Here is a 55917-nt window from a genome sequence, read left to right on the forward strand (position 1 = left end):
GTGATCTATGACCCTGCGAAAGACGAAATGTTCTACGCGGAAAAAGGCGAGGGCGCTTGGTTGAATGATAGCCAGCGTTTGCGCGTTTCAGGCCGGAATCGCATGATTGAATCGATCTTTGCAACTGGCGTGCCATTTGGCGGTCGTCGTGACCTGCCTGAAACTCTGCAAGACCTCGCGCGCATCATGCCAAGCTGCGCAGGTGTGCGCCGTTTCGGATCTGCGGCACTGGACCTCGCTTATGTGGCAGCGGGCCGCTACGAGGGCTACTGGGAGCGTAATCTGAACGCTTGGGACGTGGCCGCTGGCATCATCATCGTGAAAGAAGCGGGCGGTTTTGTCCGCGGTATGGATGACGAAGATAACGTGCTGGAAACTGGCTCTTTGCTGGCTGCAAACGAGCCGATTTGGGATCAGTTCGCAAAGGTGATACGCGGTGCCTAAGGCGTTGTGAGTCATATTGAAATCGGGCGCTTTGGGCGCCCTTTTTTATGCGCGGTCGCTTGGGTGGTTCACGCCATCGACCCAAGCAATATCTCCGAGATCGCGAGGATTAATACCCTCTAAGCAAGCGACGTTAATGCCATATTGGGTCGGGTCACTGCGGCGTTGATGATGCGTGTAAATTCCGCAGGTCTTGCAAAAGTAATGTTTCGCCGTGCCCGTGCCCCATTGGTAAAGGCTCAGATTGTCTTCGCCTTTTAAAATTGTGACGCCACCATCAACAGCTGCACTGACCGCAATCGCGCCGCGGCGGCGACAATAGGAGCAGTCACAGCGTCGTGCTGTGTCCAGGCCTTCTGAGAGTGTCACATCCATTTCTACAGCGCCACAATGGCAACTCAGCCGGTAACTCATTTGCGTCTTCTTACTTTGGGAATATTTGATCGGGTGAATGAATAGGTGGCGTCAGGATGGCGTGGGTGCCCCGCTGTGGAACGCCAAAACGCTGGACCGCCAAGCCGAAGCCAGAGCGGGATCGTCAGGATCACACCAATGATAAAACCACCAGCGTGGGCCCAGTAGGCCACTCCCCCTGCAGAGGTGTCGACTGCCACGCTGTTAAAGAGCTGCAGGCCAAACCAGAGACCCAGCATGACCCAGGCGGGGACAGTGAAGACTTTGAAAAAGACGATTAATATCAGGAGAATATCCACTCGCGCCTTCGGGAAGAGCAAGAGGTAGCCGCCCATAACTACGGCGACCGCACCAGAGGCACCGATTGTTGGGATTTGGCTGAAAGGTTCTGAAATCACCTGTGCGAGGCCCGCACCAACGCCGCCGACAATGTAAAAGATGAGAAAACCGATATGGCCCATTTCATCTTCCATATTGTCCCCGAAGATCCATAGGAAGAGCATGTTACCGAGCAGGTGCATGATCCCACCGTGCAGGAACATAGAAGTAATGAGCCCTTGCAGGTCTTGTCCGGCAGAAACCCGATCCGGGAACAGAGCATAATCGCTATAAAACGCGCCCAATAGCCGAGGCTGATCCGCTAAGGGCCAGCTGTAGATGAACACCAAAATGTTGATGGCAACTAAGGCGTAAGTGATGAAGGGCGTGCTGTCAGACGGGTTATGATCTCGGATCGGAAACATGGCCACACGCTGGCCGGGATTGCCCGGGGCGTCAAGCGCCCCGAAGCAGTGATTGGCCTTTAGGCTGCGCCGCCTAGTAGGGCTGCGTTCCCGCCTGAGGCTGTTGTGTCCACACAAACATGGCGCTCCGCGCGAGCACGAGTGACATCTGGCGCGCCTGTGATCAGCGGTATGATTGGCCCGTTTCTGTCAGACAAGGCTTGTTCGAAGGCGCGTGCGCTTTCTTCGCTGCCCCACCAAATGACGCTTGAATATCCGCTGAGCTTCACAAGGTCGCGTGGTGCGAGCAAGCCGTTTGCAGCGACAGCACGCCCCCCAAGCTTTTTCACAGCCTCAGCCTGCGCATTTGCCGCTTCGGTTCCAGGCCCCAAGCACAGAACCGGTGCACGGGAGTGGGTGGAGAGGCGGTTGGATTCGCCGGTTGGGCCGGGCAATGAAACGGTTTCCACCGCGCCGCCGTCCGGGGCTTCATTGATGGCTGCTTGCATGGCGTCAGCTCCTTGAGAGGTGTTGAATTCACCGGTTGAGGAAATCGCATCAACTTTGCGGAAGCGCGACAGGTAGTGTGGGCCGCCAGCTTTTGGGCCAGTGCCGGAAAGGCCTTCCCCGCCAAAAGGTTGGCTGCCAACGATTGCTCCGATTTGGTTTCTGTTGACGTAGACGTTGCCCGCACCGATCCGGTCAGACACATGCTGAACGCGGTCATCGATCCTCGTCTGCAGGCCGAATGTCAGCCCGTAACCGGTTGCATTGATTGCATCAATCACCTCGTCAAGCTCTGACGATTTGAATGTCGCAACGTGCAAAACGGGGCCGAAGATCTCTTTCTCAAGATCTTGAATACCGTCGATTTTGATCATGGTCGGCGCGATGAACGTCCCGGTCTGAGGCGTTGTGAGTTGGAAAAGCACGCGGCCTTCTTTTTGCGCTTGGCCGATATGGGCTGCAATTTCTGCCTGTGCGCCTGCGTCAATAACCGGGCCAGAATCGGTGCTGTAGTTCCAAGGATCACCCAGCTCCAGCTCTTTGACGGCACCTTTCAACATCTCAAGCAGCGTGTCGGCAATGTCTTCCTGTACATAGAGGCACCGCAGAGCTGAACAGCGCTGACCTGCCGATTGAAACGCGCTTTCGACAATCGCGGTGACGGCTTGTTCGGGCAGGGCAGTTGAATCCACGATCATCGCGTTTAAGCCACCTGTCTCTGCGATCAGTGGTGCGCCCGGCGCCATAGCAGCCGTCATGGCCTTGCGAATGCGCAGCGCAGTGGCGGTAGAGCCTGTAAAGCAAACTCCGTTTACGCGCGCGTCTGATGTAATGGCCGCGCCGACCTTGGACCCAGAGCCCGGCACCAATTGCAGTGCAGTGCGTGGCACACCGGCTTCGTGCAGCAGTTTCACAGCTTCATAAGCGATAAGTGGCGTTTGATCTGCTGGCTTCGCAATCACAGCATTGCCAGCAGCCAGAGCTGCGGAAATCTGACCCGTGAAAATTGCCAGAGGGAAGTTCCAAGGACTGATGCAGGAGAAGACACCGGCCGCAGGATCGCTCGGCGCATTGGCACCATAAAAGCGCAGGAAATCAACCGCTTCACGTAGTTCTGCAACCTGATCCAGAGGCGTTTTACCCGCTTCGCGCGCCAGAATGGCGAAGAAGAGGCCAAAATTCTCTTCATAGAGCTCAGCCGCACGTTTCAGAACCGTGCCGCGTTCTTCAGGAGAGGCGTCCCAAGGTTTTGCACTTCCCAATGCGGCTTCAACGGCTTCTGCGCTGGCGTGGGTTACTGTGCCAAGATCGTCAGACATTAAGAACGGGTTGTTCACAGGCTGCGGCTCCAAGAACGGCGCATCTACGGCGATCAAAGGTTGCGCGTGCCATTGGGTCGCGCGGAAAGGCGCGCGTGCCGCATCGACTTTTTCGATGGTCGGAACATCGTGTAAATCAAAACCTGTGGAGTTCACGCGTTCTGGCGCATAGAGATCCACTGCAGTTGGAATGGTTGATGTGAATTCTGCCTGAGTTTCAAACGGATCACGGGCGACCACTTCTGGAGCCACCTCCTCGTCAACAATCTGGTTGACGAATGAGCTGTTCGCGCCGTTTTCCAGCAGGCGGCGCACGAGATATGCGAGCAGATCTCGGTGTGCCCCAACTGGCGCGTAGATGCGGCAGCGCGTGTCGTTTTCAGTTTTGACGATGTCATGCAGGCTTTCACCCATGCCGTGCAGGCGTTGGAACTCATAGGTTGAGTTATCTTCCGCCATGTCGAGGATTGCAGCTACGGTATGCGCATTGTGGGTTGCGAATTGCGGGTAGATCCGATCCGTCATGCCCAACAGCTTTCGCGCATTTGCCATGTAGCTGATATCGGTTGCGGCTTTGCTCGTGAAAACAGGGAAACCATCAATGCCCTGGACCTGCGCCAATTTGATTTCAGTGTCCCAATAGGCACCTTTCACCAGGCGTACCATGATCTTACGATCCAGGCGTTCTGCGAGGTCATAGAGGAAGTCCAATGTCGCGCCAGCGCGTTTGCCGTAGGCTTGAACCACTACACCAAATCCGTCCCAGCCTTCGAGCGCAGGTTCGGCCAATACCGTTTCGATCACATCCATAGAAATGCTAAGGCGATCAGCCTCTTCGGCGTCGATGTTCAAGCCCATGCGCGCGGATTTAGCGAGCAAAGCCAGTGACCGCAGGCGCGGGACCAGCTCCTCCATCACGCGGTCGCGCTGAGTGACCTCATAGCGCGGGTGAAGTGCAGAGAGTTTGACCGAAATACCCGGATTTTGACGGATGTCATCATGTGTGCAGGCCGCTGCAATCGCTGTGATCGCGCGGGAGTAAGATAGGTGATACCGCATCGCATCGGCATCAGTTTTCGCTGCTTCGCCAAGCATGTCGTATGAGTAGGTGAAGCCCTGTTTCTCATAATCCTTCGCACGGTCCATCGCCCCATTAATGGTTTCACCAAGCACGAACTGACGTCCCATTTCTTTCATGGCACGACCAACAGCTGTACGAATTACGGGCTCGCCCAGACGTTTCACGGCCCCACGAAGTGCACCGATGACCCCGGAGTGATCATCTTCCAGAACTTTGCCCGTCAGCATGAGTGCCCAAGTTGAAGCGTTCACCAGCGAAGAGGTCGAATGGCCGAGGTGCTTGCCCCAGTCTGATGGTGCGATTTTGTCTTCAATCAGCGCATCAATTGTCTCTGCATCCGGCACGCGAAGCAATGCTTCGGCAAGGCACATCAAGGCGATGCCCTCATCTGTTGAAAGGCCATACTCCGCTAGAAAGACCTCCATGAGACCTGGTTGAGTCTGAGACCGAATTTGGCGCACAAGCTGTGCTGCCGCGGCAGATATGCGTGCGCGATCTTCAGACGATAGGTTCGTCGCCTGTTTCAGCTCTTCAACGAGTTTGGTCTCATCGGCATAGGTCGTGGTGTCGATCAAACGGCGCAGGGCGGTCATTTTGGTCTCCGGGTAAGTTGTTATTCGAATAGTATATCCCAGAATTTGAGGTCGAATTTCCTGAAGATATAGGGTAGGCTTTCCGAAAGTACCTAATATTTGGGAAAAGTAATGCAAAACGACCAGATTGAATTGGATCGCTTTGATCGCAAAATTCTTGATGTTCTTGCGCGGGATGGACGGATTTCGATTACTGACCTCGCCAAAGAGATCGGATTGTCCAAGAGCCCGACGCAAGCACGGTTGCGTAGATTGGAGCTAGAAGGCGTCATCACCGGATATCGGGCGATGATGGATCCTGTACGATTGGGGCTGGACCATGTGGCTTTTGTGGAAGTGAAACTGAACGACACGCGCGAAGCAGCTTTGTTGGCCTTCAATCGAGCAATTGCGCAGTTACCTGAAGTGGAACAGGCGCATATGATGGCCTCTAATTTTGACTACCTTCTCAAGGTGCGTACGACAAACATGTCGGCTTATCGTACTGTTTTGGGAGAGAAAATTTCAGCTCTGCCGCATGTCGCGAGTACGTCGACCTTTGTGGTGATGGAGGCTGTGAAGGAATTTGGTCTCGTAGACGTGACTTGAAATGCTGAACATCTGTGGCAGGCTGGGGCATGCGCGCGCTCATTCCATTCCTGTTTATGGCCTCTCCATTGATGGCAGAATGCCCCGAAGCCCCGGATCATACGGCTGCTCTGGATGCGATTTTTGCAGAAATCCAAACGGCCACGACCCAGACCCAGGGATTGACGATTGGCGTTCGGCTTTGGGAATATTGGACGGATGCGCCGGATGAAATCGCTCAAAAAATTCTGGACCGCGGCATGAATCGACGATCAGGATTTGATTTCTTCGGTGCCAGGTCGGATTTTGATCGTCTCGTAGAATACTGTCCGGACTTTGCAGAAGGCTACAATCAGCGTGCCTTTGTGAATTACCTCTCAAATGATTTTGAGGCAGCCCTGCCGGACCTTGATCGTGCCATTGAACTTTCGCCGCGCCACGTCGGTGCCTTGTCGGGACGGGCCTTGACCTTGATGGCACTCGGCCGCGATTTTGAGGCGCAGCGTGACCTGCGTGCCGCCCTTGAATTGAACCCTTGGTTGCCGGAGCGCAGCTATCTCCTGCCTCTCGGAGAAGAACTCTGACACTGTGTGCGTTCTTGGTCTTTACACCCCGCCAGACCACGCTATTGTCGCGCGCACTCGATGGCCATTATTGGCCTTTGCGTTGGCCCTCGTGGTGGAATGGTAGACACAGGAGACTTAAAATCTCTAGGCCGTATAGGCCGTGCCGGTTCGAGTCCGGCCGAGGGTACCAACGCTGAGATTTTCATGGCTTGATAGGTGACGCGATCGGAGCAAAAATACTCCGCTCACACCGATATTCTTAGCGACCGCTCAGCTGTTGCAGCGCACCTGCCCAGTCTTCGACGTGGTAAGACCTTGTAATTACGCCATCTTCCAACTCATGGATGTCTATAGCGAGTATATCAAAGCTGCGACCCTGGCCATCAACTCCGAAGAAGGGAGCAACAGGAGTGCCTGTGGCTCGGCTGCGAACGACAACGGTGTTGCCGTCTTCAATCATGTCTTCGACAGCCCATTCCAGGTCTGGGACCAATTTGTCAAAACCGCCGAGCTGACCAACGAAGTCGTCACGTGATTTCGTTTTACCTGAGTAGTCGCCGATGCTTTCCCAATCTTCAGACGCGATTTCCATAAAGGCAGCAGCGTGGGCTTCTGAACCTGGGTTGCTGAGGAAGTCATAAAAGACCTGAACGTTTTCTTTGTTACCTGCAGATGCAGCGCTTGCGATTGTTGCCAATCCGATGGAGCCGGCTGCGAGGATTGTGCGAAGAGATGTCATTTCGAAGTTCCTTGTTTGGGTTTCAAGGACGCTCTCATCAGCGTCTGACAGGAACTTAGTTGTTCTACCTTTGGTGCATAATATGCCTTTATTAAAACTCACTCTTCGACATAATAGAATAATGCTGGATCAACTTCGACAGATCGCGATATTTGCCAAGGCCATAGAACACGGTTCCTTTCGAGGGGCAGCTTCAGAGCTGCGTCTGTCGCCCTCTGTGGTTAGCCACCACATTGCGCAGCTTGAGGAGAAGCTGGGTGTTGCTCTGATTTATCGGTCCACACGACGACTGAGTTTGACCCGAGATGGAGAACGGCTTTTGGCCTCAGCCCAGACGATGATCGCTGCGGTCGAAGAGGGCTTAAATGCTATCAGCGGGCATAGCTCAGAGCCTTCAGGCGAATTGCGTGTGACCATATCAGCGGTGCTTTCGCAATCGGAGCTGATTGAAAAGGTTTCGAACTTCAAAGAGCTATACCCAAAAGTGGGCGTCGAATTAGACTTTTCTGATGAGAGGCGCGATTTCATTCGCGATGGTATTGATCTTGCCATCAGGACCGGGCCGAACAGAAAACGTGCCGCCAATCGGAAGGCCTTGTTTTCTTCTCAACGGGTTGCAGTGGCGACGCCGGATTTCTTGGCGAAGGCACCGACGATTTCTCATCCGCGTGACATCAACCAGTCAACTTGGATCGAACTAACACCCGCCCGTAATGTAAAGATGATTTTTCAAAAGGCCGGAGAGGCCGATGTCCAAGTCACCCCGAAAGCCTATCTAAGTGCAAATGATGCGTATGCGGTCTATCAACTGGCGCGCACTGGGGCAGGGCTCGCGGTTGTGCCGAATTTCTTGGCGCAAGAAGACATCGCGGCGGGACGAGTTGAGGTGGTTTTGCCGGATTGGAAAGTAGAGCCACTTCAGACTTATGCGGAATGGCCATCAAACGCACCGAAAGCGGGGCTTGCTCGTTTGCTGGTCGAGGAGCTGGCTAAGCAGTTGCCTGCTTAGCCATTCGCGCTTTTAGTCGCGTGTCCCTGCGAAACGCTGTTGCCAGTCGTCCCGCTCATCATCTGTGATCTTGCGGAATGTTACTTCTGGGACAGTGAAGGCATGGCCGACTTCCAAGCGGCTCAGCGCAGCTGCAACATCATCCGGCCAATCCGCATCCTGTGCGTTCATCGATTCAAGCAGAGACGCAGATGCATCCGGGATGAACGGAGAAGACAGAGCCGCGTAAAGTGGGATTAGGTTAAGTGCGAGGCGGATTTGAACAGCTGCCTTGGCTGGGTCTTCTTTGAAGGTCGACCACGGTGCAACAGTCTGCAGGTATTCATTGCCTGCTACCCAGATCGCGCGCAGCTCTTGCGCGGACTTGCGTACTTCCATGTCACCCATGTGCTTTTCGTAAGCGCGCACGCGGTTGGTGATGTCTTCGATCAGTGCCAGCTCTTCAGGACCGTAGTCGCCGCCTTCTGGAACGGCTTCAGAGAATTTGGAACGGCAGAATTTAGTGACGCGAGAGACAAAGTTACCTAATACGTCCGCTAGGTCTTTGTTCACGGAGCTCTGGAAGTTCTCCCAGGTGAATTCCGCATCAGAGCTTTCTGGTGCATGGCTCAAAAGCCACCAGCGCCAGTAGTCGGCCGGTAGAATTTCAAGCGCCTGATCCATGAAGACGCCACGACCGCGAGAGGTCGAGAACTGGCCGCCGTCGTAGTTCAAGTAGTTGAAAGACTTGATATAATCGACAAGTTTCCAAGGTTCTTCGGAGCCAAAGATGGTGACCGGGAAGGAAAGCGTGTGGAAAGGCACGTTATCCTTGCCCATGAACTGGGTGTAAGTCACGTCATCGGCACCTTTGTCAGTGCGCCACCAGCGTTCCCAGTCTTCGCCTTTACCTGCGTCGACCCATTCTTGAGACGCAGCGATATATTCGATAGGAGCGTCAAACCACACATAGAAGACTTTGCCTTCCATGCCCGGCCAAGGTTCGTCACCTTTCATCACTGGCACGCCCCAGTCGAGGTCGCGTGTGATGCCGCGGTCTTGCAGCCCGTCACCATCGTTCAGCCATTTCTTCGCGATCGAGGTGGTCAGTACAGGCCAGTCATGCTTGCTGTCGATCCACTCACCGAGCTTTTCCCGCATCTCTGATTGGCGCAGGTAAAGGTGCTTGGTTTCACGCTCTTCCAACTCGGTGGAGCCAGAAATGGTGGAATAAGGGTTAATTAGGTCGGTTGGGTCCAGCTGCTTGGTGCAGTTGTCACACTGATCACCGCGCGCGCTTTCAAAGCCGCAGTTCGGGCAGGTGCCCTCGATATAGCGATCAGGCAAGAAGCGACCGTCAGCATGGGAATACATTTGCGTTTCAGACACTTCGCGGATCAGGCCCGCGTCGGCCAAACGGCCTGCAAAGTGCTGGGTCAGCTTGTGGTTCTGCGGGCTGGAGCTCCGTCCGAAGTGATCAAATGAAAGGCGGAAACCTTCCGCGATCTTGGCCTGCACCTCGTGCATTTCAGCGCAATACTCGTCAATCGGTTTGCCAGCTTTGGCAGCCGCCAGCTCGGCAGGGGTGCCGTGTTCGTCGGTGGCACAGAGGAACATCACTTCATGGCCGCGGGCACGTTGATAGCGTGCAAACAGATCGGCTGGCAGCTGGCTGCCCACAAGGTTGCCCAGATGTTTGATGCCGTTGATATATGGTATGGCCGAAGTGATAAGATGGCGTGCCATAGATGGTATTCCCTTGTCCGTCGTTATGACTTCCCTAGACCAAAGCGAGACACAGTTCCAGAGGCGCTTTTTCCGCGCACTCAACGGTATTTCGAGCTTTGTCACATCATGAAGCCCCGTCGCGCCACACAAGCAGCTTATAATTGCAATAATGGATCGAAACGCGTGTATGCATTGACACTTAGCGATGCGCTAAGCACCTTTCAGATATGACGATGTCCAATAGAGAACTGGTCGAGGCTTTCTACGCCAAGATCTGGAATGCACGTGACTTAGAGGTCGCGCATCGCATCATTGATCCAAATTTCCGATTTCGCGGATCATTGGGTCCAGAAAAACGCGGTATCGAAGGTTTTCTGGACTATGTGGACGCAGTGCATACAGCGCTGGGGAACTACACCTGCACCATTGATGATCTGATTACTGTCGATGACAGGGCGGTTGCTCAGATGTCCTTTGAAGGGATTCACCAGGCAGCGTTTTTTGGTATTCCTGCTACCGGCAGAAACGTCAAATGGGGCGGTGCGGCTTTCTTCACGATTTCACATGGGAAGCTTTCCAAACTATGGGTGCTCGGTGACGTCGACGCTGTGAAACAGCAACTCCGCGCGGGAAGTGCGACTGGCTTCTGATCCGTTTTACTCATGAGACCTTTGTAAGGTTAGGTCTGCCCTGTGAAGCCAATTAGATCAGGGCTTGTAGTTCGGTCTCAAAATATTAGGTTTTGCGTTAACACACGGACAGGGGATCGGAATGAAACTGAACAAACTCGGGCGGACCGGCATTGAGGTCACTGAGCTGAGCCTGGGGACAATGACCTACGGTACTCAGACCACCGAAGCAGAAGCACATCGCCAGATGGACATGGCCATGGATGCAGGGATGTTTTTCTGGGACACAGCGGAGCTTTATCCGGTGACACCAATCTCTGCGGGCACCTATGGTCGAACTGAAGAGATCATTGGGACGTGGTTTGCAAAAACCGGTCGCCGCAATGAAACGGTTATTGCAAGCAAACATGCCGGGCAGGGGCTGCCCCACATTCGCGGTGGCAAGCCGATTGCAGGCGACACCGTGCGCGAAGCTGTCGAGGCTTCGCTGAAGCGTTTGCAGGTCGATACCATCGATCTTTATCAGCTGCATTGGCCAAATCGTGGGGGCTATCATTTCCGTCAGAACTGGTCCTATGACCCTTCAGGGCAGAACACCGAAGAGGTAACAAACCATATGCATGAGGTGCTTCAGGCGCTGAAAGCTGAGGTGGATCGGGGCACCATTCGTGCGGTAGGTCTTTCAAATGAAACCACTTGGGGCACGCTAAAGTGGCTGCGACTGGCCGAAGAACATGGTCTGCCACGTATGGAAAGCGTTCAGAACGAATATTCACTTCTTTATCGGATGTATGACGCCGATATGTCAGAGATGACAGCGCATGAAGATGTTGGTCTTTTGGCCTATTCCGCGCTGGCGACCGGGCTTTTGACCGGTAAATATCAAAACGGTGCAATTCCAGCGGGCTCTCGTGCGTCGATCGGATCTGGATTGGGCAGCCGTGATACTGAAAACGCCTTCAAAGCCACCCAAGCCTATCTGGATCTAGCCACTGAAAACGGGCTTGATCCAATCCATATGAGCTATGCTTGGGCAAAACAGCGTCCTTTCATGACATCAGTGATTGTTGGGGCGACAACCGTAGATCAGTTTGCCCACATTCTTGAAGGCAAGGATTTGGTTCTTTCGGACGAGGTTTGCCGCGCCATTGACCAAATTAATCGTCAAATACCGCTGCCATACTAACAAAATACCCAGTTCTGGGGCTCGCGGCCTACTCCGAAGTGGGGTAGGCCTATCCAATTCTGGGAGTTTATCATGTCTGAAGAGCCGATCGCCATTATTGAAGCCTCTCCGCCGCGTCGTTGGCTGGCCATTGGCATGCAACTGAGCCTTGGGGGGATTTTGATCTATCTTTCCACCTCAATGTCACACGACTTTGGGTGGCAGGTGTTTCTTCTGCTTCTCGGCGGTGGCTGGGTCTTCCTTGCGATGCGTATGTATGCAGCTACGCAAATGCACCTCATCCTGAATGAAAAAGGTCTGTGGGATTCCTCAGGGGATCAGTTGGCGGCCATGGAAGATATTGAAAGCGTGTCCCGCGGTATGTTTGCCTTTAAGCCGTCCAACGGGTTCTCGCTTGTTTTGAAGAAAAGCAAAGGCCCGGCGCGCTGGCGTCCGGGCCTCTGGTGGCGTTTAGGATCACGGGTCGGAGTAGGGGGCGTGACCGCCGGTTCTCAGACCAAACCCGCTGCGCAAATCATCGAAGCGATCCTTGCGCAGCGTACGCGTGACACAGCGAGTTAGCTGTTGCTGTCATAGACCAGCTGAGGGGCATAGCGTGGGCGCGTGAAGACAAACGTCTGCATATTGCGCGACCCCATGTCCAAATCCCATGCGATCTGTTGCTCGTACTCTTCACCGGTTTCTGGATCTACAACAGTTATGGATTCGTTGTTGCGACCAGAAAGAAGCGGGCCAATGTCATACAGCGGATCATACTGATAGTGAGTTTCCACCAAAATCAGTGTTTCATTTGACCCGACAGTTGGCATGACTTCTTCTACGGCGTCGATGCTTGCATCGCTCCATGCGACGAAGGCATCACCAACAACTTCTGACCATTCCACCTCAAAGTCGCTCGCAGCGCTTGAACGGCTGATCACCGACACACGCAGGGAGGCACTATCAGTCTCCAGACCAGCTAGCTCCTCAAAGAGAGTGCGAGAGTTCTGCAGATAATCTGGTGAAATCGCATTGGTCTCTCGGCTCAGGGCATCGCTGATTGTAAAGGCTGCCTTGTCCATGGCGGACTTGGTGCGAAACACATCCAAGTAGACCGCCATAGCCGCAACCACCCAGAGCAGGATGGGCAAGGTGACAATAGCTTCGACAGAGACCGAGCCAGACACGTTGTCTTTGAATGCCTTCAGGCGTGAAAGCGCTATTTTCATAGAGTTTTTCATGACTATTACCTCGGTTCCTGAACGAATGCGGTTGATTTGCGAATGCTCAAGTAGCCGTTTTCGTTCTTAGAGAGCATGGTGTCATCCCCCAAGAACTTCGCAAACAGTTTGCTGCCTGGCATGAACGGATTGAATTCCGCGCAAACCCGCATAACCATCAGCTCGTTATCCATGCCGAGGCTCAGCTCATTCATTGGTGTGACTGTTTCTGAGCGATCAATACATGAGTAGTCTTCTGGAAGACCGTCCCACTGACGCAGATCCATGTTGCGCATTTCTAGGCGAACGTTGCTCATGCAGTCTGCCACCGGGTTGGTAGAACAGATCATCTGCTTTAGATCGTCATGCGTCGGAGAAGCACCGGTGTTGAGGCGAACCCAACGTACCGTTTCATCCATGGAGCGTTCCAGTTTCACATGCTTGAGGCCGACAAGACCTACCTCTACTCCAATCAACATGAAGAACAGGAAGAGTGGGAACCACAAGACAAAGTCGAAGGCCACGGTGCCGTCTTCAGAGCGACGGAAGCGACCAAGTGCGTGCTTGATAGAATAGGTCATTGTGTCAACCTCAGCTGGCGGATGGACGATGCGATAGCTGCAAAGGCTTCGCTGATTTCCAGGCCATTTACGTCAAAGTAGTGGCTGATGGAGCTCGCGCAGTTTTTCAGAACGCTTTGACCACCGGATGGGGCTTCAAAGCCGATCGTGAAGACAACGATACCTTCTTCTTTTGCAGCATCGCAGATGGCTTGGGTACGTGTGTTTTTGGTATTTGTGCCGTGATAGCCGCGAACACCATAGTACCAGTCGTTGTTTGCTTCGCTGTCATTCATCCATGGGTAGTAATGTTCGTCACGGTTGAATTTGATCGACGTACGTGCCCAAAGGTCAGCATAGCTGATGACTTCTGCGCTGCCCGGTTCGTTCACGGTTACCGTCTTCTTGATTTTCTTGTAGCGTTTACAAGAACCGTTGCGACGGAAAGACTTACAGATCCCGGTGTTTACTTTTTGAGTTTCCTCATAGGAACCTTCGCCATAGGCATGATCTTTCCACTCATCTGTATGCGGCCAGTAGTACATCGGCTCAGTTGTGTCGCCGTCACCGTCCTCATCGCCGGTGTCCTCACCGATGTAAACGGAATAGACTTCTTCTTGCTCATTCCACCAAATGTTTGACTCACCAGAACGGAAGTCATCTTTGATGTAATACTGAGAAGTGTTTTGGCCATCGGTCATGAGGACCACCACTTTCAGGGTTTCACTACTGTTATAGGCGTGTGGGCGCTGGGCGAAATCGCTGTGCACGTCACCCGCGTTGACCATGGTTTCGATCACTGGCTGAATGCTTTGATCAAGCAGGGCGGTACCCCACTTCATACCCACGTCCAAGGAGGTGTTTCCGCCTCCCCACATGTCGTCAATGAAGTTCTTCAGCGTTGTGGAATCTTTTTGCATCACCAGCATTTCACGGGTGTTGTCGCTCGCTTCAACACAAACCGGATATGGCACTAATTCCATTGGATCGTTGTCGCGACCGTCTGAATCGCTCCATGGATCAAAGTGCATTGTCCGTGTAAGCTGCGCAGTCGGGTCTATCGACGTGCTATTGAAGTCGTCCGCGGTGAAATTCACACAGTTGGAATAGCTATGCTCATTTGTCAGGTTGAAGTGCTGGATAAAGGTTTCCGGCGCAGACACCTGTGTCGCGTAGGGCACGATGGAAATAGAAAGTTTACCATCTTCTGTGGTGTTGGTGAGCGTATCCACGAAGTCCTTCGCCGCCACCTTCAGGTTTGGTAGGCGATTGTTGGAGTTCATAGAGCCTGATACGTCCAGAACCAGAGAAATCTCAACACCACCAATGCTTTCTTCCGCAGCGCTGGTCGCCGTCATTGTTAAGCTGGTGATGGCCTCGGTGGTTGCGCGTGTGGAATCTTCAGCGGTGAAATCTGTCGTCACCTGAACCTTGCCACCGTTTTCTTCGGGGTTATCAGGGGAATACTCACCTGACGCCGACACACTATCAACGGTGCTGGTTGGCATACGCGTGTTCCAGTTCCAATGAAGAAACTTGGTATTGAACGTAGTTTCAGCAGTGGCGAGAACTGACTTATAACCAATGCCCTCTGTCACCTGAATGTCTTGTATTGTGCCGGATAGGCGGGGGTTATCAAGATACTCCTGAACAACAGTTGCAGCTGGCAATGGCTGATCCAAAGCCGCCGCCGCGAGCACCGCGCGGTCCAATGTATCTTGTAGTTGCGTACGGCGCATTTCTGCCATCATGGCGTCGATGCCGATGCCGCCGACCATCATAACGATTACGAAGATCGATATCGTCAGATAAGTCATCGCTCCGTCTTCTTCACGGCGGAACCGTGAAGCGATCTCTTGGGCTTTGACCCAATTATCTTTCCAAGAAGGATGTCTCATTTTTTCGTCCCTCATTCATTACGCCCCGCGAAGCCCTATAAACGGACTCCGGCCACTCTCACTCGCGAAAAAATGTGACAGGTGAATTGGGCTGAATTGCGGCGAATTAAGGGGATTTTTAGTCATTTTATGCTTGTTTTGGCGGCATTGCCCCCAAATCGTGAAATGATTTTTTTAAAACGAATTGATTGTCCTTGTACTCGAAACAACGCCCTTCTTAAGTCTCGTACTGAAACTTGCAGCTGTAAAAGTTTTCAAACTGATTAAAATTTGCGCAACCGCCTCTCGCTTATTGAGGTGAAACACGTTTAGGTTGGGGTGTGCGACCTTGAGTCGCGAGTAAGCTTGTCAGGAGGATAAGATGAGCGTTGTTAACGAGCCGAGTTTCCGGGAAAGCGTAGATATGATGTTCAACCGCGCGGTTTCCTTGATGGAATTACCGCCGGGGCTCGAAGAAAAAATACGGGTGTGTAATGCGACTTATACGGTGCGCTTTGGGGTGCGTCTCAGGGGAAGTCTACATACATTCACGGGGTATCGTTCGGTACATTCGGAACATATGGAGCCTGTTAAAGGCGGCATCCGTTACGCGACCGGCGTTAATCAAGACGAGGTCGAGGCACTTGCCGCCCTCATGACTTACAAATGTGCATTGGTTGAAGCGCCTTTTGGCGGTTCGAAGGGGGGCCTTTGCATTGATCCACGTGAGTATGAAGAACATGAGCTGGAGTTGATCACACGTCGATTTGCTTATGAGCTTGCAAAGCGTGACCTGATCCATCCATCACAGAACGTGCCAGCGCCAGATATGGGCACTGGTGAACGTGAAATGGCGTGGATAGCTGACCAATACGCGCGCATGAATACAACCGACATCAATGCGAAGGCCTGTGTGACAGGTAAGCCGCTCAATGCAGGTGGTATTTCTGGGCGCGTCGAGGCAACCGGCCGCGGTGTCCAATATGCGCTTCGTGAATTTTTCCGCGATCAGCGCGACATCGAGAAGGCAGGCATGAGTGGCAAGCTCGACGGCAAGCGTATCATCGTGCAGGGCTTAGGTAACGTGGGTTATCATGCCGCCAAGTTCCTGCGCGAGGAAGATGGCTCCCTGATTGTTGGGATCATTGAGCGCGACGGGGCCTTGGTGAACGATGCTGGCATGGATGTTGATGCGGTACGTGATTGGATCATGAATCACGGAGGCGTAAAGGGCTACCCGGATGCGACCTACGTTGAAAACGGTGCGAGCGTTCTGGAAGGCGATTGTGACATCCTGATCCCAGCGGCTCTGGAAGGGGTGATCAATCTTTCCAATGCAGCGAAGATCAAAGCGCCGCTCATTATCGAGGCAGCAAATGGTCCTGTGACTGCGGGTGCGGATGAAATCCTGCGTGAGAAGGGGACTGTGATTATCCCGGATATGTATGCCAACGCGGGCGGTGTGACCGTTTCCTACTTTGAGTGGGTTAAGAATCTAAGCCATATTCGCTTTGGTCGCATGCAGCGCCGTCAGGAAGAGGCACGCCACCAGCTGGTGATCGACGAATTGCAGCGTCTGGATGATTATCTGGGGGATGCATGGTCCATGTCGCCTGATTTCAAGCAGAAGTATCTTCAGGGTGCTGACGAGCTTGAACTGGTGCGCTCTGGTTTGGATGACACCATGCGGGTGGCCTACCAATCCATGCGTGAGCGTTGGCACGGCGATGACCGTATCACCGATCTGCGCACCGCAGCATATTTGGTTTCGATCGAAAAAGTGGCAGCTAGCTACCGGGCTAAAGGTCTCTGATCACAAGCCGTTCAAATCGAAAAGGAAAGCCCGCCTCGGCGGGCTTTTCTGGTTGCAGAGGGTCTGGCAGACAGGCATGTTTGCCCAAAGCTGAAGGGGGATCTATGCGTATCCTATTGACGACGAGTTTCGTATTGGCTGCTTCATTCGCCACTGCGGAAGAAGTGGATGAAGCCAAAATTGCGCAATGTGAGGCGCTGGGCGGGATCGTGACTCAGCTGGTTGAGCTACGTCAGGATGGCAAACGTGAGAAACGCGCTATTCGCACCCTGACCAAAGGCAACTCAGCCGTGGAAGAGAAATATCAGCCCGTCGTGCAGTTCCTTTCCGGCTGGGTTTATTCATTGACCAAAGAAGAGCTTACCTTTGAACCCGGTGTGAAATACACCGAATCCTGCCTCACCCAATAAGCCGTTAACCCTGTTTGATCCGCGCTCATGCTGGACATGGGGCGAAAGGCGTCCATATAGTATCTCATGAGCCTGACTCCCGCCTTTCTCGATGAATTGCGTACCCGCACGAGCCTCGTGCAGGTGATTGGGCGCAAGGTGCTTTGGGATAACCGCAAGTCCAATCCTGGCAAGGGGGATATGTGGTCACCGTGCCCCTTTCATCACGAAAAAACTGCGTCTTTTCATGTGGATGACCAAAAGGGGTTCTACTACTGCTTTGGCTGCCATGCCAAAGGCGATGCCATCAACTTCGTGCAGGAAACGGAAAACGTCAGTTTTGTTGAAGCTGTAAAGATCCTCGCAGACGAAGCCGGAATGGCGATGCCTGACCGCGATCCGCGTGCGCAGGAAAAGGCGGATAAACGCGCCACGCTTGCTGATGTGATGGAGCAGGCCGTTCAGTTTTTCCGTATGTCGCTGAAGACAGCTGCGGCTGCCGAGGCCCGCGCCTATCTTGAGCGTCGCGGGATGAGCCTGGAAACTCAGGACAAGTTCGACATTGGCTATGCGCCTGAGGGCAATCAGCTTTTCAAACATCTGACCGGCAAGGGTATCGATCCCAAGATGGTCATCGATGCTGGTCTTGCAGCGGTGCCTGATGACGGCCGCGCACCCTATGATCGTTTCCGTGGGCGTATTACCTTCCCTATTCGCGATCCGCGTGGACGTTGCATTTCCATGGGGGGCAGGGCGCTTGATCCAAACGCCCGCGCCAAATACCTCAACGGCCCGGAAACCACGCTCTTTGACAAGGGGCGGAGCCTCTATAACCAAGGGCCCGCGCGTGCGGCTGCCGGGAAAGGCCAACCACTGATTGTCGCAGAAGGCTACATGGATGTGATTGCCTTGGTGGAAGCTGGCTTTGGCGGCTCAGTCGCTCCGCTTGGCACGGCCATCACTGAAAACCAGCTTCAACTTCTTTGGCGTATCTCGCCCGAGCCGATCATTGCGCTTGATGGCGACAAGGCGGGGGTGCGAGCAGCGCTCCGATTGATTGATATTGCATTGCCGTTAATGGAAGCGGGGCAAAGCCTTCGGTTTGCCTTGATGCCTGAGGGGCAAGACCCCGATGATCTGATAAAAGCCAAAGGCTCTAAGGCGGTTCAGGCCGTTCTCGATCAAGCCCGCCCGATGGTGGATTTGCTGTGGGAGCGTGAGATCGAGGGCAAGAACTTTGATAGCCCTGAACGTAAAGCTGCGCTCGACAAAGCTTTGCGAGAAAAGATCAAGCTGATCAAAGACCCGTCTATCCGCGCGCACTACGGACAGGCCATCAAAGATTTACGTTGGAAATTGTTCCGCCCGGCGAGCGGCGGAAAGAAGGGCGGCGCCTTCCGTCCGGGAAAATGGGCGCCAACCGGGGCAAAAGGCACAACCAAAGCTTCTCTTGTGGCATCCGCAGACGCTGCGCGTCAGCGTCATATGCGTGAAGCCGTGATCATGGCTTCGATCATTGCTACACCAGCTGTTCTTGATGAGTTTGAAGAAGGGCTAGAGCGTCTTACCTGTGAAGACAATGATCACAGCTTTCTACGTGACCTTCTTTTGCGGCAGGCCCATCGCGGTGTGCATGATTTGCGTAGCGTCATTGAGGACGCGATGGGGCCAGAGCCACTTGATTTTCTCATGGGTCATCCACATGTGCGTATTGCTCCGCCGGTGCGGCGTCCAGGTGACGTCGAGCTCGCGCGGCAGACCGTTTCAGAAGAGATGCAAAAACTGACCGCTGAGGCTGGCTGGCAAGCGGAATTGGCGGAAGCCGAGGAAGATCTGCGTGACGCATCTGACGAAGCGGTTACATGGCGTCTGGGGCAGGCTGCAGAGGCGCGCAATCGCGCGCTGCGTAGCTTGCAGGAAGATAGTGCAGAATATGAGGTGGGCGACAATGGTGCGCCCATCGACAAAGATGAACGCGCGGCATTGGACGCGCTGATGGAGAGAATCACTTTTGCGAAACGGCAGAGGTAAATTTGCCGTTTTGGTGAAGAATTCAGTTAGGAATCGGGGTAAGTAGGGTGTGCGAATCACTTAATCGCGCTAATGATTCGTTCTAACGAATCACCCACGCCCCAGTTTGCAGGAGCAGCGAATGGCCGCAAAAGACACCGACGACCGTAAGCCCGACGATCAGGACGCGGAAATCTCTCTTGATATGAGCCAAGCCGCGGTCAAGAAAATGATCGCTGAGGCGCGGGAGAAGGGCTACATCACCTATGATCGCCTGAACTCTGTTCTGCCGCCGGATCAGGTGAATTCTGAGCAAATCGAAGACGTGATGTCGATGCTGTCCGAAATGGGCATCAACATCATCGAAGACGAAGAAGTCGAAGAAGAAGAGCAAAAGACCACAGCGCTGGTCGATACCTCTTCCGCAAACCGCGAAGTCGCGCTTGGGTCTGGCAACGCTGAAAAACTGGATCGCACTGACGACCCGGTCCGTATGTATCTGCGTGAGATGGGCTCTGTTGAGCTCTTGTCTCGTGAGGGTGAGATCGCGATTGCGAAACGCATCGAGGCCGGTCGCAACACGATGATCGCCGGGCTCTGTGAAAGCCCACTGACCTTCCAGGCGATCACAATCTGGCGTGACGAACTTCTGTCTGAAGACATTCTTTTGCGCGATGTCATCGATCTGGAAACCACCTTTGGTGACCAGATGGGCGACGATGACGAGGAAGAAAGCGTGACCAGCACCGCCGGTGCCGCCGCGCCTGAAAAGAAAGAAAAGGCGCAGGAACTCGACGCTGATGGCAACCCAATTGCCAATGATGACGAAGATGATGACGATGATCAGGCAAACCTGTCGCTTGCGGCGATGGAAGCAGCGCTGAAGCCTCGCGTTCTGGAAATGCTGGATCGCATCGCAGAAGACTACGCTGAACTGTCAGAAATGCAGGACAGCCGGATTTCTGCGACTTTGAACGAAGATGATACCTTCTCTTCCAAAGAAGAAGACAAATATCAGAAACTGCGCTCTGAGATCGTGGAACTGGTGAACGAACTTCACCTGCACAACAACCGTATCGAAGCGCTGATCGACCAGCTCTACGGTATCAACCGTCGTATCATGTCCATCGACAGCTCCATGGTGAAACTGGCTGACCAAGCCCGCATCAACCGCCGTGAATTCATTGACGCTTACCGTGGTCGCGAACTTGATCCAACTTGGCTTGAAGACATGTCCCAAAAGCCGGGTCGTGGCTGGCAGATGTTCATGGAACGCTCTGTCGATAAAGTCGAAGAACTGCGCGGTGATATGGCGCAAGTGGGTCAATACGTCGGCCTTGATATCCCTGAATTCCGCCGCATTGTGCAGCAGGTTCAGAAGGGTGAAAAAGAAGCCCGTCAGGCGAAGAAAGAGATGGTCGAGGCAAACCTGCGTCTCGTGATTTCCATCGCCAAAAAGTACACGAACCGTGGCCTGCAATTCCTTGATCTTATTCAAGAAGGTAATATTGGCCTGATGAAGGCCGTGGACAAGTTTGAATACCGTCGTGGCTATAAATTCTCCACCTATGCAACATGGTGGATCCGTCAGGCAATCACACGTTCGATTGCAGACCAGGCACGTACCATCCGTATCCCAGTGCACATGATCGAGACGATCAACAAGTTGGTGCGTACCGGTCGCCAGATGCTGCATGAAATCGGTCGCGAGCCGACACCTGAAGAACTGGCTGACAAGCTGCAGATGCCGCTTGAGAAGGTCCGTAAGGTGATGAAGATCGCCAAAGAGCCGATCTCTCTGGAAACACCAATTGGTGATGAGGAAGATTCACAGCTCGGCGATTTCATCGAGGATAAAAACGCGGTTCTGCCACTGGATTCCGCAATTCAGGAAAACCTGAAAGAAACCACGACTCGCGTCCTCGCCTCTCTGACGCCACGCGAAGAACGTGTTCTTCGGATGCGTTTTGGTATTGGTATGAACACCGACCACACTCTGGAAGAGGTTGGTCAGCAATTCAGCGTGACCCGTGAACGGATCCGTCAGATCGAAGCGAAAGCACTGCGGAAGCTGAAGCACCCAAGCCGCAGCCGCAAGCTGCGCAGCTTCCTAGATCAATAATTCAGTGCGCCTCCGAGGAAACTCGGGGGCGTTTTCTTCTTTGGAAGGATACCCCTATGTCTTTGCTCAAGAAACTTTTTGGTGGCTCTGGCCCTAAAGCGCCAGAACCTGAATCTCATCAGGGGTTTCTCATCTTTCCGGATTCCCAGGCCGAAGGTGGGAATTACCGCCTTGGTGCACGGATTGAAAAGGAAATTGGTGGTGAGCTGAAAACCCACCTTTTGATCCGGGCGGATACCTTCAATACTGCGGATGCGGCGAATGAAGCTGCAGTTCGAAAGGCAAAGCTGCTAATAGATCAGATGGGCGAGCGTCTGTTCTAAACAGCTTACTTCAATTGCATTGTTGTGAATTTTCATGCGCGTTATTCGGGCATCGTGTTAACGTGCCTTAGTTTCAGTTTATTAGGGTAGTGATATGAAAATACTCAAATGGATTTTCGGCATCGTTGTCGTGTTGGCCATCGCGCTCGTTGCGATTGCATATTTGCTTCCGCGTGAGGTCTCTGTCGCACGCTCGATCGAAATCAATGCCCCAGCTTCAGATATTTTTCCTCATTTCAACAATTTAAGCGCAACCGAAGCTTGGTCGCCTTGGCTAGATCGCGATCCAGATGTGAAACTCGCCTATAATGAAATCGCTGAGGGGGCTGGTGCCTCGATGACCTGGGCTTCTGATAATCCGCAGGTCGGGAACAGAACTCAAGAAATAACCGAGAGTGTCGAAAACACACGCGTCGTCACAGCGCTCGACTTCGGTCCGCAGGGGACTGCGATTGCGACCTTTGAACTGGCTGAGGCGAATGGCGTGACCAATGTCACCTGGGGCTTTGACACCGATTTGGGCATGAACCCAATGGCGCGATGGTTTGGTCTTGTGATGGATGACATGCTGGGGCCGGACTACGAAAAAGGCCTCTCCAACCTGAAGGCGCTTGTTGAAAGCTAATGTCGCAGCGGGTCTTTCACCTCTCAACATCCGGGCAGGGGCTCTATGAGTTTACCCGCCCGGTGACGCAATGGATTACTGATGGACAGGTAGAACAGGGACTTCTAACGCTCTTCTTGCGACATACCTCTTGCTCTCTCCTCATTCAGGAAAACGCTGATCCTGAGGTGCAAACAGACCTTCGAAATTTCTTCCATAGTTTGGTGCCACCGTCAACGGACCCTTCGATGTCTTACCTAACGCATACTTATGAGGGCCCCGATGATATGCCGGCCCATATCAAAGCCGCGATGATGCCGGTCAGCTTGAACATTCCAATTTCAAATGGGCGGCTCGTGCTTGGTACATGGCAGGGTATCTATCTGTTTGAGCACAGAAATGCGCCGCATGACCGACAGGTTGTGGCCCATATTAGCTGAATTCAACGCTTTATCTAGCGGAAGCATTTCCCCTCTACCCAAACTCTAGCGTTCGCCCTATAGTGGCTGTGGATAACTTTGGGATCAGCCCAATAACCTAGGCAAAAAGACTGTGGGGGACCGTCATGCGCTGTCCGTTTTGCGGAAATATCGATACTCAGGTGAAAGATTCCCGCCCGGCGGAGGATCATGTTTCGATCCGGCGTCGTCGGTTCTGCCCATCCTGCGGCGGACGCTTCACAACCTATGAACGCGTTCAGCTGCGTGATCTGGTGGTGGTGAAATCAACGGGACGCCGAGAGGACTTTGATCGCGACAAGCTGGAGCGGTCTATTCGTATCTCCATGCAGAAACGCCCAGTGGAACCAGAACGCATTGATCAGATGATCTCTGGCATTGTGCGGCGCCTGGAAAGCATGGGTGAGACGGATATTCAGTCAAAGCAAATCGGTGAGATCGTGATGGAGGCCTTGGCCCGCATCGACACCGTTGCCTATGTGCGCTTTGCCAGTGTGTATAAGAATTTCCAAGCCGCAGACGACTTTGACAAGTTCGTCTCTGAGCTAAGGCCGAACATAAAGCCGGAAGAGTGACCCAGACAGACCAACGATTTATGGCGCTCGCCCTAGGATTAGGGCGGCGTGGGCAAGGGCGAACATGGCCTAACCCTGCGGTGGGCTGCGTGATCGTGAAAGAGGGTCGGATTGTTGGTCGTGGTTGGACACAACCGGGCGGACGACCGCATGCAGAACCCATCGCTTTGGCGCAGGCCGGAATGGCTGCAAAAGGCGCAACCGCTTACGTCACTCTGGAACCCTGTTCCCATCATGGCAAAACACCTCCTTGCGCGGAAGCTCTGATCAATGCGCAAGTGGCGCGCGTTGTTGTCGCCGTTGAAGACAGTGACGGGCGCGTGTCTGGACGTGGCTTCAAGATGCTGCAGGATGCTGGCATCGAGGTCACGCAGGGCGTCTTGGCCGATGAAGCTGCGCGTGATCTGCAGGGGTTCTTCCTGAAGACAGAGCAGGGCCGACCCTTTGTAACCCTAAAACTCGCCCTGACGTTGGATGGGCGCATCGCCACCGCCACAGGTGAGAGCCAATGGATCACCGGACCAGAAGCGCGGCGTGATGTGCATATGATGCGCGCGCGCCATGATGCTGTGATGGTGGGTGGTGGCACCGCGCGGGCGGATGATCCGTCTTTGACCGTGCGTGATCTTGGGATTGATGATCAACCTGTACGCGTGGTTGTGTCGCGCCGTCTTGATCTGCCGTTGATGAGCAACCTTGCCCGAACAGCCAAAGATATCCCGGTTTGGCTCGCACATGGTGCTGATGCCGATCATGAGCTGGTTCGCACGTGGGAAGGCATTGGCGCAGAGCTGATGCCCTGTGATCTTGAAGGCGCGCATCTGTCGCCGAACTCCATCCTGCAATCGCTGGGAAGCAGGGGGCTGACTCGCGTGTTTTGTGAAGGTGGCGGCGCCTTGGCGGCCTCTTTGCTGACCGCTGATCTTGTGGATGAGTTGGTGGTGTTCAGCGCTGGCAAAGTGATTGGCGCGGAAGGCTATCCAGGTGTTGGTGCCATGGGCGTAGAGCGTCTGGGCGCGGCACCGCAGTTCGATTTGGTGGAACAGAGGGCTGTCGGAGCCGACGTCAAAATGGTTTGGCGTCGTCCTACCTAGCGCCAGAGCCCACTTTGGCTGGCCAACAAGCCTTGTGCCTTTGACAGCAGACGATTGCTCAGTCCTGGACGCGGTAAGCGTCCTTTCGACAGACGTTCCATCGCTACTTCCACCGAGCAGGGCAAACCTGTTACAGGGTCAAAGTAACGTGGCGCATCAATGAGAGCAGCATGCACAAGTCCATTGAGCGTGAGACGCGCTTGTCGGCGCACTGGCGTCTTTCCAAGATCGGTCGTAAGCCCCCAACCAGCATAGAAGGGTGCACCAAAAGTTGTGACCTTACAGCCTCGAATGAGAGCTTCAAATCCAGTCAGTGACGTCATTGTCCAAACTTCCGATACCTGACCCAATAGCCAAGCCATATCAACGTCTTGCAGGACCATGTCCGCTATCAGGTCAGCATCTTCAACAACACCTTCACGTAGGCCTGCGACCACGTCAGGGTGGGGCTTATAGATAATTGTCGCTTCGGGGTTTGAGGCACGAACCGCCTGCACAAGCGCGCGATTGGTTGCGATATCATCCGTTCCGCGGAGAATAGATGCGTCGTCTTCAACCTGTCCCGGGACAAGGATCAGTGGGCCATCCGGCAGGTCAGGGTGTCCTCCACCTAGATTATATTTGCTGAGGCCAAGCGTATTGAGCTTTTCGATGAGCTTTTGTGCCCGCAGATCTTGGTCAGGCCGAAGCTCAGACCGTTTCACGATCCAGTTTTCGACGTCGCTTGCGCGAGCAGGATCGTAATAAATCCCAGTGGCATCGCAGATCAGTGAAAGCGGGGGGACTAGTTCCGCCCCCAAACCACGTGATCGAAGAAACCCGTCTTCCACGCGCGTCGTTTCAGACGGCCCATCTTTTATGCCCCATGTCAGGGCAGGGGCGTCAGAAGCGCTGTCAAATGTCATTCGCTTATGCTGGCCAAAGAACTTTTGGAAATGCTTGCGTTTCCAGAGCCGAATGCCGTGGCCGTTCCAGCCCCGGTGATCTTCTCGCCAAGACCGGGCCTGTGCTTCAAGCTGGCCAATCACGTCTTCCAACTCGCACAACGCATCTCGATAGGGGTCATACCAGCGCGTATAAAGCATCATGGTTGCTGCGAAGAGCTGAGAGCGTGTCAGCTGCCGATGGCGACGCGGCACTGGGCGCTCATCATTAGTGAGCCCCCAGCCAGTGTAGAATGGCTGACCAAATATGCGCGGTTTGTGACCAGCATAGATTGCCTCAAAGCCTAATTGAGAAGAGATTGTGTAGACGCCGACAGCGCCCTCAAACAGGACCCAAGGGCTGATTGGAGTATCCCAGAGTGAAATCCGCTCGTTGCAGTCTTTTTCTGAAAAGTACCCAGGGCGAATGCCTTCTAGCGTTTCTGGGTGGGTTTTGATCAAAACCCGCGCGCCGGGATGTTCTTCCTGCGCCATCACAAGCATTTCTTGAAAATGCGCATCGCCTGCGCCACTGGCCGTGACAGAGGCATCCCCCCGTAGCTGATCCACAACCAGCACATAGCCTGGATCCGGGGCAGGGACGTCAACTGGCACCGCTGCGTATTTGGTGAGATGCGCGTCTTTGATACGGGCAATACAGCCGCGCGCGCGATTTAGCAGCGCCGCGTCATCAAGAGGGTGCGTTGCAAGGAGTGTTTCGAGTTCAGACGGGGTGCTTGGATCAAAATGCACCCCATTGCGATCTAAGAACAACCCAACCGGCGGTTCTCCCTTTGCACCGGGAAAGAGGCTGCGCAGAAAGGCATCTTCGACCCGAAGAATATCGACCTCTTTTTGGGCAGCGATTTTCTCACCACGGTGAGCGGTTGGGCTTTGTCCCCAGATACCAACCAAATCCTCCGATCCGGGCAACCCAAGACTGATTTGATATCCCGACAGGGACAGAATACGACGCAGGCGCTTTTGCGTCAGAAAGCCACCACTATAAACAAAAAGCCGCCGGGGAGAGGTCTCCCCGGCGGTATCTTGGTTCATCTCAGGATAGGCGAGCATTAGCCGCCTGCGAGTGTCTGAAGCGAACTTACAGATGTCGCAGAGCCAGTGATTGACGAAATGGTTTTGTCCCAAGTGGTGAACGGAGCCTCGGTAACATAAAGTGTATCACCGTCGCGAACCACAAAGTCGCGCGCCATGAACATGCCATTTGGTTCTGTCAAATCAAGCACATAGACCATGCGCTGCGCACCGATCAGGTCATCACGACCCAGAACTTGGTTTGCGATTTCACCCGGTTCGTTGCGGAAGATAAAGACGCCTTTCGGGTCTGCCGCAGCAGAGTTCAACCCGCCGACCTGCGCAATCGCTTCGATGGCAGATAAGTTTTGAGAGTCAAAGGTCACACGGCTTTGAGTGCCGGTTGCACCCAGGGCTGTAAAGGCACGTGTGTCGGCCTCAACCAGAATGCGGTCTCCTCCACGCAGGGCAATATCGAGATGCGGATTGTCATAGAGATCTTGGAACCAGATCTTGCCCGTATGGCCTTTACGCAGAACAGTCACCTGCGCGATTTCAGGTTCGATGGTCACGCCGCCGGATTGCGCCAGCATTGCCGCCAAGGTGCGGGTCGGACGTTCGATTGGGTAGACACCCTGCGCGCCAACAACACCTACGATTGAAACTGTTGCACCGTCACCTGAGGCGCGGCGGACTTCAACCTGTGGATCAGGGGTTTGGTCTTCCAGTTTGCTGACGATCACGCGTCGGATGGCTTCTGGTGTATTGCCTGCTGCACGGATGCGGCCTGCATAGGGCACAAAGATAAAGCCCGAACCGTCAACCTGAACCTCTTCCAAAACTGCGGCGACCTGACCTTCTGGGCCAAGCAATGGTTTATCAACGTTTTCCCAAATGGTCAGGGAAAGCACATCGCCCGGACGGATGGTGTCCGACCCCAGAGTTCCAGCGTTCTTAAAGGCGTTGGAGAAGCCAAGTGCTGAAGTCACAGCGGTTGCTCGTGTTACGCGGTCGTTCACTGAAACGACAAAAGCATCGCCCTGTTTCTGAACAGAGCCAGCAAAGATCTCACGTTTGTTCGGGCCCGGACGTGGCAAGCCACATGACGATACAACGGCCAAAGCCGCAATAAGGGCAATACCCTTCGCCCAGCGGGAAGTTTGGGGTTTCACTGCACGGTCTCCTCGACCTATTTCTGCCTCAATTTATATTTTGACGCTAACTTACCTGAATCTGTGAATAAAATCCAGCACTAGACCTTGTGGTTCTTACGTCACCGCCCGCAACTGTTGCCTTGGGGCCGCTGTGCCGGAAGCCAGCGCTTCGTAAGGGTCTTCGGAAGACAGCATCATATCCACCACCTGGCGTAGGAGCTGCCGGCGTCCACGACGCGAGTAAAATCCGCCGGGCACTTGGCTCGTTTCCAGAAGGAAGCGGCGATATTCGCGATAGGCCATCATGTCAGGGCGAATGGCACCGGCAAAGAAGCGACGCAGAGATTGATTTGCGATGAATTCAGGCTGGTCATAAACCGCCTTACCAAAAATCTTCAGCGGAATACCGCGCCACAGGACCTGCTGGCCAGCAGTTGAATTGACCGTCACTGCAGAGCGCGCGTCTTTGAGAAGCTGGGCGAGCTTACCGCCGCGCACAAAATGCACGCGATCAACAACTCCATGCTCTTTCGCGAGCTTTGCAATGGTTCGGCGCACCGGAACACGGCCGTCCTCAAGAGGGTGGGCTTTGATCACCAGATGATGGTGCTGCGGCGCACCTTCGGCAAAGTTTTCTATAACCAATTCAAGGAATTCTGCCATTGTGTTAAACGGAGAATGCATCTGAAAACTACTGTCGTGTTCAAGCTGAAGCAGCGCCAAATGATAAGGAAAGCCGCCGAAGCGCACGCGATGTGTTGCAATGCGTCGCTCTAGAGCATGTAAAGGCATGCGCAGCAACCTGCGCAAATAAAGTCGGAATTCCTGACGAACGTTTAACGCGCGGTGTGGTTTGAAATTTGCAAATCGTGCATTTCTGAACATGACAAACCAATGATAGAGCGCGCCATAAAAGACATGCTGTCGCATATCGCCCCAGTGGCTCGGCGGCATTGGGGGATCAAGATCAGAGCCTTCCAGGGCTTTCTGCATTTCAGGAATGGTCATATCCATTAAACGGGAATTGCCATTTGATCCGCCCCGCTCATAGGTCACCCAGAAGGGGCGCAGATATCCTTCTTCAAAGATATGGACTGTGATCCCGCGTGCTTTTGCGACTTCAACGGCTTTTTGGTGAATCCCACGCGTATCGCCATAGAGCACAATATCCGTAATGTTTTTTTCTTCCAGTACGGCTTCATAGAAGTCAGGCCAAGCTGATTGCTTATCCTTGAAAGGCAGAAACGTTGATTTGTCTTTCCAGAAAAACGCATCACCAGCGTTAAATCCCACACGCCAGCACTGTGCACCGGACCGCGCCAACATATTGGCCAGTCCTTGGAAAAAGGGACCATGCGGTCCCTGCAAAAAGAGAAAGACGCGATCCGCGCCGCCTGCCTGCAACATTCTTGTGCCCATGCCGTTTTTGGCCGTCTGCCTTGTTTTGGCAGCTTATCATGCCGCCTTTTGAAGTGAGGTTAATTAACCTCTGGGGCAAAAGTAAGGCGACTTGTCTATTTAAAGCCGGGGCGTTACCTGTGGAGCACGATTTAGATTTGGGCAACGAGGCCAGCTATGTTCACTGGGATCATCACCGATATTGGCATCATTCGCGAGCTTGAGCAGCGCGGCGACCTGCGCGCGCGGATCGAGACTGCTTATGATACGGCAACCATCGACATGGGCGCCTCAATTGCGTCTGATGGCGTTTGCCTTACTGTGATTGCATTGGGTGATAATTGGTACGATGTTGAAATTTCAGCGGAAACCGTATCCAAAACAAATCTCGCGTCATGGAAAGAAGGCAAACGAGTGAATCTGGAACGTGCGCTTAAAGTTGGAGACGAGCTGGGTGGCCATATCGTATCTGGACACGTGGATGGCGTTGCAGAGATCATCGAGATGAAAGATGAGGGCGACAGCACCCGGATTTCATTCCGTGCGCCAGAGGAACTCGCGAAGTTCATCGCAGAGAAGGGGTCCGTCACATTGAACGGTACGTCCCTGACGGTGAACGAAGTAAACGGCACTGAGTTTGGCATCAACGTGATCCCGCACACTCAGCAGGTCACCACTTGGGGTGACGCGAAAACCGGTGACCGTGTGAACCTCGAGATCGACACGCTTGCGCGCTACGTCGCACGTTTGGCGGAAATGACAGCCACGCCTTAAAGCCGAAAGGCGCCAGATACCGCAGCGTTTCGCAAATTGATCCACTAGTCATCCCCATGGGGATAGGCTATGGCCTGTGCAAATTCTGCTGCGAAAGACACGTCATGAGCTTTGAAACTCCCGGTCCCGTTGAAGCCGCGTTGCGCGACGCGATTAGCCCGATTGAAGAGATCATTGAAGAGGCCCGTCAGGGGCGTATGTATATTCTCGTTGATCACGAAGACCGCGAGAATGAAGGCGATCTGGTGATCCCAGCTGGGTTTGCCGATGACAAAGCCATCAACTTCATGGCGACCCATGGTCGGGGGCTGATCTGCCTGACGCTTCCAGCAGAACGGATCGAAGAGCTGGGTTTGCCCATGATGGCGATGCACAATTCCTCGCGTCATGAAACCGCCTTCACCGTGTCTATCGAGGCGCGCGAGGGTGTAACTACCGGGATTTCTGCAGCGGACCGCGCCCTGACCGTGGCAACTGCAATCAACCCGCAATGCACCGCAGCTGACATTGCCACACCAGGCCACGTCTTCCCATTGCGCGCGCGTCGCGGCGGCGTGCTGATGCGCGCTGGCCATACCGAAGCAGGCTGTGATGTCTCGCGCCTCGCAGGCCATTACCCATCGTCCGTGATCTGCGAGATCATGAAAGAAGACGGCACCATGGCGCGTCTGCCGGATTTGGTGGAATTCGCAAAGAAACACGGCCTGAAAATCGGTACGATTTCTGATCTGATTACCTATCGTTCCCGTAACGACAACCTCGTGGTCGAAACCTCTTCAGAGACTGTTCAATCTGAGTTTGGAGGTGAGTGGGAGATGCGTATCTTCACCGACCAGACCCACGGTGTGGAACATGTGGTGATGATCAAGGGCGACGTCACAACGGATGAACCGGTATTAGTGCGCACCCACGCGCTGCACGAAGCAAGTGACTTGCTGGGTCTTGGTCCAAAGCCTGCCAATGAGCTCAACGTGGCGATGGAACTCGTTGCCAAAGAGGGCCGGGGCGTTGTTTGCCTCTTCCGCTCTCCGCATAACGCGCTTTATGCCAACGAAGAACAGGGGCCACGCACCGTGAAACAAATTGGCCTGGGTGCGCAGATCCTGTCTAAGATGGGTCTGGAGAAACTGGTACTGCTGACCAACTCCCCAAGCACCAAATATGTGGGCCTTGATGCCTTTGGTCTGGAAATTGTCGGCACCCGTCCGATTGAAAAGGAATAAGTCATGGCTGGCGCAGAACAACATTACATCATGCCGCGTGCGGAATTCGACAAGCCGGTCAAAATCCTGATCGTAGTCTCTCCGTATTACAAAGACATCGCCGACAATATGGTGGCAGGCGCCGTGGCTGAAATCGAAGCCAGCGGCGGCACCTATGAGATCGTCGAAATGCCGGGCGCGTTGGAAATCCCTACCGCGATTGGCATTTCAGAACGCATGTCCAACTTTGATGGTTACGTGGCCTTGGGTTGCGTCATTCGCGGTGAAACCACACACTATGACACCGTCTGCAACGACAGTTCTCGCGCGATCCAACTGCTGGGTCTGCAGGGGCTTTGCATTGGCAATGGCATCCTGACGGTTGAAAACCGCAAGCAGGCCGAAGTGCGCGCCGATCCAAAAGATCAAAATAAAGGCGGCGGAGCAGCCGCTGCGGCCTTGCATCTCGTGGCGCTTTCGCGCAAATGGGGCGGCCCGCGTAAGGGAGTCGGTTTTCTGCCCACTTCTGACGAGTTGAAGATCGCGGGTGACAGCAAGGGTAACCCGACCGCATGACTTCTGACGCCAAAGCTGGCCTGTCCGGCAACCAGAAACGCAAGATGAAATCCGCCGCTCGCTTTTTCGCGACGCAGGCGCTTTATCAGATGGAGCATTCCGGCCAGACCTATGATCAGGTCCGTCTGCAGTTCCTGGACCACCGCTTTGGCGAGGAATTTGACGGCTATGCGATGCTGGAAGGGGACGCTGATCTCTTTACGCTTTTGCTGAAAGAAGCGGTGAACCATCAGGCATTGGTTGACCAGATGACTGACCGTGCACTGGTCGCGAAATGGCCATTGGGCCGTATCGACAGCACACTGCGCGCCTTGTTCCGCGCCGCAGGTGCCGAGCTGACGCAAAGCGATACACCAGCGAAAGTTGTTATTGTCGAGTTCGTTCAGGTCGCGCAGGCCTTCTTCCCGGAAGGGAAGGAAGGCAAGTTCGTGAACGCGGTGCTCGACCACATGGCCCGCGAAGCCAAACCAGAAGAGTTCTGAGTAGGCCGGGCTTCAGCCCGGCTTTTTTATTCGCATCGTATGGCGGGGTTTGCCCACACCTTGATTTCAACGTCCGATGGTGGAGTGAAACCCCGCTCTTCAAGACTGATGTCCGCTTTGCGGACAAAGTTGACTTTCGCTGCGGCTGTTCCGATGGCCGCTTGCGGAATCGAGAAATACCAGAAGCGTACGTTCTTGGACCAGAGAGGGTAAACCGCCTGAGAGGGCAAATTTAACCGAACAGCTTTGCCAGAGCTGCGGTCGCTCCAGCGATTTTCGCTACACTCGGAAGTACATCAACTAGCCCATCCCAAGTGCGTTTAAGAAGCGACTTCCTTGGTTCGTCACGGTCCAGCTCTTCATTTAGCTGATCCAGAAGCTCACCTGCTTCCTTGTCCCCTGATCGTTCCACAACAACTGACAGTTCTTCTATAAATGAAGCCAGATCGTTATCAGATCTTTCCTTGAACTGGTTTACAACCTTCTTCGCCATGGACTTATTAAGAACGACGGAATTGCTGATATTTGAGAAGTGATCGCCCATATATGTGTTCCCATATTGATTTATTACTGATGCCGTTTCATGAGTGCTCAACATATCTTGAAACTGGCGAGCACTTTCTCCAAAGCGTAAACTCGTTTTCTCAAGGGCGAGCTCAAGATTCCGGATAGTCCGATGACGTGTAGGCGTGTCGGCATTTGCATCCTCGTCCGAGGCAGCGGCAGCACGCAATATGCCAATCATGTTGTTCAAATCGTCTTGCAGCTCAGAAAAAGCTGTGTCGATTATTGTCCTTTGGGCTTCGTCAAGGAGATGATTGTTCGTGTGCACAATACGCCATGCCTCAACGACCGGAGCCCAACCAACTTGAGGTTCAAATGTTTGCACACCGTCAAACGCCTCGAACACGCCTTTGGTAAGAAAGGTCCTTACACTCACGATTGCTTTTTCGATGTCTTCAATTGGCATAAAGTATCTCGACTACAAAAAATTCAATTGAGGTATCGTACCTGCAGCCGGGATTCGATGCTAGCCTGGAAGCAATTGTCTATCTCCTTATGGAGATAGCCATGCGCGTCAAATCCGGTGGCCTTTACTCGCTTGATCGCCAGTGTAGACAAAAGCGTAATGCATCCAAAAGCCCAATCAAAAACTAGAGGACGACTTGGGTGGTTTCCTCTAGAGCCAATAAAGCAGACGTCGGCGATTGATGCAGCATCCGTCACTTTGGGCTCTAAGCAGACGTCGGGCAGTTTTGAAACCGCCTTAAAAATCCAACCCCAAATCCACAGTCCGCGCTGAGTGGGTAAGAGCGCCAGACGAAATGTAATCCACCCCAGTCGCGGAAATCGATGCGATCCGGTCCAGCTTCACATTGCCCGACGCTTCAGTCACCATCCGCCCATCCACCATCTGCACCGCTTCGCGCAGCGTGTCGTTGTCCATATTGTCCAAGAGCACCACAGACGCTCCACCAACCTCAAGCACCTCTTTGAGCTGCTCCAAGGTATCGACTTCGATCTCAACCGTCATCATATGGCTCGCGGCGGCCTTTGTGGCCTCCAGCACCTGACGCACACCTCCGGCGGCGGCGATGTGGTTGTCCTTGATCAGGATCGCATCAGACAGCGAATAGCGGTGATTGTGCCCGCCGCCATGCAGCACGGCGAGTTTCTCGACGAGGCGCATGTTTGGTGTCGTCTTGCGGGTACAGGTCACGCGGGTTTTGGTGCCTTCGGTTTCAGCCACAAAACCTGCAGTTTTGGTTGCGATGCCGGTCAGGCGGCCTGCGTAGTTCAGGGCCACGCGTTCGCCAGACAGGATCGAGGAGGCCTTGCCGCTGATCTCCATCAGCGTGTCGCCCTTTTTGCAGGGCTGCCCGTCTGCGATCAGAGTTGTCACCTTCAGCTCCGGGTCAACCAGACGGAAGGCCAATGCCGCGACCTGCATGCCGGACACAACCGCGTCTTCGCGTGCGTTGATGCGTGCGTTGTAAGTGGTGTCTGCTGGGATCACGGCGCGGGTGGTCACGTCGCCATAGCTGCCGAGGTCTTCCATCAGCGCGTTGCGCACCATCGGTTCCAGGATCAGGTCGGGGACGGTCGCAAAGCTCATGTCAGGTCCTCAGCAAGGGAGTCTCGAAGCGCGCGGGCCTCGGCAAATGTCATCATGGAGCGGGTGGCTTGCCCCGGCAAGGTCTCTGGGAAATCAGAGCGTTCATGCGCGCCGCGGCTTTCTTCACGCAGGAGGGCAGTGGCGGCAATCAAAGTCGCTGTTGCGCACATATTCTGGAAGCTTGGCGACGGATCGCGGGCTTCCAGTGAAGCAATGTTGAAAAGCGCCTGTTTCAGACCATCCGCATTGCGGACAACGCCAACTTTGTCGGTCATGGTCTGCCGTAGCGCCGCGATGCCTTGAGCATCCGGCGGGAAACCGGTGCCATCAAAGGTCAGATCAACCTCTGGCGCGTCGTGCAGGTTGGTTTTCGCGGCGATGCCATCGGCACAAATACGTGCATAAACAAGGGCTTCGAGCAGGCCGTTCGACGCCAGCCGGTTTGCACCATGCAGACCTGTTGATGAGGCTTCACCGCAAACCCAGAGGTTCTCTAGAGACGCGCGGCCTTCCTTGTCGGTCGCTATACCGCCCATATGGTAATGCGCGGCAGGGGCCACCGGGATCGTCTCTTTTGCTGGATCAATGCCGTTGCGGTCGCAATATTCTGCAACCGACGGGAAGTTCGTTTTGATCTCTTCGCCAAGTGCTTCTCGGGTGTCGAGCATGGGGCGCTTGCCTGCCTGATGCTGGGCAAAGATCGCACGGGCAACCACGTCGCGTGGCGCAAGTTCGGCATCGGGATGAACGGATTGCATAAAGCGCTCGCCGTCCTTGTTGATCAGAACAGCCCCTTCACCGCGCAGGGCTTCGGTGGCCAGCGGGGCAGGGTCTTCGCCCACGTCCATGGCCGTTGGGTGGAACTGCACAAACTCCGCATCAGCAATCTTGGCACCGGCGCGTGCGGCCATGCCAATCACCTGACCGCGAATGCGCGGCGGGTTGGTCGTGATCGCATAGAGACCGCCAGAGCCGCCACCAGCCAGCAAATAGGCAGAGCCGCGCAGCATGATGGGTTCAGAGCGGCTCTCGTCGCTTTCCTGAATGGCAACACCTGTGACGGCACCGTCGGTGACGTCCAGCTCAACTGCCATTGTTCCTTCCAGCACTTGGATCGAAGGCGTCTGACGGGCCTGGTCGATAAGAGCGGCCATGATTTCGGCCCCGGCCTGATCGCCTTTCACCCGCACGACGCGTGCAAAACTATGGGCGGCCTCGCGGCTGAGGACGTATTTGCCGTCTTCAGTCCGGTCAAAGGGCGTGCCGAGCTTTGTCAGATCAAGAATATGCTCGCGCGCTTCCTGTGTGACCAGGTTGGCAACGTCAGCGTCCACGGTGCCAGCTCCTGCGTTCAGCGTGTCATCCGCGTGGTTTTCGGGGCTGTCGCTTTCGTCCATCGCAGCAGCCACACCGCCTTGCGCCCAAGCAGAACTCGCGCCTTTCCCAAGCGGTTCAGGAGAGATCACCACAACCGGCCGCGGTGCAAGTTTCAGGGCCGCATAAAGCGCGCCCATCCCTGCGCCGACAATGACGATCCGGTCGGTTGTGATCTCTTGCATGGCTGCTTAGAGGCCCAGCTTTTTCGACAGGTCAATCATGGCCTGTACAGACTGGCGCGCCTTTTCGGCGACCGCTTCGTCCACTTCGACCTGATTTTCCATGGTGTGCAGCACATAGAGGATTTTCTCGAGCGAGATTTTCTTCATGTAGGGGCACATGTTGCAGGGCTTCGCGAAGTCCACTTCTGGCAGCTCATCTGCAATATTAGCGGCCATGGAGCATTCGGTGATCAACATCGCCTTCTTAGGCTTGTTGTCATGCACCCATTTGATGATGCCGCTTGTGGAGCCGGTGAAGTCAGATTCAGCCACAACCGCCGGGGTGCATTCCGGGTGGGCGATGATTTTGACCTCTGGGTCGAGCTCGCGATAGGCGCGCATGTCTTCTGCAGTGTAAAGCTCGTGCACGATGCAGGAACCTTCCCAGAAGACGACTTTTTTCTTGGATTGGTTCGCGACGTTCTGCGCCAGATATTGGTCCGGCGTCATGATCACAGTGTCGCTTTCCATCGCGTCTACGATCTGAACCGCATTGGAAGATGTACAGCAGATATCCGAGGCAGCTTTCACCTCCGCTGTTGTGTTCACATAGGACACAACCGGCGCACCCGGGTATTTGGCGCGCATCTCTTCGATACCCTCCGCAGTGATCGATTCCGCCAGGGAACAACCCGCATCCATATCTGGCATCAGAACGGTTTTCTGTGGGCTCAGGATTTTGGAGGTTTCAGCCATAAAGTGAACGCCAGCCTGAACGATCACATCCGCGTCCACTTTGCCCGCTTGCATCGCCAGCTGCAGGCTGTCGCCCACAAAGTCGCTCACACCGTGGAAAATCTCTGGCGTCATGTAGTTGTGACCCAGGATCACAGCATTGCGTTTGGCTTTCAGTTCTTCGATGGCTTTCACATAGGGCGCATAGATCGCCCAGTCAGCAGGGGACACAACGCGGTCCATCTTGCTATAAACATCCTGCATCGAAGCCGCCAAGTCGGGGTTCGGGGCAAGGTCATATTGGTCGGAAAGTGTCGAGCGCACATTGGTAAGATCGAGCAACGGTCTGTTCCCTGGTCAGCTGCGTTAGGGCGGATTTACACGCCTGTTACAATATAGGCCAGCAAAATAGGGGGATGAGGGGGAAGATCGGAAGGAATTTCCCGGATTTGGTCAAGAAAAGTGATCAAAATTTCTGATTGGATACAGATTTTTTTGCCATCGGGTCAAAAAACTCCTGTGTTCAGAGACTGTTAGCGCCTGAACCAACGGAACAGAATTGGCGCGAAACTCACGATCATGACGATTCTCAGGATATGGTGCAAAACAACATAAGTCAGGTCCGCGCCAGCGATAATCGCGATCACAACCATCTCTGATTGTCCGCCGGGCAAGAAGGCAAGAAATGCATTCAGCCCCGGTGCGATGCCCAGGATTACGACAAATTCGATGAAGATCGCAGAGACCATCGCGAGCAAGACACCATTGAGGATGCCAGCCAGAACATAGCGTTTGAACTCCTGCCAAGTGAGGCCAACGTATTTTGACCCAACGCCAATTGCGATGAAGAATTGGCTGGCCCAGATCATCTCGGCAGGTGGGCGTTGTGTAATAACTCCGCTCAGCGACAGGATTGTTGTCAGGAGCATTGGGCCAATGATCGTGGCGCCTAGCAGTTTCAGCTTTGCAGCCAGCCACCAACCGCAAAGGCCGGCAAATATCATGAGAGCAATTTGCATCGGTGGTGTATCGGTCGCGGCAGAGCCCGGACGGGCGAGCAGGTCAACCTCCCAGATATGAGAAATCACCAAAGGAGCGATGCCGATAATCAACAGAACTCGTGTTGCGTGGATCAGGCTAAGAGCGCGCACATTGCCACCTGCAGCTTCTCCGAAGACCAAAAGGTCTTGCAGGCCACCGGGCATGGCACCGTAATAGGCTGTGACTTTGTCCAGCTTGAACGCGTGCCTCAGCAACGGAAAAGTCACCAGCGCCGTGATTGCAATGAAAACTGGGACGAGTGCCAAAGACAATCCCATCCGCGGAATCGAGGCAATCACCTCTGGCGTGATCGAAGAGCCAATCGCTACACCGAGCACCGTGCGAAATCCAAAGTTAAGCCATTTGTGCATTTGCAGTTCGACACCCAATAGGGCGGTGATCAAACAAAGGACAAGAGGCCCCATCAAAAAGGGCAGGGGCAGACCAAGATACCAGAACAAAAAGACGCCAAGGGCACCAATCGAATAGGTTTTTAGCTGGATCAACAGGTCCGACATGGGCGTCCTTTCTTCCCTGTCTTCGATCAATTTCCGACACAGGTAAAGTGAAACAGCCCGTATTTGAGGCGTGTTTCGCAGAGGAGAACAGCGGTTTGATGCAAGGGCTGACCTCAAGCGTAGCGGAGGCTGGACCTTTGGCATCGAATGGGGCATAGAGAAGTGGAATTTGCGGAGGCATCCATGGGCATTCTCAACACTCTTTTGCGTGCAGTCACCTGGTGGAACGGGCAAACCCTGAACACTCAAATCTATACATGGCGCAAGGGCGAGAAGGTTGGCGAAGACGACCAGGGCAATGCCTACTTCCGCAACAAAGACGATAGCAAACGCTGGGTGATTTATAACGGCGAAGCCGAAGCAAGCCGGATCGGCGCTGATTGGCACGGCTGGCTACACCGCACCTTTGACGAAGTCCCTACTGATAAACCTTTGAAAAAGAAATCCTGGGAAAAGCCGCATCAGGAAAACTTGACCGGCACAGCCTTGGCCTACGCACCCGCAGGGTCCATCCGCTCTGGCACTCCAGTAGAGCGGTCTGACTACGAAGCCTGGTCCCCGGAATAAACAGCAGAAAACTGATGGCAGCTCAAAACACTGAAATCGCAGTCGGTGGTGTCGTTCTTGCGGCAGCGCTGGGATTTGCAATCTATATGGGTCAGGCGAGCGGCTTTGCTGCTCGGTCTGATGGCTATGATCTGACAGCCTCCTTCCGGTCGATTGAAGGCGTGACAGTTGGCACCGATGTACGTCTGGCTGGAGTGAAAATCGGTACCGTCACCGGTATTGATCTGAACCCAGAGACCTTCCGGGCGGATGCGCGTTTAACGGTGCAGGATAATATCATACTTCCAGATGACACTGCCGTTGTGATTTCATCCGAAGGCCTTTTGGGAGGTAATTTCGTGGAAATCCTGCCCGGTGGTTCGCCTTTCAATCTGGAAGAGGGCGATGAGATCGAGGATACGCAGGGTGCTGTCAGTCTGATCTCACTTTTGCTGAAATTTGTATCGGGTAGCGGCGAATGAAGTGGCTTGGCGCTATAGCATTTGCGCTCTGTGCCTCTGCTGCTGGCGCCCAGGAGATTGTTATCGAAGAACTCGATGGGCTCGAAGATGGGATCACATTGCGTCAAACGCCGATCTTTGAGGAAATCGTGGAAGAAGTCCGCGCTGTTCCCGGAACCGGCGCAATCCTGCGTGGCCTTGATAAGATGAGCGGGCAGGTCGAGGACTTCGAACTGCAAAATGGCTATAGCATTGGCTTTGGCAACCTGCGGGTCGACCTTGCTGAGTGCCGCCATCCTGATGATAATCCCACCGGCGAAGCCTATGCGTTTCTCACTATTTTTGATGGTCCAGCGGTGGGAGACCCGGCGTTTCAAGGGTGGATGATTGCATCCTCCCCAGCGCTCAGCGCCATGGATCATGCCCGCTATGACGTCTGGGTTCTGCGCTGCACCACGGACGCCGCAGAAGGCACCGAATAGGCCTCGATATCTGCTGATTTGATCACCGCCTTCGCCAGGCGGTCGTGATAGTCGTCACGCGACAGTTCTTCCGCGCCAAGAGACTGCAAATGTGGTGTTAAAAATTGCGTGTCAAAAAGCTTAAAACCACATTGATCAAGATGGGTGGTCAGATAGGCCAAGGCGATCTTGCTGGCATCTCTGGCGTGGGAAAACATGCTTTCACCAAAGAATGCAGCGCCGAGCGTCACGCCGTATACGCCTCCAATTAGGTTGCCATCTTCTGACCAGACCTCAATTGAATGCGCCTGAGATTTGTTGTGTAAGGCTATGTAAAGACTTCTGATTTCCGTGTTGATCCAGGTATCATCACGATCAGCGCAACCATCTAAGACCCCTTCAAAATCTTTATTCAGGGTCACTGAAAACCCGCCCTGACGAATGCGTTTCGCAAGGCTGCGTGAGATATGAAAATCTTGGATGGGAAGAACGCCGCGACGTTTGGGATCGACCCAGAATATCTCTGGGTCGTTCCGATGTTCTGACATGGGAAAGACGCCCATGGCATAGGCGCGCATTAACATTTCGGGTGTGATAGTTCCCATATTATCGCGCGCCCAAAGGCATCACTCGTATGTGGCCTCCAGCCATTTTTCCAACCAGTGAATATTGTATTCGCCAGTATGGATGTCTTCTTCTTCCAGCAATTGGTGGAAGAGAGGTACGGTGGTGTCGATACCATCGATGATCAGCTCACCCAAAGCACGGTGCAGACGTGCCAAGGCCTCTGTGCGATCACGCCCATGCACAATCAGCTTGCCAATCAAGCTGTCGTAGTAGGGTGGGATGGAGTAGCCGTCATAAAGCGCGGAATCCATACGCACACCCAGACCGCCAGGCGCGTGGAACTGTGTGATCTTGCCGGGGCAAGGCGCAAAGTTTGGTAGGCGTTCTGCATTCAGACGGACCTCAATCGAGTGGCCGTTGATTTCCAGATCATCCTGACCAAAGGACATGTCCATGCCAGATGCAACACGGATTTGCTCGCGCACGAGGTCCACACCAAAGATCGACTCGGTCACAGGGTGTTCCACTTGCAGACGTGTGTTCATCTCAATGAAGTAGAACTCGCCGTTCTCGTAAAGGAACTCGATAGTACCAGCGCCGATGTAGTTGATTTTGGCAACCGCATCCGCACAGATCTTACCAATGCTTGCACGCTCTTCAGGAGAGATACATGGGCCCGGAGCTTCTTCGAAAACCTTTTGGTGGCGACGCTGCAGAGAGCAATCGCGTTCACCCAGATGCACAGCTTTTCCTTTGCCGTCACCGAAGACTTGGATTTCGATATGGCGCGGCGTGGTCAGGTACTTCTCGATATAGACTTCGTCGTTGCCGAAGGCCGCTTTACCCTCTGCACGCGCGGTCATGAAGGCCGATTCCATGTCAGCAGCGGTTTGCGCCACTTTCATACCGCGACCACCACCACCAGCTGTGGCTTTGATGATCACCGGATAGCCAATCTCTTCGCCGATCTTCTTGGCTGCCGCGAGATCCGGCACGCCACCGTCAGAGCCCGGAACGCATGGTACGCCCAGATCTTTCATGGTGTCTTTCGCTGTGATCTTGTCACCCATGACGCGGATGTGTTCTGCTGTCGGGCCGATGAAGGTCAGGTCGTGATCTTCGACGATCTGAACGAACTTTGCATTCTCAGAAAGGAAGCCATAGCCCGGGTGGATCGCCTGCGCGCCGGTGATTTCACAGGCGGCAATGATCGAGGCCATATTCAGGTAGCTGTCTGTGCCCGGTGCGGGACCGATGCAGACCGCTTCGTCGGCCATGCGCACGTGCATCGCATCGGCATCTGCAGTGGAGTGCACTGCGACCGATTTAATGCCCATCTCGCGGCAGGCCCGGATCACACGAAGTGCGATCTCGCCACGGTTGGCAATTAGGATTTTGTCAAACATACGAAGGCCTTACTCGATGATGACCAGAGGTGCGCCGTATTCGATGGTGTCACCATCTGCGACCAGGATGCGCTTCACAGTGCCGGATTTTGGCGCCGGGATATGGTTCATGGTTTTCATCGCTTCAACGATCAGCAATGTGTCGCCTTCAGAAACCGATGCGCCCACAGAGATGAACGACGGCGCGCCCGGCTCTGCCTGAAGGTAAACCGTACCAACCATCGGGGAAGTCACCGCACCCGGATGGCTTGCTGGGTCATCGTTAGACGCTGCTGGCGCGGCTGCTGGAGCTACTGCAGGCGCTGCTGCCGGTGCAGGTGCTGCGGCAACCGGTGCCGCTACTGGCGCGGCGACGGCTGCGGCTACAACCTCTTTCTGACGGCTGACACGCACGTTGATGCTGTCGTCTTCGCCGTATTCGCGCATGACTTCGATTTCGGTCAATTCGTTGGACTGCAACAGCTCTGCCAGAGCCTGGATAAAGGCGACGTCAGAGTCGGTGGTTTTTTTGCTCATGTTTGTCCTCTGCCGCGCGATGCCGCGCGAAATGTGTTTGTTTCCCCTAATGGACGCTTATAGGCCATATTTTCAGCGAGGAAAAGCAGGGCTTGACCCGTGAAATGACCCGATTTTGACTCGGCTAGGGGGAATTATACTGAAGAAGTCTCAAAGTGGCATTCCTGAGAGCTTTGCAACCAATTCTGCCAGCTTCCGCGCTCCGAATTTCTTCAGCAATCTCGCGCGATATTCCTCGACGGTGCGATAACTGATCTCCAGTTCCAATCCAATTTCTTTGGAAGTCATACCCCTACATGTCAGGATTGCGATTTCACGCTCGCGTTGGGTCAGGGAGACGACTGGGCGTTCGTCAGAAAGATCGGCGAAGGTCCAAACCCCACAATGAAACGGATTGTCGGGGCTTAAGGATTTTCCGCGAACACGACACCAAAATAGGCTGCCATCCTTGCGTTTCATTATGCGTTCATCGTGATAGGAACCTTGCTCTTCCATGGCGGTTTTCACTTTTTCGCCCATGGTTTCAAAGTCTTCGCGTGAAGCGTAAAATTCTGCGATGCTCTGTCCCCGGCATTCGTCGACCGTTTTCCCAAACATTTCCGCAAACGCGTCATTTGGTGTGCGCACGATGCGGTCTTCGAGCATGCAAATGCCAATGGGGGCGTGAGTAAAGGCAAGGTCTGAGATCGACATGGGCGCAAGAATGCACATGAATGAGGCATTGCCAAGAGGTGTTCGAGATTGAAGCAAATGCAATCGGTCGTTGACGAGGCCAGCTCGCTTACGCAGGGTAAGAAAAACTGTCGATAATGTGGGGATCAGGCGACATGATGCGCATTGCAATTTTATTGGCGGGGGCAATGACGGTTACAGGATGTCTTTCCGAGGAAAAAGCCTTCGGAAAGTCTGCGGGATACGGCCGCTCATATCATAGCCCTGTTCATGTTCACATTCCGCAGAATGCGCCGTCGATAACGCAACAGTTCCGCAAAGTTGAAGACAATGAACACTATGGATTGGATGTTCACGCTCCAATCGGAACACCCGTGATCGCTGCTGCCGGTGGGGAAGTGATCAAATCTTTCTGGGGACCGGCCTATGGTAACCAAATCGAAATATTGCACCCAGCTGATTCCTCTGGGAAGACCTCTCGCACTCGATATGTTCATCTTGAAAAGCGGATCGCAGAGGTCGGCGATCAAGTGGCGCGAGGAACCCAGATTGGGACACTTGGCATAACCGGTTTTTTGTCGAGTGGCTTCCCGCATCTTCATTTCGAAACGCTCTATCGAGGGACGAGCATTATTCATAGTGCAGAAGACCCGAACCTCTTCTGGGTCAACGGGGAAGGTAAGGTGACCTGTTTTGATCAAAGGCGCCATGCAGACCTAAGTTCAGAAAATTTCGTCCTGACTTATCCAGTGCCTTGTAAATAGACAAAAAAACCCGGCTCTGTGGCCGGGTTTTCATTTGATATCAAACGATTGGCTTAGTTGACGATGGTCGCCTCGGTTGCGGCGCGCAACTCGTCTTCGGTAACGCCTTCAGCCACTTCAACGATCTTCAGACCACCTTCGACTACATCGAGAACGCCGTAGTTTGTGATAATGCGATCCACAACGCCCTTACCGGTCAGCGGCAGAGTGCACTCTTTCAGCAGTTTGGACTGGCCATGCTTATTGGCGTGGTCCATCACAACAATCACACGGCCAACACCGGCCACTAGGTCCATCGCCCCGCCCATGCCTTTGACGAGCTTGCCCGGGATCATCCAGTTCGCGAGGTCGCCGTTTTCAGCCACTTCCATCGCGCCCAAAATCGCGGCCGCGATTTTACCGCCACGGATCATCGCAAAGGATTGCGCACTGTCAAAATAAGCGGTGCGGCGCAGCTCGGTGATAGTTTGCTTACCAGCGTTGATCAGGTCAGGGTCTTCATCTCCTTCAAACGGGAATGGGCCCATGCCCAGCATGCCGTTTTCAGATTGCAACGTGATGTCTTTGTCGCCCACATAGTTTGCCACCAGCGTCGGAATACCGATGCCGAGGTTCACATACATGCCATCTTCAAGTTCCTGAGCGGCACGTTCGGCCATTTGGTTACGATCCCAAGCCATGATTATGCCTCCTCACGTGGACGGGTGGTGCGCTGTTCGATGCGCTTTTCGTGCTCACCTTGAACGATGCGATGCACATAGATGCCCGGCAGGTGGATCGCGTCTGGGTCCAAGGAACCGACCGGGACGATCTCTTCCACTTCCAGAACGCAGACCTTACCGCAGGTCGCAGCTGGCACGTTGAAGTTTCGGGCAGTTTTGCGGAAGATCGCGTTGCCGGTTTCGTCCGCCTTCCACGCTTTGACGATGGCGAGGTCTGCAAAGATACCTTCTTCGAGGATGTAGTCTTTGCCGTTCCAAGATTTCACGTCTTTGCCTTCAGCAATCACGGTACCGACGCCAGTCTGGGTGTAAAAGCCCGGAATGCCCGCACCGCCTGCGCGCATACGCTCTGCCAATGTGCCTTGCGGGTTGAACTCCAGTTCCAACTCGCCAGACAAATACTGACGCATGAATTCGGCGTTTTCGCCCACATAAGATGACATCATCTTTTTGACCTGTTTGGTCTGCAGCAGAATGCCAATCCCAAAATCATCCACGCCCGCGTTATTAGACGCAAAGGTCAGATCCTTGGTGCCGGCCTCTTTGATCGCTTCTAGCAGCAGCTCTGGAATGCCGCATAGACCAAAGCCACCGGCGGCGATCAGCATGCCGTCTTCCAGAAGGCCATCCAGCGCTTCTGTCGCGTTTGCATAGACTTTTTGCATCGTCCTCTCCCTAAGAAATTCTCTTGAGCTTGGTATTGTTGAGGGGCAGGGGCAAGTCAACAACTACGGGTGTTTCCAGGTATTTCTACGGTTGCCCAAAAAAAGATGTATGATGGTGTGAACCTTTTGCCCTTAGGGGCGCACTTCTAAGTGCAAACAAAGGTAAGCGAGCATGGCTACAAAAGAGCGGGCGTTAGAGGAATTCCTGGTAGCAGGGGCTCGCATGCGTGATCCGGCGGCCATGTCCGATTTGGTGCGCCTGCGTGGGCCAAGGCTCTTGGTGCACGCCACACGCCTCTTAGGTAATCGTGACGAGGCGCAGGATGCAGTCCAGGACGCGTGGATCGAAATCTTTCGCAACCTCAAAGGGTTGCGCGTGGATGCAGCCTTTCCGGCTTGGGCTACTCGAATTGTCACTCGCCGTTGTGCGCGGATCATATCAGGCAATCAAAGAACCCGGAAGATCGCAGAGGAGTTGACCCCGATCACTGAGACGGAGGCCGAAACACCTTCGGATGATTTGAAACTCGTGCAAGACGCCATCGCCGAATTGCCACCACAACAGGCGGCGACGGTGGCGCTCTTTTACCTCGAAGATATGAGCCTAGCGGAGGTTTCCGTGGCTCTGGACGTGCCAATTGGCACTGTGAAATCAAGGCTTTCGCTGGCGCGAGAGCGGTTGAAAGCGCAATTGAAAGGAGCGTTTGATGACCAATAGAAATGACTTAGACAAGATGATTAAAGCGGCTCTGACGGGCCATGATCGTGAGATCCTGGACGGTACCGAAGAGCTCGGCTGGTTCGCACTGGGGTTGAAACAATTCACCGGGAAACTGGGCTGGGTGACATGGGTTCTGATGGTCGTACAGACCGCAATGTTCATCGCTGGAGCCTATTTGGGGATCAAGTTTCTCAACGCGACTGAACTGCTGCCCGCGGTGAAAAATGGGATCGGCTCTGCAGTTCTATTGTTGATGGCGACCCAGCTTAAGCTCAGCCTGATGCCGCAGATGCAGGCAGATCGGGTGATCCGTGAGGTCAAGCGCTTGCAGTTGATCATGGCCTCCCATCAAGACGGCCAATAGCGATGATGAAGGCTGCACAAATGCCCTTGCAATCGACCATATACTCATGGATCAATCGAGCCGGGCGGTACAATGCGCTCGGATTTTGAGGAGCATTCACATTGGTTCGCGTAGTTTCGATTTCAATGTTAGCGGTTTTGGCTGCGGCCTGCGTTCCACAGGAAGGTTATTCAGGTATCAACGATCGCGACACAGCCTATACTTGTGATGAAATCATCAAGCTTGATCTCATGGGGATGAACGCCGCTGATATTGATCCGGATCTACTGCCCGAGAAAACGCGGATCGTGAAACCCGGGATGATGGTGACGATGGATCACATCCCGACGCGGTTTAATCTGATTGTCGATGATGATGGCGCGATAACGCGCTGGTATTGCGGATAAAAAAGCCGGGCTAGAGGCCCGGCTTTGTTTATTTTGCAGCGGTTTTTTTCTTCGCGGCAGCCTTTTTCTTGGCTGGCGCTTTCTTTTTCTTCGCACCTTTAGCCGCAGCCTTCTCGTTGACCAGCTCTATGGCCTTTTCAACGGTCAGGTCTTTGGGGTCGATCTCTTTCGGCAGGGTCGCATTGACCTTTTCCCACTTAATATAGGGTCCATACCGGCCTTCCATCACGCTCATGGTGCCGCCATCCGGGTGATCGCCCATTTCGCGCAAGGCCTTTGCGGCAGCACCGCGACCACGGCCTGGGTTTGCGCGCTTTTCAGCGAGCAACTCCACCGCGTGGTTCATGCCAATATCAAAGAGGTCTTCAAAGTTCTTGATGCTGACATAGACCATTTTCTCTTCGTTTGGAGACTTATGAGAAATGTAGGGTCCAAAGCGGCCGAGGTTTGCGGAAACCTGATTGCCTTCCGGGTGATCGCCAACTTTGCGCGGTAAGGTAAGCAGTTGGACTGCTTTCGCTAGATCCACGTCTTCCGGGGACCAGCCAGGCAGATATTCTTTGCCTTTTTTGGGCAGGGATGTTCGGCGGGGCTTCTTGTTTTCAGGCGTTGGCTCTCCGCGCTGAACATAGGGGCCAAATCGCCCATCTTTCAGCCAGATTTCATCTTCGCCATCGGTGCCAAGCAGCTTGTCGTCACCTTCCGAGCCCGCGATGGTGCGCGTGTAGTTACACTCAGGATAATTGCCGCAACCAACAAAACCGCCGGTGCGAGAGGTTTTCAGGTGCAGCTGACCTGTGCCGCATTTCGGGCAAATCCGTGGGTCAGAGCCGTCTTCACGTGGCGGGTAAAGTTGTGGTGCCAGCGCCGTGTCCAGAATGGTTAAAACCTCAGCCACACGCAGATCGCTGGTTTCTGCAATAGCTGCAGAGAAATCGCGCCAGAAATCGTTCAGGACCTGTTTGTAGTCCATATCGCCCGCGGAGACGTCATCGAGGCTGGTTTCTAAGTTCGCGGTGAATTCATAGCCGACATACTTACGGAAGAAATTCATCAGGAAGATCGTGACGATCCGTCCTTTTTCTTCGGGGAACAGACGGTTCTGTTCCTTGCGCACATATTCGCGATCCTGGATCGTTGTGATCACCGACGCGTAGGTGGACGGGCGGCCAATGCCCAGCTCTTCCATACGCTTCACCAATGTCGCCTCAGTGTAACGCGGCGGGGGTTGCGTATGGTGCTGCAGCGCCAGAACGCCAGCGTTTTCGGACAAGATCGCTTTCGCGTCGCGCAGCATGCCGCTGTCGATGACCGAATCCTGTCCTGTCGCCTTGGCGAATTGATCCATCAGGCCTTTGCCACCGAATACGATCGCATCGCCCTGTGTGATTTGCGGCAGGCGCTTATCGTCGTCATCCTCACGCGCCACATCATCGCGGCCTTCTTCGTAGACGCGCATGAAGCCGTCAAACAGAACCACCTGACCATTCGCGCGCAACACTACCTGACCATCGTCAGAAGCGATATCAACTGTAGTGCGCTCCAGTCGCGCGCCTTCCATTTGGCAGGCGAGGGTCCGTTTCCAGATCAGATCGTAAAGCTTACGCTGATCGTCTTCGGTTACTTTCAACTGAGAGGCATCACGGGTCATTTCCGTCGGGCGAATACACTCGTGCGCTTCCTGAGCGTTCTTGGCTTTGTTTTTATAAATACGTGGTTGTGATGGGACGTATTCGGCACCATAGCGTTCAGCAATCGCGTCGCGCGCGGCAGACACAGCCTCTGGGGCCATATCGATACCATCGGTACGCATATAGGTGATATAGCCCGCCTCGTAGAGACGCTGAGCTGCGTTCATACATTGTCGCGCGCCCATGCCGAATTTTCGGCTGGCTTCCTGCTGCAAAGTAGATGTCATGAAGGGTGCTGAAGGATTGCGGTTGGCTGGTTTGGCCTCAACCGATTTCACCGAAAGATTACGGGAGGTTACAGCCTGAACCGCAAGTTCCGCAGCGGTGCTGTCCTTCAGGGACATCTTGTCAAGCTTGTCACCACCAAGAACCGTCAGGCGTGCTTCGAATTCCTTGCCGCGCGGGGTTTCCAGCAGGGCTTTGACAGACCAGTATTCCTGCGGATTGAAGGCTTCGATTTCTTGCTCGCGTTCCACAATCAGACGCAGACAAACCGATTGCACGCGACCTGCGGAACGGGCACCAGGCAGTTTGCGCCACAAAACCGGCGATAGTTTGAAACCCACAAGATAGTCCAGCGCGCGGCGGGCCAGATAGGCTTCCACCAATGGCTCGTCCACCTGACGTGGGTTTTGCATGGCCTCGGTGACCGCTGCCTTCGTGATCGCGTTGAACACGACACGAGAGACAGGTGTGTCTTTTTTAATCGCACGACGTTTGCGCAGGGCTTCTTCGAGGTGCCAAGAAATCGCTTCTCCTTCGCGATCGGGGTCGGTCGCGAGGATCAGTGCGTTGTCTTCTTTCAAAGCGTCGGCAATGGCTTTGACATGGGGGCGGGACTTTGTGTCGACTTCCCATGTCATCGCAAAATCATTTTCCGTATCGACCGATCCATCTTTGGAAGGAAGGTCACGGATATGGCCGTATGAGGCCAGAACTGTGTAATCAGAGCCCAAGTATTTATTGATGGTTTTGGCTTTCGCCGGGGACTCTACTACGACAACTGGCATTCAATTTCCTCTCGACTCAATTCGGTCGGCTTATGGCGGCCAAAAATGTGGGGCGAAAGAGGGGAATGTCAATGATTAGGAAAAACTGTCTGAAAAGAGCGTGTATTGTGCAGCACTTTTGGCCTTATGTTCAGTTGCGGCGCAAAAGCCCACTTTCTGTGCGAGCAATTTGTCCGGCGAGTTCTAAATCAACGACGGCAGAAGTGGCGATATGAGTGGGTGAATTCAGGTCTCTTATCAACCGATCTTCCGCGACGGGCGCCTGTGAGACACGATCGATGATCTGACGATGCAGGTCTGTTGTATCACGAAGCGAGGCGGGTTCGGCTGCTGGCTGAGTGGCCTCCAGCCTGAATTCAGCTTGTTTCGGGGCAGGGGCGATTGGTGCGAGCGCCTCTATGACATCAGACGCCGACCTCACAAGTGTTGCTCCATCCCGAATCAAAAGGTTGCAGCCCGAGGCGCGTGTCTCGATGGGGTGACCTGGAACCGCCAGAACATCGCGTCCTTGATCGAGAGCGTTTCTTGCTGTGATGAGCGATCCTGACTTTGCTGCGGCCTCGACCACGACCACAGCCTGAGACAGGCCAGAAATGATACGGTTGCGGATCGGGAAATGGCGTGCTCTGGGATGAAGGCCCATTGGCTGTTCCGACAAGATCAGACCCTGTGCTTGGATTTGGCGGGCAAGCTCAGTGTTTTCTACGGGGTAGATCACATCGATACCAGCGGGAAATACGGCTATGGTCCCTGTTTTTAGAGCTGCGAGATGGGCGGCTGTGTCAATCCCACGCGCCAGCCCGCTGACAATGACATGATCATTCGAACCTAATTCATCGGCCAGACCTCGGGCCATGCGCGTCCCAAGTGAGGATGCATTCCGTGAACCAACCAGGGCAATCTTAGATCGAGTAAGCAATGAGGTATCGCCCTTAGACCAAAGCAAAGGGGGCGCATCTGGCAAATCGTAAAGGTCTTTAGGGTATGACGGGCCGCCATGAAAAAGTGGCTCAGCCCCGAATTTTTGCGCAGCGATAAACTCTGCTGCCGCAATCTCTTCTGAACACGGTTCATAGTCTTCCACACCAGCCTGTGCCGCCACTTCCGGAAGGGTTGCAAATGCTTCGGCGATCGAGCCATGTTCATTTAGCAGTCGGAAAAAAGTAGTTGGCCCCACGCGGCGGGAACGCAAGAGGCGAAGCCAGAGAAATCTATCTTCTTCCGTGGTCGGTGGGAGTTGGGGGTGAATGGAAGAATGTGGAACGTCCGTCATCCGTGCCTCCGCCTGCTTGCGGAATCACTATGGGGTCATCCTGGTTAATGAGGGGTAAAGGTGCTCAGAGCCACCCTCATTCGGTTGACGATTGACGAACTAAAGTTTGATTTGAACTGAATTTTACTGATGGCGAGATCAAATGAAGCACGCTAACTTGCCCGCATTTGAGCACTTCTTTCAGGACTTTGTAATGATAAAGCCTTTTATAACCACTCTCGTATTTTTGCTATCCCTCGTTGGCTGCGTGAAGGAGGTTGGGCTGCTTCAAAGCCCCAATGCAGAACCGGGGTCAAACCTAATACCTCCGAGTTTTGCGGGTAACTTTTTTACTGAGATATGTTTGACCACAGCACCCAGTTTCGAAAACGTTCCTCAAGCAATTTCTGGCGAGCCTTTTGTTCAGCATCAGGAAACTGGAACCTACTTCCATAAGTTCGCGGATTTATCGATTAAGGTTCATGATTATGGGTGCTCTCTGGTGTTTAAGTCAGAGATGAGCGTTGGTGAAACCATTTCTGAACTCGCGAAGGGCGTTGCTAAAAATGCCGAGAATTGGGGCGTCGAGATTCCAAGAAACATGGACATAACTTCCAAAAAATCGCCAGATGGAAATGGCCGGTATTTCCGCATTGGTCTTCCTAGACCCTGATATTTAGTGAGTATGTTAAGTTGCTTTGCCTTGCAAAGCTCAACTAGGCGCAACAGCTTTGCGCCTAGAAATATACGAGTGATGAACAGCGAGACTTAAGTCGCTGAGCCACCAACAGTCAGACCACCCATCAAAACAGTGGGCTGACCAACCCCGACGGGCACCCATTGGCCTGCCTTGCCACAATTGCCCATGCCGGGGTCAAGCGCCATGTCGTTGCCGAGTGCTTTAATTTGCATCATCGCGGTGGCACCATCACCGATCAGCGTTGCACCTTTCACCGGCGCGCCGACCTTGCCGTCTTTCACGTGATAGGCTTCCGTGCAGGAGAAGACGAACTTGCCGTTGGTGATGTCGACCTGACCACCACCGAAACCAACCGCGTAGATTCCATCCTTCAGAGACTCGACCAGATCAGCCGGATCATTGTCGCCCCCAGCCATATATGTATTCGTCATCCGAGGCATCGGTGCATGGGCGTAGCTCTGGCGGCGCCCGTTGCCGGTTGGGGTCACACCCATAAGACGCGCGTTTTGGCGGTCTTGCATATAGCCCTTCAAAATACCGTCTTCGATCAGAACGTTTTTGCCAGATGGTGTACCTTCGTCATCGACCGTCAAAGATCCGCGGCGATCTGGGATCGTGCCATCATCGATGACTGTCACACCTTTGGAGGCAACTTGCTCGCCGACACGGCCAGAGAAGTTTGAGCTGCCTTTGCGGTTGAAGTCACCTTCCAATCCGTGTCCAACCGCTTCGTGCAGCAGAATACCGGGCCAGCCTGGGCCAAGCACCACTTCCATTTGACCGGCTGGGGCAGGGACGGCCTCAAGGTTCACAGCGGCCACGCGCAGCGCCTCGCGCGCCTTTGCTTGCCAGTCACTCGGATCAATCAATCCATCAAGCCCCAAACGACCACCGCCACCGGCGCTGCCGCTCTCGCGGCGGCCGTCTTTCTCGACAATCACCGACACGTTCAAACGAGTCATGGGGCGGGTATCCATAATCCGAGTGCCGTCTGGGCGTAGGATCACAATTTCCTGGATGGATGCAGCCATAGAGGCGCTTACCTGAACCACGCGCGAATCCAAATCTCGGACGAAGGCGTCGATCTCGCGCAGGGTTTCGATCTTTACTGGAAACGAAGCGCCTGCGATTGGGTCTTCATCTGTATAAAGCTTGCGGTTTGTTGGCAGGGGCCCATCTGCGTAGCTGCCGCCGCCATCACCCACTGCCAGACGCGCGGTGGCGACAGCACGTTTTAAGGCCGCTTCAGAAATCTCACTGGAATGAGCGTAACCCGCAACCTCGCCATTGACGGCCCGCAGACCGAATCCTTCGGAAGCATCATAGCTCGCGGTCTTGATGCGACCATCGTCAAATACCAGCCCTTCAGCGCGGCGACGTTCCAGAAACAACTCGCCATCTTCTGCTCCAGCAGTGGCTTCGCGCAGCATTTTAAGGGCGCTGCCTTCATCGAGCGTGGTCTCAAATGGGTCGAATTTGCTCTGCATGGGGCGCTCCTGCCGCTGATTATTTGATCTGACCCCGGCGAAAAACCGGGAGGAATTTTGATATAAATCAAAAAAGCGTCTGTTTGACGCAAGCATATTCCTTTATCTGCGCCTCAGAATATGGTTCATAGCACCGACAAAACAACGGGATTCCGTCCATTGGGTTGGAATCTCCCCGAAGATACGACCAAATACGCAACCGATCAGGGTGACACATGCGAATTCTTTCGACCCTCATGGGCCTCTGGGCAGCTTTCCTAGCGCTTCCAGCACTTGCTCAAGACGCCGAACATCTCGGCAAGCCAATTGAAAAAGGACTGGGCTTTCAACCAGCCGTCACCGAACTGTCTCGTGACATTCAGTCTCTGGACAACATGATCAACTACATCATCTTCGCCATTGTGATCTTTGTGGCGGTGTTGTTGGTGATCTGCATGGTGCGCTTTAATCAGCGCGCGAACCCGAACCCAGCGAAGTTCACACACCACACACCAATCGAGATCGCTTGGACCATCATTCCAATTCTGGTTCTGGTCTTCATCGGTGCCTTCTCTTTGCCAGTGCTTTTCAAGCAGCAAGAGATCCCAGAAGGTGAGCTTTACATCAAAGTGACCGGCCACCAGTGGTACTGGACATATGAATACCCAGAGCAAGAGCTTGAGTTCGACAGCTACATGCTCGGTCACCCAGCAACTTTGGGTGAAGGCGACGAAGGCATTGAGCCGTTCGTTCTGAACGACGCAATGCGCGCCAAGCTGGTGGAAACTGGCTACCAAGAAGACGAATTCCTGCTGGCAACCGACACACGTGTGATTGTTCCAGTGGACACTGTTGTTGTGATGGGCGTGACCGCGGATGACGTGATCCACTCCTGGACCATCCCATCCTTCGGCGTAAAGCAAGACGCAGTTCCTGGCCGTCTGGCGCAGCTGTGGTTTGAAGCAGAGCAAGAAGGTGTCTACTTCGGTCAGTGCTCTGAGCTTTGCGGTAAAGACCACGCCTACATGCCAATCACAGTTGAAGTTGTGAGCAAAGAAGCCTTCGCTGAGTGGGTTAAGAAAGCTCAGGACGAACTGGCGTCTAACGGCACTGTTGCAACAACTTTCCAAGTTGCTTCTGCAAACTAAGTAAAGTCTGGGCGCGCCCGTCGCGCCCATTCCAAGATGCGGGAAGGCCAGGCCTTCCCACCTGAACAGGATACATCATGAGCGACGCCAGCATTCATTCGCAAGCGCACGAGAACGAGGCCTCCTTCGGAGACTATTTCGCTCTTTTGAAGCCACGCGTGATGTCCCTGGTGGTGTTCACCGCCATGGTGGGTCTGCTCGCCGCACCTGGCGGGGTTCATCCGTTCATCGCATTTTGCGCGATCTTGTTCATTGCGATTGGTGGCGGTGCCTCTGGCGCGCTGAATATGTGGTATGATTCTGACATCGATCAGGTCATGTCCCGCACCAAATCCCGCCCGATCCCATCAGGTAAAGTGACCCGCGAAGAGGCCTTTGCAATTGGTATTACCCTTTCTGTGATGTCTGTTGTCATGCTGGGCCTTGCGACCAACTGGTTCGCCGCTGGTTTCCTTGCCTTCACAATCTTCTTCTACGTGGTGATCTACACCATGTGGCTTAAGCGCTGGACCCCGCAGAACATCGTTATTGGTGGTGCGGCAGGTGCTTTCCCTCCGATGATCGGTTGGGCGGCTGTGACCGGTGGTGTCTCGATTGAGAGCATCCTGATGTTCACGCTGATCTTCATGTGGACCCCTCCACATTTCTGGGCGCTTTGCCTGTTTATGAAATCTGACTACAAGGATGCGGGCGTGCCGATGCTGCACGTCACTCATGGCCGTGCCGTGACCCGTAACCACATCCTTGTCTACACTCTGCTTCTGGCAGCGATTGCCATCGGTATGGGTTTCACCTCTGTGGGTGGCTGGATCTACCTGACCGTCGCTTTCGTAATGAACGCGATTTTCGTCGTGGGGGCTGTCTCGATCTGGCGCCGTTCTGACGCTCAGTGCGAGGCAGACAATCACAAGCGAGAAAAGAGCTTCTTCGCCTTCTCGCTACTGTACCTATTCCTGCACTTCGGCGCGATCCTGGCTGAAGTTGCACTGGCGCCTTATGGCTTGGGGGGCTGGTAAAATGAGCTTTCCTGAACAGCACGAAATTCACAAACGCCGCTTTGGCCGCAACCTTGGTGTTGCGCTTGTGCTGGCCGCATTTGTCGCGTTGCTTATGGGCCTGACCGTTGTCAAAGTCACCAGAGGTGACTTTGAGCCTGCATCGATCCAGCAGGGGGCGGACAATGGATAAGAACGCAAAAACCGTGCTGAAGCTGGCTGGCGTCGGAGCGACGATGCTGGGGTTGGCTTTTGCTTCCGTTCCTTTCTACGACTGGTTCTGTCGCGTGACTGGGTTTGGCGGCATCACGCAGCAGACTGATGCCGGTTCTGAGATGATTTTGGACCAGACCATCAAAGTTAAATTTGATGCCTCCAAAGATCGTAATTTCGATTGGGAGTTCAAACCTCAGCAATTAGAGGTCGAACTGAAAATCGGTGAAACCGGTCTGGCGTTTTATGAAGCTTACAATCCGACAGATCGCCCGATTGCAGGTCAGGCGAGCTTCAACGTCGCACCCTATGAAGCCGGCGCCTTCTTTTCCAAGATCGAATGCTTTTGCTTCACAGAGCAGGTCTTGATGCCGGGCGAGCGCATTGACATGCCGGTGACCTTCTTTGTGGATCCGGAAATCACCGAAGATCGCGACGCGAAATACGTTAAAGAGATCATTCTGAGCTATACGTTCCATGAAATCGATCTCCCCGAAGAAATGGCGGCCTTGACCCATGATGGTCTGGCTGTAGAAACAGAAACTAAAGAAACCTCCAACGAGGGATAACTCCACATGGCGCACGCTAAAAACCACGATTATCACATTTTGCCGCCGTCGATCCTGCCATTCCTAGGCGCGGTTTTCGGCTTCTTTATGCTGTTTGGCGCAGTTCTGATGTTCAAGGACATGGGGTCCTGGATGTTCTTGGCTGGCCTGGCTGGCGTTCTGTACGTCATGTTTGCCTGGTGGTCTGAAGTCACCAAAGAAGGTCAGACCGGCGACCACACTAAGGTTGTTCAAATCGGCCTGCGCTACGGCTTCATACTGTTCGTGATGTCCGAAGTCATGTTCTTCGCAGCATGGTTCTGGAGCTTCTTCAAACACGCAATCTACCCAATGGGCCCAGACAGCCCTCTGGTTGACGGTGTGTTCCCTCCAGCGGGCATCGAAACATTTGACCCATGGCACCTGCCGCTGATCAATACTCTGATCCTGCTGTGCTCTGGCTGTGCAGCAACTTGGGCGCACCACGCTCTGGCGCATGAAGACAACCGCAAAGACATGCGTAACGGTCTGATCGTTGCCATCGTTCTGGGTGTTTTCTTCACCATCCTGCAGGCCTACGAATACAGCCACGCAGCCTTTGGCTTCTCTGGTTCCATCTACGCTGCGAACTTCTTCATGGCGAC

58 protein-coding genes and 1 tRNA gene (2 of these 59 cut by a window edge) are annotated in these 55917 nt (G+C 54.1%); 34 read left to right on the top strand and 25 right to left on the bottom strand.

The annotated features are described in order from the left end of the window. Window positions 1-444, top strand: the 3' portion of a protein-coding gene (locus M0D42_RS03675) for an inositol monophosphatase family protein (RefSeq protein ID WP_265020254.1). It extends 348 nt beyond the left edge of the window; 444 of the gene's 792 nt are visible here — the last part of the coding sequence; its start codon lies off the left edge, out of view; the stop codon is at window positions 442-444. A 45-nt stretch (window positions 445-489) separates the two neighbouring features. On the opposite strand, the gene M0D42_RS03680 is transcribed toward M0D42_RS03675, so the two are convergent. The 3 genes from M0D42_RS03680 to putA are packed head-to-tail and all read right to left on the bottom strand — an operon-like array spanning window position 490 to window position 5080. After that, window positions 490-858, bottom strand: coding sequence for a GFA family protein (locus M0D42_RS03680; RefSeq protein ID WP_265020255.1), 369 nt, complete (start codon window positions 856-858; stop codon window positions 490-492). Then, window positions 855-1601: a rhomboid family intramembrane serine protease gene (locus tag M0D42_RS03685; protein ID WP_265020256.1), complete on the bottom strand. Its 747-nt coding sequence runs from the start codon at window positions 1599-1601 to the stop codon at window positions 855-857. The genes M0D42_RS03680 and M0D42_RS03685 overlap by 4 nt, the downstream gene beginning before the upstream one ends. 59 nt (window positions 1602-1660) lie before the next feature. Beyond that, window positions 1661-5080, bottom strand: coding sequence for a bifunctional proline dehydrogenase/L-glutamate gamma-semialdehyde dehydrogenase PutA (putA, locus tag M0D42_RS03690; RefSeq protein WP_265020257.1), 3420 nt, complete (start codon window positions 5078-5080; stop codon window positions 1661-1663). Between the two features lie 111 nt (window positions 5081-5191). Here putA and M0D42_RS03695 point away from each other — a divergent pair, with 111 nt between their 5' ends. The 3 genes from M0D42_RS03695 to M0D42_RS03705 all read left to right on the top strand — a co-directional run bounded on the left by M0D42_RS03695 (window position 5192) and on the right by M0D42_RS03705 (window position 6403). Beyond that, window positions 5192-5668, top strand: a complete 477-nt coding sequence (locus tag M0D42_RS03695; protein ID WP_265020258.1) for an Lrp/AsnC family transcriptional regulator — start codon at window positions 5192-5194, stop codon at window positions 5666-5668. Window positions 5669-5697: 29 nt separating this feature from the next. Continuing rightward, window positions 5698-6231: a tetratricopeptide repeat protein gene (locus tag M0D42_RS03700; RefSeq protein ID WP_265020259.1), complete on the top strand. Its 534-nt coding sequence runs from the start codon at window positions 5698-5700 to the stop codon at window positions 6229-6231. A gap of 85 nt (window positions 6232-6316) precedes the next feature. Beyond that, a tRNA-Leu gene (locus M0D42_RS03705) sits at window positions 6317-6403 on the top strand. A gap of 69 nt (window positions 6404-6472) precedes the next feature. Here M0D42_RS03705 and M0D42_RS03710 read toward each other — a convergent pair. Continuing rightward, window positions 6473-6952 carry an ester cyclase gene (locus tag M0D42_RS03710; protein WP_265020260.1) on the bottom strand — a complete coding sequence of 160 codons (480 nt, stop codon included), beginning with the start codon at window positions 6950-6952 and terminating at the stop codon, window positions 6473-6475. Between the two features lie 121 nt (window positions 6953-7073). Here M0D42_RS03710 and M0D42_RS03715 point away from each other — a divergent pair, with 121 nt between their 5' ends. Next, the gene (locus M0D42_RS03715) at window positions 7074-7961 is read left to right on the top strand and encodes a LysR family transcriptional regulator (RefSeq protein ID WP_265020261.1); all 888 of its coding nucleotides are present in this window, start codon (window positions 7074-7076) and stop codon (window positions 7959-7961) included. 12 nt (window positions 7962-7973) lie between these two features. Here M0D42_RS03715 and metG read toward each other — a convergent pair whose 3' ends face one another. Next, window positions 7974-9686 (bottom strand): methionine--tRNA ligase, encoded by a 1713-nt coding sequence (metG, locus tag M0D42_RS03720; RefSeq protein WP_265020262.1) that lies wholly within the window; start codon window positions 9684-9686, stop codon window positions 7974-7976. Window positions 9687-9901: 215 nt separating this feature from the next. Here metG and M0D42_RS03725 point away from each other — a divergent pair, with 215 nt between their 5' ends. From M0D42_RS03725 to M0D42_RS03735, 3 genes are all read left to right on the top strand, one after another. Then, window positions 9902-10318, top strand: coding sequence for an ester cyclase (locus M0D42_RS03725; protein ID WP_265020263.1), 417 nt, complete (start codon window positions 9902-9904; stop codon window positions 10316-10318). Between the two features lie 121 nt (window positions 10319-10439). Further along, on the top strand, window positions 10440-11483 hold the full coding sequence (locus M0D42_RS03730; RefSeq protein WP_265020264.1) for an aldo/keto reductase: 1044 nt from the start codon (window positions 10440-10442) through the stop codon (window positions 11481-11483). Between the two features lie 72 nt (window positions 11484-11555). Further along, window positions 11556-12044, top strand: a complete 489-nt coding sequence (locus M0D42_RS03735; RefSeq protein ID WP_265020265.1) for a hypothetical protein — start codon at window positions 11556-11558, stop codon at window positions 12042-12044. On the opposite strand, the gene M0D42_RS03740 is transcribed toward M0D42_RS03735, so the two are convergent. The 3 genes from M0D42_RS03740 to M0D42_RS03750 are packed head-to-tail and all read right to left on the bottom strand — an operon-like array spanning window position 12041 to window position 15140. Further along, complete coding sequence (locus M0D42_RS03740; RefSeq protein WP_265020266.1) at window positions 12041-12703, bottom strand: TadE/TadG family type IV pilus assembly protein; 663 nt, start codon at window positions 12701-12703, stop codon at window positions 12041-12043. The genes M0D42_RS03735 and M0D42_RS03740 overlap by 4 nt on opposite strands. A 5-nt stretch (window positions 12704-12708) precedes the next feature. Next, the gene (locus M0D42_RS03745) at window positions 12709-13263 is read right to left on the bottom strand and encodes a TadE/TadG family type IV pilus assembly protein (RefSeq protein WP_265020267.1); all 555 of its coding nucleotides are present in this window, start codon (window positions 13261-13263) and stop codon (window positions 12709-12711) included. Further along, window positions 13260-15140, bottom strand: coding sequence for a TadE/TadG family type IV pilus assembly protein (locus M0D42_RS03750; protein WP_265020268.1), 1881 nt, complete (start codon window positions 15138-15140; stop codon window positions 13260-13262). The genes M0D42_RS03745 and M0D42_RS03750 overlap by 4 nt, the downstream gene beginning before the upstream one ends. Window positions 15141-15501: 361 nt before the next feature. Here M0D42_RS03750 and M0D42_RS03755 point away from each other — a divergent pair, with 361 nt between their 5' ends. From M0D42_RS03755 to ribD, 9 genes are all read left to right on the top strand, one after another. Then, a complete protein-coding gene (locus M0D42_RS03755; RefSeq protein ID WP_265020269.1) occupies window positions 15502-16932 on the top strand; it encodes a Glu/Leu/Phe/Val family dehydrogenase in 1431 nt (476 codons plus the stop codon). A 104-nt stretch (window positions 16933-17036) separates the two neighbouring features. Beyond that, entirely contained in the window at window positions 17037-17342 is a 306-nt protein-coding gene (locus M0D42_RS03760; RefSeq protein ID WP_265020270.1) for a hypothetical protein, read from the top strand. A gap of 66 nt (window positions 17343-17408) precedes the next feature. Next, window positions 17409-19352, top strand: a complete 1944-nt coding sequence (gene dnaG / locus M0D42_RS03765) for a DNA primase (RefSeq protein ID WP_265020271.1) — start codon at window positions 17409-17411, stop codon at window positions 19350-19352. Window positions 19353-19473: 121 nt separating this feature from the next. Continuing rightward, window positions 19474-21453 carry an RNA polymerase sigma factor RpoD gene (gene rpoD / locus M0D42_RS03770; RefSeq protein ID WP_265020272.1) on the top strand — a complete coding sequence of 660 codons (1980 nt, stop codon included), beginning with the start codon at window positions 19474-19476 and terminating at the stop codon, window positions 21451-21453. A 56-nt stretch (window positions 21454-21509) separates the two neighbouring features. Continuing rightward, window positions 21510-21776 carry an HlyU family transcriptional regulator gene (locus M0D42_RS03775; protein WP_265020273.1) on the top strand — a complete coding sequence of 89 codons (267 nt, stop codon included), beginning with the start codon at window positions 21510-21512 and terminating at the stop codon, window positions 21774-21776. Window positions 21777-21870: 94 nt separating this feature from the next. Next, the gene (locus M0D42_RS03780; protein WP_265020274.1) at window positions 21871-22401 is read left to right on the top strand and encodes an SRPBCC family protein; all 531 of its coding nucleotides are present in this window, start codon (window positions 21871-21873) and stop codon (window positions 22399-22401) included. Then, on the top strand, window positions 22401-22820 hold the full coding sequence (locus tag M0D42_RS03785; protein WP_265020275.1) for a secondary thiamine-phosphate synthase enzyme YjbQ: 420 nt from the start codon (window positions 22401-22403) through the stop codon (window positions 22818-22820). Before M0D42_RS03780 ends, M0D42_RS03785 begins: the two co-directional genes overlap by 1 nt. A gap of 125 nt (window positions 22821-22945) precedes the next feature. Further along, window positions 22946-23413 (top strand): transcriptional regulator NrdR, encoded by a 468-nt coding sequence (gene nrdR, locus M0D42_RS03790; RefSeq protein ID WP_265020276.1) that lies wholly within the window; start codon window positions 22946-22948, stop codon window positions 23411-23413. Continuing rightward, entirely contained in the window at window positions 23410-24507 is a 1098-nt protein-coding gene (gene ribD, locus M0D42_RS03795; RefSeq protein WP_265020277.1) for a bifunctional diaminohydroxyphosphoribosylaminopyrimidine deaminase/5-amino-6-(5-phosphoribosylamino)uracil reductase RibD, read from the top strand. Before nrdR ends, ribD begins: the two co-directional genes overlap by 4 nt. Here ribD and M0D42_RS03800 read toward each other — a convergent pair. From M0D42_RS03800 to M0D42_RS03810, 3 genes are all read right to left on the bottom strand, one after another. Next, window positions 24504-26504, bottom strand: a complete 2001-nt coding sequence (locus M0D42_RS03800; protein WP_265020278.1) for a capsular polysaccharide biosynthesis protein — start codon at window positions 26502-26504, stop codon at window positions 24504-24506. The genes ribD and M0D42_RS03800 overlap by 4 nt on opposite strands. After that, window positions 26504-27637, bottom strand: a complete 1134-nt coding sequence (locus M0D42_RS03805) for a polysaccharide biosynthesis/export family protein (RefSeq protein ID WP_265020279.1) — start codon at window positions 27635-27637, stop codon at window positions 26504-26506. The genes M0D42_RS03800 and M0D42_RS03805 overlap by 1 nt, the downstream gene beginning before the upstream one ends. A gap of 96 nt (window positions 27638-27733) precedes the next feature. Next, window positions 27734-29026 carry a capsule biosynthesis protein gene (locus tag M0D42_RS03810; protein WP_265020280.1) on the bottom strand — a complete coding sequence of 431 codons (1293 nt, stop codon included), beginning with the start codon at window positions 29024-29026 and terminating at the stop codon, window positions 27734-27736. A gap of 168 nt (window positions 29027-29194) precedes the next feature. On the opposite strand from M0D42_RS03810, the gene M0D42_RS03815 reads away from it, so the two are divergent. The 4 genes from M0D42_RS03815 to nusB all read left to right on the top strand — a co-directional run bounded on the left by M0D42_RS03815 (window position 29195) and on the right by nusB (window position 32051). After that, window positions 29195-29791 carry a riboflavin synthase gene (locus tag M0D42_RS03815; protein ID WP_265020281.1) on the top strand — a complete coding sequence of 199 codons (597 nt, stop codon included), beginning with the start codon at window positions 29195-29197 and terminating at the stop codon, window positions 29789-29791. A 104-nt stretch (window positions 29792-29895) separates the two neighbouring features. Next, window positions 29896-31014: a 3,4-dihydroxy-2-butanone-4-phosphate synthase gene (ribB, locus tag M0D42_RS03820; protein WP_265020282.1), complete on the top strand. Its 1119-nt coding sequence runs from the start codon at window positions 29896-29898 to the stop codon at window positions 31012-31014. Between the two features lie 3 nt (window positions 31015-31017). Beyond that, entirely contained in the window at window positions 31018-31569 is a 552-nt protein-coding gene (locus M0D42_RS03825; protein ID WP_265020283.1) for a 6,7-dimethyl-8-ribityllumazine synthase, read from the top strand. Continuing rightward, window positions 31566-32051, top strand: a complete 486-nt coding sequence (gene nusB / locus M0D42_RS03830) for a transcription antitermination factor NusB (RefSeq protein ID WP_265020284.1) — start codon at window positions 31566-31568, stop codon at window positions 32049-32051. The genes M0D42_RS03825 and nusB overlap by 4 nt, the downstream gene beginning before the upstream one ends. 232 nt (window positions 32052-32283) lie before the next feature. Here nusB and M0D42_RS03835 read toward each other — a convergent pair whose 3' ends face one another. The 5 genes from M0D42_RS03835 to M0D42_RS03855 form a co-directional block, all read right to left on the bottom strand. Then, window positions 32284-33021 carry a hypothetical protein gene (locus M0D42_RS03835; RefSeq protein WP_265020285.1) on the bottom strand — a complete coding sequence of 246 codons (738 nt, stop codon included), beginning with the start codon at window positions 33019-33021 and terminating at the stop codon, window positions 32284-32286. A 297-nt stretch (window positions 33022-33318) separates the two neighbouring features. After that, window positions 33319-34167 carry a carboxylating nicotinate-nucleotide diphosphorylase gene (gene nadC / locus M0D42_RS03840; protein ID WP_265020286.1) on the bottom strand — a complete coding sequence of 283 codons (849 nt, stop codon included), beginning with the start codon at window positions 34165-34167 and terminating at the stop codon, window positions 33319-33321. Next, window positions 34164-35726 carry an L-aspartate oxidase gene (locus tag M0D42_RS03845; RefSeq protein ID WP_265020287.1) on the bottom strand — a complete coding sequence of 521 codons (1563 nt, stop codon included), beginning with the start codon at window positions 35724-35726 and terminating at the stop codon, window positions 34164-34166. Before M0D42_RS03845 ends, nadC begins: the two co-directional genes overlap by 4 nt. Window positions 35727-35732: 6 nt before the next feature. Continuing rightward, entirely contained in the window at window positions 35733-36782 is a 1050-nt protein-coding gene (gene nadA, locus M0D42_RS03850; protein WP_265020288.1) for a quinolinate synthase NadA, read from the bottom strand. Window positions 36783-36973: 191 nt separating this feature from the next. After that, window positions 36974-37999, bottom strand: a complete 1026-nt coding sequence (locus M0D42_RS03855; protein WP_265020289.1) for an AbrB family transcriptional regulator — start codon at window positions 37997-37999, stop codon at window positions 36974-36976. 183 nt (window positions 38000-38182) lie between these two features. On the opposite strand from M0D42_RS03855, the gene M0D42_RS03860 reads away from it, so the two are divergent. Genes M0D42_RS03860 through M0D42_RS03870 form a run of 3 tightly spaced genes read left to right on the top strand, consistent with a single transcriptional unit; the run spans window position 38183 to window position 39488 of the window. After that, the gene (locus M0D42_RS03860) at window positions 38183-38566 is read left to right on the top strand and encodes an NADH:ubiquinone oxidoreductase subunit NDUFA12 (protein ID WP_265020290.1); all 384 of its coding nucleotides are present in this window, start codon (window positions 38183-38185) and stop codon (window positions 38564-38566) included. A 14-nt stretch (window positions 38567-38580) separates the two neighbouring features. After that, window positions 38581-39027, top strand: coding sequence for an outer membrane lipid asymmetry maintenance protein MlaD (gene mlaD, locus M0D42_RS03865; RefSeq protein WP_265020291.1), 447 nt, complete (start codon window positions 38581-38583; stop codon window positions 39025-39027). Next, a complete protein-coding gene (locus tag M0D42_RS03870; protein WP_265020292.1) occupies window positions 39024-39488 on the top strand; it encodes a DUF2155 domain-containing protein in 465 nt (154 codons plus the stop codon). The genes mlaD and M0D42_RS03870 overlap by 4 nt, the downstream gene beginning before the upstream one ends. Here M0D42_RS03870 and aat read toward each other — a convergent pair. From aat to M0D42_RS03890, 4 genes are all read right to left on the bottom strand, one after another. After that, window positions 39434-40072: a leucyl/phenylalanyl-tRNA--protein transferase gene (gene aat / locus M0D42_RS03875; protein ID WP_265020293.1), complete on the bottom strand. Its 639-nt coding sequence runs from the start codon at window positions 40070-40072 to the stop codon at window positions 39434-39436. The two genes, M0D42_RS03870 and aat, sit on opposite strands and share 55 nt — an antisense overlap. A 21-nt stretch (window positions 40073-40093) precedes the next feature. Continuing rightward, the gene (accC, locus tag M0D42_RS03880; protein ID WP_265020294.1) at window positions 40094-41440 is read right to left on the bottom strand and encodes an acetyl-CoA carboxylase biotin carboxylase subunit; all 1347 of its coding nucleotides are present in this window, start codon (window positions 41438-41440) and stop codon (window positions 40094-40096) included. A 9-nt stretch (window positions 41441-41449) separates the two neighbouring features. Continuing rightward, a complete protein-coding gene (gene accB / locus M0D42_RS03885) occupies window positions 41450-41956 on the bottom strand; it encodes an acetyl-CoA carboxylase biotin carboxyl carrier protein (protein WP_265020295.1) in 507 nt (168 codons plus the stop codon). Between the two features lie 150 nt (window positions 41957-42106). Then, the gene (locus tag M0D42_RS03890) at window positions 42107-42643 is read right to left on the bottom strand and encodes a LuxR C-terminal-related transcriptional regulator (RefSeq protein ID WP_265021091.1); all 537 of its coding nucleotides are present in this window, start codon (window positions 42641-42643) and stop codon (window positions 42107-42109) included. A gap of 140 nt (window positions 42644-42783) precedes the next feature. On the opposite strand from M0D42_RS03890, the gene M0D42_RS03895 reads away from it, so the two are divergent. Continuing rightward, the gene (locus M0D42_RS03895) at window positions 42784-43392 is read left to right on the top strand and encodes a M23 family metallopeptidase (RefSeq protein ID WP_265020296.1); all 609 of its coding nucleotides are present in this window, start codon (window positions 42784-42786) and stop codon (window positions 43390-43392) included. A gap of 53 nt (window positions 43393-43445) precedes the next feature. Here the strand turns inward: M0D42_RS03895 and M0D42_RS03900 are convergent, their stop codons facing one another. After that, a complete protein-coding gene (locus M0D42_RS03900; protein WP_265020297.1) occupies window positions 43446-44072 on the bottom strand; it encodes a 3-oxoacid CoA-transferase subunit B in 627 nt (208 codons plus the stop codon). 2 nt (window positions 44073-44074) lie between these two features. Then, window positions 44075-44779 (bottom strand): CoA transferase subunit A, encoded by a 705-nt coding sequence (locus M0D42_RS03905; protein WP_265020298.1) that lies wholly within the window; start codon window positions 44777-44779, stop codon window positions 44075-44077. A gap of 223 nt (window positions 44780-45002) precedes the next feature. Here M0D42_RS03905 and M0D42_RS03910 point away from each other — a divergent pair, with 223 nt between their 5' ends. The 3 genes from M0D42_RS03910 (at window position 45003) to M0D42_RS03920 (ending at window position 46250) form a co-directional block, all read left to right on the top strand. After that, a complete protein-coding gene (locus tag M0D42_RS03910; RefSeq protein WP_265020299.1) occupies window positions 45003-45497 on the top strand; it encodes an RNA polymerase sigma factor in 495 nt (164 codons plus the stop codon). Beyond that, the gene (locus M0D42_RS03915; protein ID WP_265020300.1) at window positions 45487-45864 is read left to right on the top strand and encodes a DUF6768 family protein; all 378 of its coding nucleotides are present in this window, start codon (window positions 45487-45489) and stop codon (window positions 45862-45864) included. The genes M0D42_RS03910 and M0D42_RS03915 overlap by 11 nt, the downstream gene beginning before the upstream one ends. 101 nt (window positions 45865-45965) lie before the next feature. Beyond that, complete coding sequence (locus M0D42_RS03920) at window positions 45966-46250, top strand: I78 family peptidase inhibitor (protein ID WP_265020301.1); 285 nt, start codon at window positions 45966-45968, stop codon at window positions 46248-46250. A 28-nt stretch (window positions 46251-46278) separates the two neighbouring features. Here M0D42_RS03920 and topA read toward each other — a convergent pair whose 3' ends face one another. After that, window positions 46279-48951, bottom strand: coding sequence for a type I DNA topoisomerase (gene topA, locus M0D42_RS03925; protein ID WP_265020302.1), 2673 nt, complete (start codon window positions 48949-48951; stop codon window positions 46279-46281). A gap of 130 nt (window positions 48952-49081) precedes the next feature. Beyond that, complete coding sequence (dprA, locus tag M0D42_RS03930) at window positions 49082-50224, bottom strand: DNA-processing protein DprA (RefSeq protein ID WP_265020303.1); 1143 nt, start codon at window positions 50222-50224, stop codon at window positions 49082-49084. Window positions 50225-50366: 142 nt separating this feature from the next. Here dprA and M0D42_RS03935 point away from each other — a divergent pair, with 142 nt between their 5' ends. Next, window positions 50367-50876, top strand: coding sequence for a hypothetical protein (locus M0D42_RS03935; RefSeq protein ID WP_265020304.1), 510 nt, complete (start codon window positions 50367-50369; stop codon window positions 50874-50876). 95 nt (window positions 50877-50971) lie between these two features. Here the strand turns inward: M0D42_RS03935 and tldD are convergent, their stop codons facing one another. Then, complete coding sequence (gene tldD / locus M0D42_RS03940) at window positions 50972-52390, bottom strand: metalloprotease TldD (RefSeq protein ID WP_265020305.1); 1419 nt, start codon at window positions 52388-52390, stop codon at window positions 50972-50974. A gap of 215 nt (window positions 52391-52605) precedes the next feature. Between tldD and coxB the strand changes: the two genes are divergently transcribed. The 5 genes from coxB to M0D42_RS03965 all read left to right on the top strand — a co-directional run. Next, entirely contained in the window at window positions 52606-53517 is a 912-nt protein-coding gene (gene coxB / locus M0D42_RS03945) for a cytochrome c oxidase subunit II (RefSeq protein WP_265020306.1), read from the top strand. 77 nt (window positions 53518-53594) lie between these two features. Next, window positions 53595-54533: a heme o synthase gene (cyoE, locus tag M0D42_RS03950; protein WP_265020307.1), complete on the top strand. Its 939-nt coding sequence runs from the start codon at window positions 53595-53597 to the stop codon at window positions 54531-54533. Window position 54534: 1 nt separating this feature from the next. Beyond that, window positions 54535-54705, top strand: a complete 171-nt coding sequence (locus M0D42_RS03955) for a hypothetical protein (protein WP_265020308.1) — start codon at window positions 54535-54537, stop codon at window positions 54703-54705. Beyond that, complete coding sequence (locus M0D42_RS03960; RefSeq protein ID WP_265020309.1) at window positions 54698-55294, top strand: cytochrome c oxidase assembly protein; 597 nt, start codon at window positions 54698-54700, stop codon at window positions 55292-55294. Before M0D42_RS03955 ends, M0D42_RS03960 begins: the two co-directional genes overlap by 8 nt. A gap of 6 nt (window positions 55295-55300) precedes the next feature. Beyond that, on the top strand, window positions 55301-55917 hold the 5' portion of the coding sequence (locus tag M0D42_RS03965; RefSeq protein ID WP_265020310.1) for a cytochrome c oxidase subunit 3. Its footprint extends 184 nt past the window's final position; 617 of the gene's 801 nt are visible here — the first part of the coding sequence; the start codon lies at window positions 55301-55303; its stop codon lies off the right edge, out of view.

Origin of the sequence: Cognatishimia activa, assembly GCF_026016445.1 — a bacterium.
Classification (GTDB): Bacteria; Pseudomonadota; Alphaproteobacteria; order Rhodobacterales; family Rhodobacteraceae; genus Cognatishimia; species Cognatishimia activa_B.

Excerpts from the sequence above, each read along its gene's own strand:
- M0D42_RS03715 (WP_265020261.1), top strand. The coding sequence starts at position 7,074 with ATGCTGGATCAACTTCGACAGATCGCGATATTTGCCAAGGCCATAGAA.
- dprA (WP_265020303.1), bottom strand. The coding sequence starts at position 50,224 with ATGACGGACGTTCCACATTCTTCCATTCACCCCCAACTCCCACCGACC.
- M0D42_RS03825 (WP_265020283.1), top strand. The coding sequence starts at position 31,018 with ATGGCTGGCGCAGAACAACATTACATCATGCCGCGTGCGGAATTCGAC.
- tldD (WP_265020305.1), bottom strand. The coding sequence starts at position 52,390 with ATGCAGAGCAAATTCGACCCATTTGAGACCACGCTCGATGAAGGCAGC.
- putA (WP_265020257.1), bottom strand. The coding sequence starts at position 5,080 with ATGACCGCCCTGCGCCGTTTGATCGACACCACGACCTATGCCGATGAG.
- M0D42_RS03775 (WP_265020273.1), top strand. The coding sequence starts at position 21,510 with ATGTCTTTGCTCAAGAAACTTTTTGGTGGCTCTGGCCCTAAAGCGCCA.
- M0D42_RS03860 (WP_265020290.1), top strand. The coding sequence starts at position 38,183 with ATGGGCATTCTCAACACTCTTTTGCGTGCAGTCACCTGGTGGAACGGG.
- M0D42_RS03710 (WP_265020260.1), bottom strand. The coding sequence starts at position 6,952 with ATGACATCTCTTCGCACAATCCTCGCAGCCGGCTCCATCGGATTGGCA.
- accC (WP_265020294.1), bottom strand. The coding sequence starts at position 41,440 with ATGTTTGACAAAATCCTAATTGCCAACCGTGGCGAGATCGCACTTCGT.
- ribB (WP_265020282.1), top strand. The coding sequence starts at position 29,896 with ATGAGCTTTGAAACTCCCGGTCCCGTTGAAGCCGCGTTGCGCGACGCG.
- M0D42_RS03900 (WP_265020297.1), bottom strand. The coding sequence starts at position 44,072 with ATGGCTTGGGATCGTAACCAAATGGCCGAACGTGCCGCTCAGGAACTT.
- metG (WP_265020262.1), bottom strand. The coding sequence starts at position 9,686 with ATGGCACGCCATCTTATCACTTCGGCCATACCATATATCAACGGCATC.
- M0D42_RS03760 (WP_265020270.1), top strand. The coding sequence starts at position 17,037 with ATGCGTATCCTATTGACGACGAGTTTCGTATTGGCTGCTTCATTCGCC.
- M0D42_RS03905 (WP_265020298.1), bottom strand. The coding sequence starts at position 44,779 with ATGCAAAAAGTCTATGCAAACGCGACAGAAGCGCTGGATGGCCTTCTG.
- M0D42_RS03810 (WP_265020280.1), bottom strand. The coding sequence starts at position 29,026 with ATGTTGCAGGCAGGCGGCGCGGATCGCGTCTTTCTCTTTTTGCAGGGA.
- M0D42_RS03745 (WP_265020267.1), bottom strand. The coding sequence starts at position 13,263 with ATGACCTATTCTATCAAGCACGCACTTGGTCGCTTCCGTCGCTCTGAA.
- M0D42_RS03800 (WP_265020278.1), bottom strand. The coding sequence starts at position 26,504 with ATGCTCGCCTATCCTGAGATGAACCAAGATACCGCCGGGGAGACCTCT.
- nusB (WP_265020284.1), top strand. The coding sequence starts at position 31,566 with ATGACTTCTGACGCCAAAGCTGGCCTGTCCGGCAACCAGAAACGCAAG.
- topA (WP_265020302.1), bottom strand. The coding sequence starts at position 48,951 with ATGCCAGTTGTCGTAGTAGAGTCCCCGGCGAAAGCCAAAACCATCAAT.
- M0D42_RS03730 (WP_265020264.1), top strand. The coding sequence starts at position 10,440 with ATGAAACTGAACAAACTCGGGCGGACCGGCATTGAGGTCACTGAGCTG.
- M0D42_RS03695 (WP_265020258.1), top strand. The coding sequence starts at position 5,192 with ATGCAAAACGACCAGATTGAATTGGATCGCTTTGATCGCAAAATTCTT.
- M0D42_RS03910 (WP_265020299.1), top strand. The coding sequence starts at position 45,003 with ATGCGTGATCCGGCGGCCATGTCCGATTTGGTGCGCCTGCGTGGGCCA.
- rpoD (WP_265020272.1), top strand. The coding sequence starts at position 19,474 with ATGGCCGCAAAAGACACCGACGACCGTAAGCCCGACGATCAGGACGCG.
- M0D42_RS03755 (WP_265020269.1), top strand. The coding sequence starts at position 15,502 with ATGAGCGTTGTTAACGAGCCGAGTTTCCGGGAAAGCGTAGATATGATG.
- M0D42_RS03735 (WP_265020265.1), top strand. The coding sequence starts at position 11,556 with ATGTCTGAAGAGCCGATCGCCATTATTGAAGCCTCTCCGCCGCGTCGT.
- M0D42_RS03815 (WP_265020281.1), top strand. The coding sequence starts at position 29,195 with ATGTTCACTGGGATCATCACCGATATTGGCATCATTCGCGAGCTTGAG.
- M0D42_RS03855 (WP_265020289.1), bottom strand. The coding sequence starts at position 37,999 with ATGTCGGACCTGTTGATCCAGCTAAAAACCTATTCGATTGGTGCCCTT.
- M0D42_RS03955 (WP_265020308.1), top strand. The coding sequence starts at position 54,535 with ATGAGCTTTCCTGAACAGCACGAAATTCACAAACGCCGCTTTGGCCGC.
- M0D42_RS03785 (WP_265020275.1), top strand. The coding sequence starts at position 22,401 with ATGTCGCAGCGGGTCTTTCACCTCTCAACATCCGGGCAGGGGCTCTAT.
- M0D42_RS03685 (WP_265020256.1), bottom strand. The coding sequence starts at position 1,601 with ATGTTTCCGATCCGAGATCATAACCCGTCTGACAGCACGCCCTTCATC.
- M0D42_RS03780 (WP_265020274.1), top strand. The coding sequence starts at position 21,871 with ATGAAAATACTCAAATGGATTTTCGGCATCGTTGTCGTGTTGGCCATC.
- M0D42_RS03935 (WP_265020304.1), top strand. The coding sequence starts at position 50,367 with ATGAAGCACGCTAACTTGCCCGCATTTGAGCACTTCTTTCAGGACTTT.
- aat (WP_265020293.1), bottom strand. The coding sequence starts at position 40,072 with ATGGGAACTATCACACCCGAAATGTTAATGCGCGCCTATGCCATGGGC.
- M0D42_RS03895 (WP_265020296.1), top strand. The coding sequence starts at position 42,784 with ATGATGCGCATTGCAATTTTATTGGCGGGGGCAATGACGGTTACAGGA.
- nrdR (WP_265020276.1), top strand. The coding sequence starts at position 22,946 with ATGCGCTGTCCGTTTTGCGGAAATATCGATACTCAGGTGAAAGATTCC.
- M0D42_RS03835 (WP_265020285.1), bottom strand. The coding sequence starts at position 33,021 with ATGCCAATTGAAGACATCGAAAAAGCAATCGTGAGTGTAAGGACCTTT.
- M0D42_RS03750 (WP_265020268.1), bottom strand. The coding sequence starts at position 15,140 with ATGAGACATCCTTCTTGGAAAGATAATTGGGTCAAAGCCCAAGAGATC.
- mlaD (WP_265020291.1), top strand. The coding sequence starts at position 38,581 with ATGGCAGCTCAAAACACTGAAATCGCAGTCGGTGGTGTCGTTCTTGCG.
- nadC (WP_265020286.1), bottom strand. The coding sequence starts at position 34,167 with ATGAGCTTTGCGACCGTCCCCGACCTGATCCTGGAACCGATGGTGCGC.
- M0D42_RS03740 (WP_265020266.1), bottom strand. The coding sequence starts at position 12,703 with ATGAAAAACTCTATGAAAATAGCGCTTTCACGCCTGAAGGCATTCAAA.
- dnaG (WP_265020271.1), top strand. The coding sequence starts at position 17,409 with ATGAGCCTGACTCCCGCCTTTCTCGATGAATTGCGTACCCGCACGAGC.
- M0D42_RS03915 (WP_265020300.1), top strand. The coding sequence starts at position 45,487 with ATGACCAATAGAAATGACTTAGACAAGATGATTAAAGCGGCTCTGACG.
- cyoE (WP_265020307.1), top strand. The coding sequence starts at position 53,595 with ATGAGCGACGCCAGCATTCATTCGCAAGCGCACGAGAACGAGGCCTCC.
- M0D42_RS03960 (WP_265020309.1), top strand. The coding sequence starts at position 54,698 with ATGGATAAGAACGCAAAAACCGTGCTGAAGCTGGCTGGCGTCGGAGCG.
- M0D42_RS03725 (WP_265020263.1), top strand. The coding sequence starts at position 9,902 with ATGTCCAATAGAGAACTGGTCGAGGCTTTCTACGCCAAGATCTGGAAT.
- M0D42_RS03845 (WP_265020287.1), bottom strand. The coding sequence starts at position 35,726 with ATGCAAGAGATCACAACCGACCGGATCGTCATTGTCGGCGCAGGGATG.
- coxB (WP_265020306.1), top strand. The coding sequence starts at position 52,606 with ATGCGAATTCTTTCGACCCTCATGGGCCTCTGGGCAGCTTTCCTAGCG.
- accB (WP_265020295.1), bottom strand. The coding sequence starts at position 41,956 with ATGAGCAAAAAAACCACCGACTCTGACGTCGCCTTTATCCAGGCTCTG.
- M0D42_RS03700 (WP_265020259.1), top strand. The coding sequence starts at position 5,698 with ATGCGCGCGCTCATTCCATTCCTGTTTATGGCCTCTCCATTGATGGCA.
- M0D42_RS03870 (WP_265020292.1), top strand. The coding sequence starts at position 39,024 with ATGAAGTGGCTTGGCGCTATAGCATTTGCGCTCTGTGCCTCTGCTGCT.
- M0D42_RS03680 (WP_265020255.1), bottom strand. The coding sequence starts at position 858 with ATGAGTTACCGGCTGAGTTGCCATTGTGGCGCTGTAGAAATGGATGTG.